The organism is Nitrospirillum amazonense (assembly GCF_007828035.1).
Lineage (GTDB): Bacteria > Pseudomonadota > Alphaproteobacteria > Azospirillales > Azospirillaceae > Nitrospirillum > Nitrospirillum amazonense.
This window is the reverse complement of record NZ_VITV01000014.1, coordinates 56,552-114,222: the sequence shown is the minus strand read 5'-3', so window position 1 is coordinate 114,222 and position 57,671 is coordinate 56,552. Positions and strand designations below refer to the sequence as shown.

At 69.2% G+C, this 57,671-nt stretch carries 40 protein-coding genes (1 of these 40 cut by a window edge); 19 read left to right on the top strand and 21 right to left on the bottom strand.

The window, feature by feature from the left end; translation table 11 throughout:
* A protein-coding gene (locus FBZ87_RS26255) for an NADP-dependent oxidoreductase (protein WP_145613530.1) crosses the window boundary here: on the top strand, positions 1–370 show its final stretch. Its footprint begins 551 nt before the window's first position; only the last 370 of its 921 coding nucleotides appear in the window; its start codon lies beyond the left edge, outside the window; it ends in the stop codon at positions 368–370.
* A gap of 31 nt (positions 371–401) precedes the next feature.
* Here FBZ87_RS26255 and FBZ87_RS26250 read toward each other — a convergent pair whose 3' ends face one another.
* Positions 402–1,397 (bottom strand): SDR family oxidoreductase, encoded by a 996-nt coding sequence (locus FBZ87_RS26250; RefSeq protein ID WP_145613529.1) that lies wholly within the window; start codon positions 1,395–1,397, stop codon positions 402–404.
* Positions 1,398–1,523: 126 nt separating this feature from the next.
* Between FBZ87_RS26250 and FBZ87_RS26245 the strand changes: the two genes are divergently transcribed.
* The 4 genes from FBZ87_RS26245 to FBZ87_RS26230 all read left to right on the top strand — a co-directional run bounded on the left by FBZ87_RS26245 (position 1,524) and on the right by FBZ87_RS26230 (position 6,372).
* Positions 1,524–2,117 carry an NADH dehydrogenase ubiquinone Fe-S protein 4 gene (locus FBZ87_RS26245; protein ID WP_145613528.1) on the top strand — a complete coding sequence of 198 codons (594 nt, stop codon included), beginning with the start codon at positions 1,524–1,526 and terminating at the stop codon, positions 2,115–2,117.
* A gap of 111 nt (positions 2,118–2,228) precedes the next feature.
* Positions 2,229–2,648, top strand: a complete 420-nt coding sequence (locus tag FBZ87_RS26240; RefSeq protein ID WP_145613527.1) for a c-type cytochrome — start codon at positions 2,229–2,231, stop codon at positions 2,646–2,648.
* Positions 2,645–3,868: a DmsE family decaheme c-type cytochrome gene (locus tag FBZ87_RS26235; RefSeq protein ID WP_211107212.1), complete on the top strand. Its 1,224-nt coding sequence runs from the start codon at positions 2,645–2,647 to the stop codon at positions 3,866–3,868. The genes FBZ87_RS26240 and FBZ87_RS26235 overlap by 4 nt, the downstream gene beginning before the upstream one ends.
* The gene (locus FBZ87_RS26230) at positions 3,865–6,372 is read left to right on the top strand and encodes an MtrB/PioB family outer membrane beta-barrel protein (RefSeq protein WP_145613526.1); all 2,508 of its coding nucleotides are present in this window, start codon (positions 3,865–3,867) and stop codon (positions 6,370–6,372) included. The genes FBZ87_RS26235 and FBZ87_RS26230 overlap by 4 nt, the downstream gene beginning before the upstream one ends.
* 1 nt (position 6,373) lies before the next feature.
* Here FBZ87_RS26230 and FBZ87_RS26225 read toward each other — a convergent pair whose 3' ends face one another.
* Positions 6,374–7,036 carry a class I SAM-dependent methyltransferase gene (locus FBZ87_RS26225; RefSeq protein WP_145613525.1) on the bottom strand — a complete coding sequence of 221 codons (663 nt, stop codon included), beginning with the start codon at positions 7,034–7,036 and terminating at the stop codon, positions 6,374–6,376.
* Positions 7,037–7,116: 80 nt separating this feature from the next.
* Here FBZ87_RS26225 and FBZ87_RS26220 point away from each other — a divergent pair, with 80 nt between their 5' ends.
* Both FBZ87_RS26220 and FBZ87_RS26215 read left to right on the top strand, forming a co-directional pair.
* Positions 7,117–7,902: a YdcF family protein gene (locus tag FBZ87_RS26220; RefSeq protein ID WP_145613524.1), complete on the top strand. Its 786-nt coding sequence runs from the start codon at positions 7,117–7,119 to the stop codon at positions 7,900–7,902.
* Positions 7,902–8,945 carry an amidohydrolase family protein gene (locus FBZ87_RS26215; RefSeq protein WP_145613523.1) on the top strand — a complete coding sequence of 348 codons (1,044 nt, stop codon included), beginning with the start codon at positions 7,902–7,904 and terminating at the stop codon, positions 8,943–8,945. Before FBZ87_RS26220 ends, FBZ87_RS26215 begins: the two co-directional genes overlap by 1 nt.
* Here FBZ87_RS26215 and FBZ87_RS26210 read toward each other — a convergent pair.
* The 9 genes from FBZ87_RS26210 to FBZ87_RS26170 all read right to left on the bottom strand — a co-directional run bounded on the left by FBZ87_RS26210 (position 8,894) and on the right by FBZ87_RS26170 (position 20,890).
* Positions 8,894–9,634 (bottom strand): methyltransferase, encoded by a 741-nt coding sequence (locus tag FBZ87_RS26210; protein ID WP_186454996.1) that lies wholly within the window; start codon positions 9,632–9,634, stop codon positions 8,894–8,896. The two genes, FBZ87_RS26215 and FBZ87_RS26210, sit on opposite strands and share 52 nt — an antisense overlap.
* A gap of 8 nt (positions 9,635–9,642) precedes the next feature.
* Positions 9,643–10,653, bottom strand: coding sequence for a radical SAM/SPASM domain-containing protein (locus FBZ87_RS26205; RefSeq protein ID WP_145613521.1), 1,011 nt, complete (start codon positions 10,651–10,653; stop codon positions 9,643–9,645).
* 1 nt (position 10,654) lies between these two features.
* Complete coding sequence (locus FBZ87_RS26200; protein ID WP_145613520.1) at positions 10,655–12,127, bottom strand: B12-binding domain-containing radical SAM protein; 1,473 nt, start codon at positions 12,125–12,127, stop codon at positions 10,655–10,657.
* A 15-nt stretch (positions 12,128–12,142) separates the two neighbouring features.
* Entirely contained in the window at positions 12,143–12,934 is a 792-nt protein-coding gene (locus tag FBZ87_RS26195) for an SAM-dependent methyltransferase (protein WP_186454995.1), read from the bottom strand.
* The gene (locus tag FBZ87_RS26190) at positions 12,927–14,327 is read right to left on the bottom strand and encodes a B12-binding domain-containing radical SAM protein (protein WP_186454994.1); all 1,401 of its coding nucleotides are present in this window, start codon (positions 14,325–14,327) and stop codon (positions 12,927–12,929) included. The genes FBZ87_RS26195 and FBZ87_RS26190 overlap by 8 nt, the downstream gene beginning before the upstream one ends.
* Positions 14,324–15,829, bottom strand: coding sequence for a B12-binding domain-containing radical SAM protein (locus tag FBZ87_RS26185; RefSeq protein ID WP_145613518.1), 1,506 nt, complete (start codon positions 15,827–15,829; stop codon positions 14,324–14,326). The genes FBZ87_RS26190 and FBZ87_RS26185 overlap by 4 nt, the downstream gene beginning before the upstream one ends.
* Positions 15,830–15,921: 92 nt before the next feature.
* Complete coding sequence (locus tag FBZ87_RS26180; protein ID WP_186454993.1) at positions 15,922–18,912, bottom strand: SLBB domain-containing protein; 2,991 nt, start codon at positions 18,910–18,912, stop codon at positions 15,922–15,924.
* 28 nt (positions 18,913–18,940) lie between these two features.
* On the bottom strand, positions 18,941–19,882 hold the full coding sequence (locus tag FBZ87_RS26175) for a glycosyltransferase family 2 protein (protein ID WP_145613516.1): 942 nt from the start codon (positions 19,880–19,882) through the stop codon (positions 18,941–18,943).
* Between the two features lie 3 nt (positions 19,883–19,885).
* Positions 19,886–20,890, bottom strand: a complete 1,005-nt coding sequence (locus tag FBZ87_RS26170) for a hypothetical protein (RefSeq protein WP_145613515.1) — start codon at positions 20,888–20,890, stop codon at positions 19,886–19,888.
* A gap of 147 nt (positions 20,891–21,037) precedes the next feature.
* Here FBZ87_RS26170 and FBZ87_RS26165 point away from each other — a divergent pair, with 147 nt between their 5' ends.
* From FBZ87_RS26165 to FBZ87_RS26155, 3 genes are all read left to right on the top strand, one after another.
* Positions 21,038–22,270, top strand: a complete 1,233-nt coding sequence (locus FBZ87_RS26165) for a lipopolysaccharide biosynthesis protein (RefSeq protein ID WP_145613514.1) — start codon at positions 21,038–21,040, stop codon at positions 22,268–22,270.
* Positions 22,267–23,724 (top strand): O-antigen ligase family protein, encoded by a 1,458-nt coding sequence (locus FBZ87_RS26160; protein WP_145613513.1) that lies wholly within the window; start codon positions 22,267–22,269, stop codon positions 23,722–23,724. The genes FBZ87_RS26165 and FBZ87_RS26160 overlap by 4 nt, the downstream gene beginning before the upstream one ends.
* A gap of 63 nt (positions 23,725–23,787) precedes the next feature.
* Positions 23,788–25,065, top strand: coding sequence for a glycosyltransferase (locus tag FBZ87_RS26155; RefSeq protein ID WP_145613512.1), 1,278 nt, complete (start codon positions 23,788–23,790; stop codon positions 25,063–25,065).
* Here FBZ87_RS26155 and FBZ87_RS26150 read toward each other — a convergent pair.
* Positions 25,057–26,475 (bottom strand): B12-binding domain-containing radical SAM protein, encoded by a 1,419-nt coding sequence (locus FBZ87_RS26150; RefSeq protein ID WP_186454992.1) that lies wholly within the window; start codon positions 26,473–26,475, stop codon positions 25,057–25,059. The two genes, FBZ87_RS26155 and FBZ87_RS26150, sit on opposite strands and share 9 nt — an antisense overlap.
* Positions 26,476–26,600: 125 nt before the next feature.
* Here FBZ87_RS26150 and FBZ87_RS26145 point away from each other — a divergent pair, with 125 nt between their 5' ends.
* Positions 26,601–27,500 carry a nucleotidyltransferase domain-containing protein gene (locus FBZ87_RS26145; RefSeq protein ID WP_145613510.1) on the top strand — a complete coding sequence of 300 codons (900 nt, stop codon included), beginning with the start codon at positions 26,601–26,603 and terminating at the stop codon, positions 27,498–27,500.
* Between the two features lie 6 nt (positions 27,501–27,506).
* Positions 27,507–28,988 carry a hypothetical protein gene (locus FBZ87_RS26140; RefSeq protein ID WP_145613509.1) on the top strand — a complete coding sequence of 494 codons (1,482 nt, stop codon included), beginning with the start codon at positions 27,507–27,509 and terminating at the stop codon, positions 28,986–28,988.
* Here the strand turns inward: FBZ87_RS26140 and FBZ87_RS26135 are convergent.
* Positions 28,961–30,751: an ATP-binding cassette domain-containing protein gene (locus FBZ87_RS26135; RefSeq protein ID WP_145613508.1), complete on the bottom strand. Its 1,791-nt coding sequence runs from the start codon at positions 30,749–30,751 to the stop codon at positions 28,961–28,963. The genes FBZ87_RS26140 and FBZ87_RS26135 overlap by 28 nt on opposite strands.
* Before the next feature lie 119 nt (positions 30,752–30,870).
* Here FBZ87_RS26135 and FBZ87_RS26130 point away from each other — a divergent pair, with 119 nt between their 5' ends.
* On the top strand, positions 30,871–32,910 hold the full coding sequence (locus FBZ87_RS26130) for an NAD(P)-dependent oxidoreductase (protein ID WP_145613507.1): 2,040 nt from the start codon (positions 30,871–30,873) through the stop codon (positions 32,908–32,910).
* Here FBZ87_RS26130 and FBZ87_RS26125 read toward each other — a convergent pair.
* Positions 32,907–34,454, bottom strand: coding sequence for a DUF1302 domain-containing protein (locus tag FBZ87_RS26125; protein ID WP_186454991.1), 1,548 nt, complete (start codon positions 34,452–34,454; stop codon positions 32,907–32,909). The two genes, FBZ87_RS26130 and FBZ87_RS26125, sit on opposite strands and share 4 nt — an antisense overlap.
* Before the next feature lie 206 nt (positions 34,455–34,660).
* Between FBZ87_RS26125 and FBZ87_RS26120 the strand changes: the two genes are divergently transcribed.
* Complete coding sequence (locus tag FBZ87_RS26120; RefSeq protein ID WP_186454990.1) at positions 34,661–36,043, top strand: DUF1329 domain-containing protein; 1,383 nt, start codon at positions 34,661–34,663, stop codon at positions 36,041–36,043.
* 97 nt (positions 36,044–36,140) lie between these two features.
* Here FBZ87_RS26120 and FBZ87_RS26115 read toward each other — a convergent pair whose 3' ends face one another.
* From FBZ87_RS26115 to FBZ87_RS26090, 6 genes are all read right to left on the bottom strand, one after another.
* The gene (locus FBZ87_RS26115) at positions 36,141–36,884 is read right to left on the bottom strand and encodes an anti-sigma factor family protein (protein WP_145613504.1); all 744 of its coding nucleotides are present in this window, start codon (positions 36,882–36,884) and stop codon (positions 36,141–36,143) included.
* Positions 36,881–37,426, bottom strand: coding sequence for an RNA polymerase sigma factor (locus tag FBZ87_RS26110; RefSeq protein WP_246134613.1), 546 nt, complete (start codon positions 37,424–37,426; stop codon positions 36,881–36,883). Before FBZ87_RS26110 ends, FBZ87_RS26115 begins: the two co-directional genes overlap by 4 nt.
* 221 nt (positions 37,427–37,647) lie before the next feature.
* The gene (locus FBZ87_RS26105) at positions 37,648–38,319 is read right to left on the bottom strand and encodes an exopolysaccharide biosynthesis polyprenyl glycosylphosphotransferase (RefSeq protein WP_145613541.1); all 672 of its coding nucleotides are present in this window, start codon (positions 38,317–38,319) and stop codon (positions 37,648–37,650) included.
* A 2-nt stretch (positions 38,320–38,321) separates the two neighbouring features.
* Complete coding sequence (locus FBZ87_RS26100; protein WP_186454989.1) at positions 38,322–38,960, bottom strand: TetR/AcrR family transcriptional regulator; 639 nt, start codon at positions 38,958–38,960, stop codon at positions 38,322–38,324.
* Between the two features lie 112 nt (positions 38,961–39,072).
* Positions 39,073–40,536 (bottom strand): capsule assembly Wzi family protein, encoded by a 1,464-nt coding sequence (locus FBZ87_RS26095; protein WP_145613502.1) that lies wholly within the window; start codon positions 40,534–40,536, stop codon positions 39,073–39,075.
* A 103-nt stretch (positions 40,537–40,639) separates the two neighbouring features.
* A complete protein-coding gene (locus FBZ87_RS26090) occupies positions 40,640–41,272 on the bottom strand; it encodes a TetR/AcrR family transcriptional regulator (protein ID WP_145613501.1) in 633 nt (210 codons plus the stop codon).
* Positions 41,273–41,366: 94 nt separating this feature from the next.
* On the opposite strand from FBZ87_RS26090, the gene FBZ87_RS26085 reads away from it, so the two are divergent.
* Positions 41,367–42,035: an O-methyltransferase gene (locus FBZ87_RS26085; protein ID WP_145613500.1), complete on the top strand. Its 669-nt coding sequence runs from the start codon at positions 41,367–41,369 to the stop codon at positions 42,033–42,035.
* Here the strand turns inward: FBZ87_RS26085 and FBZ87_RS26080 are convergent.
* The gene (locus tag FBZ87_RS26080) at positions 42,022–42,849 is read right to left on the bottom strand and encodes an isocitrate lyase/PEP mutase family protein (protein ID WP_145613499.1); all 828 of its coding nucleotides are present in this window, start codon (positions 42,847–42,849) and stop codon (positions 42,022–42,024) included. The genes FBZ87_RS26085 and FBZ87_RS26080 overlap by 14 nt on opposite strands.
* Before the next feature lie 420 nt (positions 42,850–43,269).
* On the opposite strand from FBZ87_RS26080, the gene FBZ87_RS26075 reads away from it, so the two are divergent.
* The 4 genes from FBZ87_RS26075 to FBZ87_RS26060 form a co-directional block, all read left to right on the top strand.
* Complete coding sequence (locus FBZ87_RS26075) at positions 43,270–43,725, top strand: (2Fe-2S)-binding protein (protein ID WP_145613498.1); 456 nt, start codon at positions 43,270–43,272, stop codon at positions 43,723–43,725.
* Between the two features lie 8 nt (positions 43,726–43,733).
* On the top strand, positions 43,734–45,908 hold the full coding sequence (locus FBZ87_RS26070) for a xanthine dehydrogenase family protein molybdopterin-binding subunit (RefSeq protein ID WP_145613497.1): 2,175 nt from the start codon (positions 43,734–43,736) through the stop codon (positions 45,906–45,908).
* Positions 45,908–47,239 (top strand): cytochrome c, encoded by a 1,332-nt coding sequence (locus FBZ87_RS26065; RefSeq protein ID WP_145613496.1) that lies wholly within the window; start codon positions 45,908–45,910, stop codon positions 47,237–47,239. The genes FBZ87_RS26070 and FBZ87_RS26065 overlap by 1 nt, the downstream gene beginning before the upstream one ends.
* Positions 47,240–47,725: 486 nt before the next feature.
* On the top strand, positions 47,726–57,671 hold a 9,946-nt coding region (locus tag FBZ87_RS26060; protein ID WP_186454988.1), incomplete at its 3' end, for an MBG domain-containing protein.

Sequence of the window (57,671 nt, the reverse complement as noted above, 5' to 3'; positions counted from 1 at the left end):
GGGCGTGGACAAGGCCATCGACTACAAGAACCAGCGCTTCGAGGATGAGGTGCCGGAGGTTGACCTGGTCTACGACCTGGTGGCGGGGGAAACCCAGGACCGGTCATGGTCAGTCCTGAAACAGGGTGGCGTCCTGGTCTCCACCCTAACCGAGCCGTCGGCCGACAAGGCCAGGGAGCATGACGCCGAGGGCACGCGCTATACCGCCCACCCCGACGGCCGCCAGCTGGTGGAGATCGGGCGCCTCATCGACGCCGGCCGTGTGCGGGTGCAGGTCGACAAGGTCTTCGCCCTGGAAGAGGCGGCGGAGGCGGAGCACGTGCTGGAGGACGAGCATGTGCGGGGTAAAGTGGTGCTCAAGGTCGCTTGAGCTCCCCCCGGGGGCGGCGGGGCGGCGGGCCTCACGGCCCGCCGTGACCGCCCGTGGCGCCGAAGACCTGGCCGGTGGAGAAGGTGTCCTCGTTGCTGGCCAGCAGCACGTAGAGCGCCGCCAGCTCCGCCGGCTGCCCCGGCCGGCCCAGAGGTGTATCCGATCCGAAGGTCACCAGCTTTTCCGGCGGCTGGCCGCCGCTGGGCTGCAAGGGCGTCCACACTGGACCCGGCGCCACGGCATTCACGCGTATGCCCTTCTTGGCCAACTGCTTGGCCAGGCCCTTGGTAAAAATCATGATGGCGCCCTTGGTCGCCGAATAATCCAGGATATTGGGTGAGGGGTCGTAGGCGTTGACCGAGGCAGTGTTGATGATGGCCGCCCCTTTGCCCAGGTGCGCCATGGCCGCCTTGGTGATCCAGAACATGGCATAGACGTTGGTCTTGAAGGTGTCGTCGAACTGCTCGCTGCTGATGTCGGTGAGGCTGTCCACCGAATGCTGCCGGGCGGCATTGTTGACCAGGATGTCCAGCCCCCCCAGTTCGCGCGCCGCGTCGGCCACCAGCTTTTGGCAGAAGGCCTCGTTGCGGATGTCACCCGGCAGGGGCACGGCCTTGCGGCCCGCATCCTGGATCAGCGTCACCACCTCCTTCGCATCCGGCTCCTCCACCGGCAGGTAGCCGAACGCCACGTCCGCCCCCTCGCGGGCGAAGGCGATGGCGGCGGCGCGGCCGATGCCGCTGTCGCCCCCCGTGATCAGGGCCTTCCGCCCCGCCAGGCGGCCGGACCCTTTGTAGCTTTCCTCGCCATGGTCCGGCCGGGGGTTCATACGGCTGGCCAGACCCGGCGGCTCTTGCTGTTCCTGCTTGGGAAAGGGCGGGCTGGGATATTCAGGCGTCGCGCGCCTGCCTCCGGCGGTCGCGGGCGCCGCCTGGGCGGGAACCGCCGTGAAACCCGCCATCGCCGTGCCCGCCGCCAAGCCGCCGATGACCGTGCGGCGTGAGGTGCCGTTGCCTGCTTCGCTCATGATCCTATCTCCGCAAGGGGGTATGCGGCGTCAACAGATGCAAGGGCGGCCGGTTCCGTTTCGGGGAGGCGGGGAACGAAGCCGGGCAATGACGCTTGAAGCGGTGTTTCCTTCTGGAGGTGACACATGACCAAGCCGCTTCGATCCCCGGGCGATCCTCTGGGCATCCCCGTCCCGCTCCGCGCCTATATTCGCCGGCCCGCGCCGGCGACGATGCAGAACGCGCCGGGCCGCAAAATGTCCTGGATCTTGACGTATGAGGCCAAGCCCACCCATGAAACCGATCCGCTGATGGGCTGGAAGGGCGGCGGCGATCCGCAAATGGATGTCTTCCTCGCCTTCGACAAGCTGCAGGAGGCGGTGGACTATGCGGAGCGCCACAACCTGCCCTATGAGATCAGCGATCCGGAGGAGCGGCCGCGCCCCCTGCCCCGGCCGCAGACCCACCAGATGCGGCAGGTGTTGAGCGGCCCCACCATGGCGCCGGCCCGTATGGAGGATCCGAGCATCCGGGGCCATCAGACCGTGGTCACGACGCCGGGCCCCGTGGTGCCGCAGGCCATGGCCGAGGGCCAGAGGGCGTTGATCGACAAGGCCAACGCCCCACCGCCCTATATGCCCGATCGCGACGCGGTGGAGGACGCCAGCGAGGACTCCTTCCCCGCCAGCGACCCGCCATCCTGGACACCGGTGACGGGGGAGGCCAAGAAGACGGTCTGACGCCCAGCCACTAGTCCAATACTTTATTCAAAACTCACTTTTTCGAGGCGGCAGGGGAATATCCCGCCGGTCCCACCCGTCTGAGGGGACAGGGACTGAGGGAGCCGCTGTATGACGCCGAAGCAAAACCTGTTTTCCGCCGCGCTGGTGGTGGCCTTGGCCGTGGGGTGTGCCGGCACGGCCCGCGCTGCGGGCGATGCCGCCAACGGCGCCACCGTCTTCAAGAAATGCGCCGCCTGCCATTCGGCGGAGCAGGGCGTGAACAAGGTGGGTCCCAGCCTGTTCGGCGTGGTCGGTCGCCCGGCCGGCAGCATCGACGGCTACAGCTATTCCCCCGCCGTACAGCAAGCGGCGGCCAAGGGCCTGGTGTGGAGCGAGGACAATATCGTCGCCTACCTGGCCAACCCGCACAAATACCTGGGCGATTTCGTCGGCGACCCATCCGTCTCGAACAAGATGCCCTTCAGTCTGGCGGATGAGCAACAGCGCCGGGACGTGGTCGCCTACCTCAAATCCCTGGCGCCGCAATGAGGCGCGGCGTCGTTCTGGCCCTGCTGCTGGCCTGCGGCTTGGCGGGCCTGGCCCGCGCGGAAACGCCTGTGCTGCCGCCTGACCAGGCGGCCCTGCGGGATGAAATGGCGCGCATCCATGCGGGCCATGTCGACGCCGACGCCCTGCACCGTATCGACAGCGACATCGCCGCCATGCCCGCAGGCCCGGCGCACATGGGTATGGCGACGGGCGGCATGGCAACGGGCGGCATGGCGGCGCAAGCCCCCTACCCCAGCCTGAAAGCCGCCCAGTTCACCCCGGCGCCGGCCCCGCAGCCGGCGGCGTCAAAATGGACGCGCCTTGCCAGCTATGCCCCCGAGCCACCCAAAAGCGAGACGCCAAAGGCGGAGGCCAAGCCGCAGCGCACCTATGTCGGCCGTGAGACGTGCGAGAGTTGCCACCAGCAGGAGGCGACCAACTGGGCCCACACCATCCATGCCAAGGTGTTCCAGCAGAACCCGCGCACGGAGTTGCAGGCGCAGAATTGCGAGGCCTGCCACGGGCCCGGCTCCGCCCATGTCGAGGATCCGTCTGATCTCACCACCATCATCAGCTTTTCCAAGAAAAGCAAAACGCCGGTGGCGGAGCAGAACGGCCAGTGCCTGACCTGCCATGCCGGCGGCCAGCGCATCTTCTGGCATGACAGCATTCATGACAGCAACCAGCTGGGCTGCGCTGACTGCCACAATCCCATGACCACCTTCGGCGCACGCGGCCTGACCGCCCGGGAAAGCATCAACGAGACCTGCTTCCAGTGTCACAAGGCCCAGCACGCGGAATTCGCCCGCCGGTCGCACATGCCCCTGCTGGAGGGCAAGCTCAGCTGTACCGACTGCCACAACCCGCACGGCTCGACCACGGCGCCCCTGCTGAAGGCCGACAGCGTGAACGAGGTCTGCTTCACCTGCCATGCCGACAAGCGCGGGCCCTTCCTGTTCGAGCATGCGCCGGTGCGGGAAAGCTGCCTGAACTGCCATTCGCCGCACGGGTCCAACTTCGAGAACCTGCTGAACGCGCCGCGCCCGGTGCTGTGCCAGCAGTGCCACTCGCAAGACGGCCACCCCGGAAGCCTGCTGACGGCCGGCAATATGGCGCGCGGGCCCATGCCCGACCCGCGCCTGATCGCCACCAGCTGCCAGACCTGCCACGTGAACATCCACGGATCCAACAGTCCCTCCGGCGCACGGTTCGAACGATGAGACCTCGTCTGAAAACCCACACCCGCTGGCTGCTGGCGGCCACCGCCCCCTTGGCCGTGACGGCGGCCCAGGCCGACAGCGGCACCACCGGCTATGGCGGGCCGGGCAACGTCCTGAACCCCACAGCCCAGGTGATGAACCGGGCACGGGACAGCGACGGCCTGTCCATCATCGACGACGTGACGCGCACGCCCACAGGCCTGATGTATCCCGTGCCCTTCCGCACGCCGGACATGACGCAGAGCAAGAGCGCCCCCGACTGGTGGACCCAGGGCTGGTTCGAGGCCGGCATCATGGGCACCTTCGGCCAGGACAGCCGTTCGGCCGCGCTGAACGAATACGGCGACTGGAAGAACGGCTTCACCGTCACCGGCCTGGGCTTCTCGGCAGAGAACCGGAAGACCGCCCTGCACGCCTCCGCCTACGGCCAGAACCTGGGCCGCACCGACCAGTATTACCAGGTGGACGTCGGCCGCTATGGCGTGTTCGACCTGCAGGCCTATTTCGACAGCATCCCGCACACCTTCTCCACCACCGCCAAGTCGCTGTGGGACGGGGTGGGCACCGGCAACCTCACCCTGCGCGGCGGCCTGACGCCCGGCGCCTCCACCTCGGCGCAGGTCAACGCCGTGGCGGCGGCGGTGGGGCCCAGCACCCTGCGCATCCTGCGGGAAAAGGCCGGCAGCTCCCTGACCTACACGGCGGATGAGCATACCGAGCTGTTCCTGAAGATTTCCGATGAGCAGCGCAACGGCACCCAGCCCATCAGCGCCACCTTCGGCTATCCATTCCAGAACGGCGCCACCCAGCTGATCCAGCCCATCCACTACCAGACCGTCGATGTCACCGGCAGCGTGCGCTACAAGGAACAGAACTTCCAGGCCAACTTGGCCTATGCCGGGTCCTTTTTCCGCAACGACATCCTGGATCTCACCTGGCAAAACCCGGGCCTGACCTCCAACACCACCGCTGGCGCCTATATCCCGCAGACCGGCCGGCTGAGCCTGGCGCCCAACAACGACTATCACACGGTGAAGGGTGATCTGGCGGTGCAGCTGTCGCCAGCCTCGCGCTTCACCGCCAGCCTGTCCTACAGCCTGATGCGCCAGGATGATGAGTTGCAGGCGCCCAGCACGGGCGGCGGCCTGATCACCAGCGGCGGCAACACCATCAACCTCGGCCAATGGAACAGCGCCTCGGCGCTGAGCCAGCCCACCGCCAACGCCGCCATCAACATCCTGAACGCGGTGGCGCAGTACCATTACACCGTCAGTCCCGACCTGGGCCTGACGGTGGAAGTGCGCGACCGGGATGAGGCCAACCGCACCAACTACGTCGCCTACAATCCGCAAACCGGGCAGTACGGCTACATCGCCATCGACGGCGGGCTGGCGCCCTTCATCCCGTCCTTGAGCGGCATCTACCGGGCCAACACGCCGGGCAGCTTGGTCCAGATCCGCAACATGCCCTTCGCGAACAATGCGTTGCAGGCGACGGTCAAGGCGGCCTACCGCCTGGACACGCATTGGAAGCTGGACCTCAGTTACGAGAACGACACCATCGACCACACGGTACGGGAGATCGCGGACGCCCACGACAACATCGCCCGGCTGCAGGTCAGCACCGCGGGGTATGAGTGGGGCACCGCCCGCCTGTCCTATGAGTTCGCGCGGCGCATCGGCAGCGACTACCAGTCCAACCCCTATACGCCCTACTATTCCTCGGCCCTGCCCGGCTATATCCCCGCGACGCCGGCGGGCGATCCGGCCTTCGCCCTGGCCGACCTGCGCAAGTTTGACGTCGCCAACCGCAGTGAGCATGTGCTGCGTGGCCAGGCCAACTACATCCTGTCCCCGCGCAGCGACCTGCAGCTGACCGGCAGCTTGAAGGTGGACGAGTACGACGCCGCCTACGGCCTGCAGGCCACCCACGCCTATGATATCACCGCCGCCTACACCTACCAGATGTCGGCGGCGACCACGCTGACGGGCTATGTCACCTATCAGAACCAGGACCGGGGTGTCGCCAACATCAACGCCACCGGCAGCGGCACCAGCGGCAGTGCCGGCAGCCCAGGCTATCCCCTGGCCAACGGCTGGACGGAAACGGTGGGGTCGGACAACTATACCCTGGGGCTGAACGCCCATCACAGCTGGGGCGTCATCTCGCTGAACGCGGACTACACCTTCACCCGCGCCAGAACGGCAATCGACTACGCCTTCGCCAGCACCGGCGCCTTCTTCAACAGCCTGACGCCGGCGCAGGCCGGCAACAGCTTCCCGGAGATCACCTACGACAGCCACGCCCTGCAAACCGATGTGCGCTGGCAAATGTCGGAAGAGCTGTCCTACCGCCTGTATTATCGCTTCAATTATGAGCGGGTGGTGGATTTCCATTACACCGGCCTGACGGCAGGCGTGATCAACAACAACACCTACCTGGGCGTCATTCCCGAGAACTACACGGTCCAGACCATCGGCCTGCTGGTCCAGTATGTCTTCTAGCTCAACGCTTGACGAAGACGACGTCGGTGTAGCGTTCACCCGGCATCAGGCGGTTGTCCGGTCCGAATATGACATCGGGCGCCAACTGGTCGGGGGAGATGGTCAGGGCCACGTCGAAACCGGCGGCCACGTCGGTATCGCGAAAGCGGAAGTTGGTGGTGACCAGGCACAGCAGGCCACCCGGCTTCAGGCAGCGGGCGAAGTCCGTGACCATGGCCTGGAAGGTCGCGAAGTGCAGCACGGGATCGCAACGCTGCGCGCCGCTGGTGGTCAAGGTACCATTGCACAGTACCGCCAGGCAGAAGATGGCATCAAAGCTGCCGCCCACCTCCCCCGCCGTGCTGTCGCCCACGGCGAACTCCACGCCCGTCAGCCTCAGGGCGCGGGCGTCGGCGATGTTGCGCGGGTCAATGTCGATGCCCTTCAGCCGAGCCTCTGGGAAAAGGCGGCGCAGGCTGGTCACCTCCTGCCCCACCGAACAGCCGAAGGACAGCAGGCGGCGGTCCGGCCCATCACCCAGCCGCTCGCGCACGAAGGTGAACAGCCAGGGGTATCGGTCCGGCTTGGTGTAGCTGAAGGGCTGGAAGCGCCGGGGCGAGCGGCGCCACGGCCCCAGGCCGCGCAGCAGGCGCATCGGCGTCCTCATCACATCCGTCATCGTCATGGCCGGCACCCCTTCGACATGAGGCGGAAGCGTAGGACTATACGGTGTAAATTCAAACACTTGATGGGCGGTGCGCCAGGATGACGCCGCTGGAATTCTTCATTGTCTCCAAGATCGGCTGGTACCTGGTGGCGCCCAGCCACGTGCTGGTATGGAGCGCCCTCGCCGCCGCCGTGCTGGCGGCCCGGCGCCATCCGGCGGCCGTGGTGCCGGCAACGGCCTGCGCCTTGACACTGCTGGTCCTGCTGACCCTGCCCGTGGGCAATTGGGCCCTGCGGCCCATCGAAGGGCTCCATCCACGGCCGATGGAGCCCCCAACCATCGACGGCATCCTGGTGCTGGGCGAAGGCCTGAATGGCGAGGTGCTGCGCGACCGGGGGGTCCCGGGCGTGGGCCCGGACGGCGGCACCCTGCTGGCCGCCGCCGCGCTGGCCCGCCGTCATCCAGAGGCGCGCGTGATCTTCAGCGGCGGATCGGGTGAGCTGGGCACGGCCGGCATGCCGGAGGCCGAGGTGGCACGCCACGTGCTGGCTGACCTGGGCCTGGACGACACGCGGGTGAGCTATGAGGCACGGTCGCGCACAACCCTGGAAAATCTGGTGCTGGCCAAGCGGATGGCGCAGCCGGCGCCGGGGCAGACCTGGTTGCTGGTCGCCTCCGCCTACCACATGCCGCGCGCCATGCTCTCGGCCTCGCGCGTGGGCTGGAAGGTTATCCCCTGGCCATCGGACTATCTGACCACGGCCCGGGGACCGGAAACCCATCTGTCCCTGGCCGCCAACCTGGCGCACCTGGATTTGGCGGCGCATGAGGCGCTGGGCCTGCTGGCCTATCGCCTGTCCCATGCCGGGCCGGAGACACCGTGATGCCGCCGCACTGGATGGGCCCCACCGCGCCCCCGGGCAGCCTGGCGGATCTGGTGGGGACCTACGGCCGGCGGCTGGACGACTGCATCGCCTTTCCAGGACTGATCAATTCCCACGACCACCTGGCCTTCAACTGCTATCCGCCCACCGGTTCCCCGCCCTACGACGACTTCCTGGGCTGGAGCCACGACGTGCAGGCGAACCGCGCGCTGGTCACCCGTATCGAAGCCATCCCCGCCCGCCTGCGCATCCAGATCGGCCTGCTGAAGAACCTACTGTGGGGCGTGACGGCGGTGGCCGACCATGGCGGCGCGCCGGTCGAGGGCCCCATCCGCGTGCTGGCACCCTTTCAGGACCTGCATTCGCCGGAACTGGCCAGCCCCTGGCGCTGGATGGCCGGGCTGGGACCGGCGGTGACGCATCTGGCGGAGGGGGTGACCGCCGACAGCCGCCGCCGCGCCCTGGCCTTCCTGAAGGAAAACCTGTTCCGCCGTGCCGTCGCCGGCGTGCACGGCGTGAGCCTGGAGGGTGAGGATTTCCGACGCCTGGCCGCCCTGGTGTGGTGCCCCGCCAGCAACCTGTTCCTGTTCGGCCGCACGGCGGACGCGGCTGCCGCCCTGCGCCACACCCAATTGCTGTTCGGTACCGACGCCACCATCTCCGCCCCCGGCACCCTGTGGGATCATCTGCGCCAGGCCCGTGGCCGCGTGGCGGACGCGGAGCTGTTTGCCAGCCTGACCTTCCGCGCCGCGCGCTTCTGGCGGCACACCATGGCCGACGACCTGGTCATCGCCCGGCGCACCGCCGACGACCCGTGGGACGCCTTCTTCGCCCTGACGCCCGCCGACATCCTCCTGGTGGTCCGCGCCGGGCAGCCGGTGCTGGTGGACGACAGCCTGAGCGCCCCGCCGGGCTTCGGCCGCCTGACGGTAGGCGGCGAGGCCAAGTACGTGCGCATGAGCGTGGCGGAAATGCTGGCGGCGCTTAGGCCTCAGTTGGATACGGCGGCGCTGCTGTCGCGGTTTGGCGTCGTCGCGGAATAGATCGCCAGCGTTTCCACCCCGAAGTGCTGCCACAGCACCCGCTCGACCACCAGGCCGGCTTGGGCCAGGCCGTTCAGCATGCCGGCGCAGTCACCGTGGCTGGTCAGCACGAAATAGGCCCGGCCGCCGGGGTTCAGCATGGCGGGCAGTTCGGCGGCCAGGCGGTCGATGACGTCAGGGCTACGCCAGGATTGCTCGAAAGTGGTGGTGGGCGTGCCCCGGAACTTCGGCAGGGAGAACAATACGACGTCGAAGGTGCGGCCGGCCACGGGGGCGAACAGGTCGCCCTGGTGCAGTTCCACCGCCACCCGGTTCAGGATGGCGTTGGCCCGGGCACAGGACACCGCCTCGGGCACCACGTCGACCGCCGCCACCTGGTATCCCCGCAAGGCCGCGAAGATGCCCAGCACGCCGCAGCCGGTGCCCATGTCCAGCGCAGTCGCCCCCTCCGCCGGTTCCAGCAGCGGGCTGGTGGCGATGAATTCCGCCAGGAAGCGGCCGGTACGGAAGACCACAGGGTTGAACACCCCCGGCCAGACGACGAAGGAGCGGCTCCGGATCTTCTCGAACACCGCCCGGCCCAGGCGGCGGCGCAGCACCGCCCGCTTGGCCGCCGTCCAGGGCGTCCACAACAGGCGGGTGGCGGTGGAAACGGGCGGGGGCGGCGGGGCCGGCTGGGGAGTGGCCATGGCGGTACTCATAGCTTGAGGCTGCAGACACAGCGCCGACAGACGGGATCGCTGTCCACGTCCAACGCGGCGCGGAAGGAGCGGGCCACCGGACCATTCAGGATTTCCGGCAGGGTGCCGTCGCGCAGGCTGCCGATGGGTTCGTGGAAGAAGCAGGGCCGCACCGTGCCGTCGGCTTCCACCACCGTGGAGACCCAGGGCGCGTTGCAGCGCACGGGCGGAGGCAGCGCCATGCCATGGGCCGCGCGGTACCGAGCGCTGATGCGGCGCAGGCGAGCCGGGCTTTCCTGGATGTAACGACCGGCGAAGTCGCCGCCATGGCTGGCCGCCAACTGATCAATGGCGGCATCCAGGGCGTCGCATTCGGCCGGTGCCAGGCCCACCTCCTCCACCCGGCCCTCCGCCCAGGCCTGCGGCCGGTTGAAGGCGGTGGAGGTGAGGTCGGCGCCCAGGAAGGAAATGCTGTCCAGGCCGATGGCTTTGGCGGCATCGACGATGGCAGGCAGCTCATGGAAATTACCGCGCTGGATGACGCAGCGCGCCGCCACCGGGTAGCCTGACCGCTGGCGCCGCAGCGCGTCCACGCCGGCGGCCAGGGAGGCGTAGGCGTCCTTGATGCCGCGGATGCGGTTGTGCGTAGCCTCGGGCCCGTCCAAGGAAACGATGACCTCGTCACACCAGTCCACGATGTCGGCGGCGTGCCGTTCCAGCAGCAGGCCGCTGCTGAGCAGGGTGATCTTCAGCGGCAGGGCCTTCAGCACCGCGCACAGACCCCACAGGTTGGGGTGCATCAGCGCCTCCCCACCCGAGAGCACCACCCAGCGCACGCCTAGGGTGCGGAAGTCGTCCACCAGCCGGTCCACCGCCGCCTGTTCCAGGCTGGTGCCGTTGCGGTTGGCCTTCCAGATGTCGCACATGACGCAGCGGCAGTTGCAGCGGCTGTGCGGCATCAGGGTGACCACCGGCACCCCGGCCAGGCGCCGGCCCCGCCAGACGCGCGCTAGGGGAAAGGCGCCCATCCTAGAACCCTTGGATTTCGGGGCGCTGGTAAGGGAACACCTTGTCCAGCAGCCGCAGTTCGATGGGGAAGTCGTAGAACTGCGTCTTGTACCGCCAGGCGGCCATAGTGCGCAGGGCGAAGCGGCCGGTACGGGTCAGGCGGGTGTCGGTCATGGTGGGGTAGCGGGCGTGCAGCACCCGCTGGAAATTGCCGATCTTGCGCCGAATGTCGTCGTTCATCCACGGCAGGTTGGACGACAGGTGCTGGGCGAACTTCTCCCACTTCGCCTCGGTCCAGGTCGCCACGTCCTTCGGGTATTCGAATCCCGCCGCCTGCGCCTCCTGCAGCATGGCGCCCTCCACCGGCACGGGGCTGTAGATGTAGAACACGATCTCCGTTGCTGGATTAACTTTCTTCAGCATCCGTATGAACTGGATGGTGTTCTCGGCATCCTTCGCCGGGTCCGGCGGGTTGCCGATGATGAAGGACATCTCCGGCACCACGTCATGGCGACGCATCTTTTCCGCCACCGCCAGGATGGCGTTGCCGTCCTGCTTGCCGCCCTTGTTCATGCGCTTCAGGGTTTCCAGGTCGCCGGATTCCGCCCCCATGAACACCATCTTCAGGCCGCTCTTGCGCATCTTGGCCCAGGTCCCGTCGCTGAACTTCAGCATGGTGTCGGCGCGGCCGAATCCCCACCAGCCGATGTCCAGGTGAGTGATGCGCTCCGCGAACTCGGCGCAGCGGGCCTCATGGACGAAGAAGTTGCTGTCGTAGAACTCCACCGCCGTGGCGCCGTGCTCGCGCACCAGCTTTTCCACCACGGCGGCCGTCCGCTCCGCCGTCTGGGCGGAATAGCGGCCGTTCACCTTGTGCACCACCGCGCAGAAATTGCACTGGAAGGGGCAGCCGTAGCTGGCGTGGTGGGCGATGGTGCGCGACCCCAGGAAGGAGGAGCGGACGTAGGCGTCCATGTCCACCCGATGGTAGGGAAAGTCCGGCAACGCGTTGATGTCGGGCACCGGCGGCTTCTGGTTCAGGTGCACCTTGCCCTCGGCATCGCGCCAGCCCAGGCCCGGCAGGCCGGTCACATCCTCCCCCGCCCGCACCTTGGCGACGAACTCGCCGAAGGCCAGCTCGCAATGGCCGCGGAAGACATAATCGACGTAAGCTTCCTGCATCACGATCTGGCCATGCAGGGTGGGGAAATAGCCGCCCCAGAGGATGGTGACGTGAGGAAACTCCGCCTTCAGCGCCCGGCAGATGGGGGAGGCGTTGGACAGCTGCGGCCCCGGCATCACCGTCACGCACAGGATGTCGGCCTTGGTCTCGACCAGCGCCTGGCGCAGCGCCGTCAACCCGTCCGGCACCAGGTTGCCGTCGATGATGCGATACTCCTCCCCCCCTTCCAGCATGGCGCCGATGGCCAGCAACGACATGGGCAGGACCGGCTTCTTGGAGGCGGAGCTGACGGGGTTGTAGAACAGGATCATGGCGCGGTCGCTTCCTTAAACATGCCGCAGCAAGGTCAGATGATGGTCGGCCAGCCGGGCCAGCCAAGGATGGCCGGCCACCCGGGTCTCCCAGCGCATCAGGCGGGTCAGGTGGCGGGGATGGCGCTCCAGCCCGGCGAACAGGTCGGATGGTGGCAGGAACACCCCCACCGGATGGACGGAGACCGGCTGGAACGCCGGCGCCAAGGCACGAACGATGTCGCCTGGGGTCCAATAGCGGATGGGGATGGCGGCGCCGCCAATGTCGGCGGTGGAACGGCCGGACCAGCGGCGCACGGCGGTACGGCGCAAGCGCGCCCCATACCACAGGGTTTCCCAGGCGCAAAAGCGCCCCATGACCACCAGGGCCACCATCCCGCCCGGTGCCACCGCCCGGCGGAGGGCGGCGGCCAAGGGTGCCAGATCCATGGCGCAGTTCAAGGCGCCGAAGTTGGACAGCACCATGTCATAGGGACCGCCCAGATCATCAATGGCATTGAGGTCGATCAGGCGCGTGACAACCCTGTCGGCCATGCCCAGGCGCGCCGCCTTGTCGGCCGTCACCCGCAGCATGGCGGGGGAGCCGTCGGCCGCCGTCACCTGGGCGCCGGCATGGGCCAGCCACAGCGCGTCCTCCCCCGTGCCGCAGCCCAGGTCCAAGGCGCGCATGCCCGGCCAGAGATGGGCGCCCACCTGCCGCCACACGGCGTGGCGCAGCCAGCGGCCGGGGATGCTGTGGGCGAAGCCGGCGTCGTAATCATCGGCGAAGCGGTCGAAGGCCGCCGGCTGCAACAGGGCCTCAGCCATGTTCCACCTCATGACGGGTGGCGTACATGGCAAGGCGGCTGAGCGCCGAGGAGGCGCGCGCCTTGGCATGCCGCAGCAGGTCGCGCCGAGGAGCGGCCTCCAGGCGCCCCAACCGGCTTTCCGCCGCCAGCCAATGCTGGGCATGGCGGTAGAAACGGCGTGACTTGCGCCCCACCACGGTCAGGGCGCGGTCGCTGCTCTCCTGCCAGGCGCCGCCGCCGGCGATGCGGTCCGCCACCTTGTCGTAATAAGGCGTCCCCTTGATGGGATAACTGATGGTGGTCAGGACATCGTCGGGTGCCGACAGGCGCAGGTGGCGCGCCGTCTCGTCAATGTCCTCCCAGGTCTCGCCGTCATAGCCCAGCATGATGAAGGTGCCGGCGCGGATGCCCCGATCCTGCACCAGGGCGATCATCTCGCGCATGCGCACCGCGTTGGTCCGCCGCTGCATGGCGTCCAGGATGCGCTGTGACCCGCTTTCGGCGCCGATCCAGATGCGATAGCAGCCCAGTTCCGCCAGCAGGTCGGCCACCCGCTCGTTCAGCCTGTCCTCGCGTGTGATGGTCTCAAACGGGTAGCGCAGGCCCCGGCGCTTCATTTCGGCCGCGAACTGTTCCAGCCATTTCTGGTTGATGGTGAAGACGTCGTCGGCGAACCACAGCTGGTCCGGGGCGTAGGTGTCGCGGATGAACTCGATCTCATCCGCCACGTTCTGGGCGGACCGGCGGCGGTGGCTGTGGCCGAAGACGGAATGGCTGCACCAGTTGCAGGTGTAGGGGCAGCCCCGCGCCACGATGAGAGAGACGGAGCGCACGCCGTGGTGCGTCTTCCAGGTCTGCAGATAACGCTCCAGATCGATGGCGCCCCGGTCGGGGAAGGGTTGGGCGTCCAGGTCGGCGATCTGCTTGCGCGCCGGGGTACGGCGCACGCCGCCGTCCTCGCCGCGATAAGCGATGCCGTGAACCTGATCCAGTTCGGTCAGCCCATGCCGGGCCAGATGGGGGATCAACTCCGCCAGGGTCAGCTCCCCCTCCCCCGACACGACGATATCGCCACCCCGGCCGAGGTATTCCTCGGCGTAGTTCGCCGGCTCCGGCCCGCCGAAAATGACGGTGGCGCCCGCCGCCTTGGCCGCCGCCGCCAGGCGCAAGGCGTTGCCTCGGGTCATGAGGTTGACGTAGATGCCCACCACCGGCGGCCGCTTCGCCGCCAAGGTGGCCTGGGCGGCAGCCATGTCCATGAAGGTGGTGTCCATCACCTCCACCCCGAAGCCCTGGGCCTTGAGGTGGGAGGAGATGTAGAGCAGCCCCAGCGGCGGATAGGGCTTCATCACCGCCCGCTCCGCCGGATCCGCCATCAGGAAATAGCCGTGGGTCAGCAGGATGTCGATCACGGCGCCGCCCTGCCTGCGGTCATCACCCGGGGGGCCGCCGGATGGGGCATCAGGCGCAGCAGCTGCAGCCGCGCCCAGGACAGCGGGATGGCTACGCCGCAATAGGCGACGAAGGCCAGGGCCCGCAGATGATCGCCGCCCCCAGCCCGGCCCCTCACGGCGTCCCGCAACTGCGCCACCGCTCGGCGCACACGGAAGTCGCGATGCACGTAAGTGTGCAGGTGGCGGTAAAAGGCGGTGGTGTAGGGGCCCCGGTACAGCATGGCCATGTCGGACGACACGTCCCAGTGCCGCTTGTCCCGCAGCTGGTTTTGCACCCGCTCGTAAAACACCGTCCCCGGCAGGGGATAGGAGACGGAAATGCCCATCTCATCCGGCCGGGTGGCGCGCAGCATGGCCAGGGTCTGGCCGATCTCTGCCATGCCCTCACCGGGATAGCCGAATTGCAGGAAGTGGCCGACGCGGATGCCTGCCGCCTTCAGCTTCGCCGTGGCCTCCGCTATCTCCCCGGTCGAGAGGTCCTTGTCCATGGCGTCCAGGATCTTCTGGCTGCCGGACTCCGCCCCCAGCCAGACGATGTCGCAGCCGGCGCGCTTCAGGTCGTCAACCGCGCCCTCGCGCAGCACCAGGTCGGCGCGGCTGAGGCATTTGAACGGTACCTTGACGCCCAATTCATCGATGGCGGCGGCGAACTCCCCCCACCAGCGGGGCTTCAGCCCCATGATGTCGTCCATGAACCAGATGTAGTCAGGCGCCGCCAGGCAGACCAGGCGCGCCAGCTCCTCCGCCACCGCCCGAGCACCACGCACGGCGTAGCCTTGGCCCCAGATGGGTTTCGCGCACCAATTGCAGGAATAGGGACAGCCGCGCGAGGTGACGAGGTTGAGGGCGAAGAAGCCGTGGTGCCGGCGCCAGACCTGGCGGTAGGCGTCCATGTCCACCAGTTCCCAGGCCGGCGGCGGCAGGGCGTCCAGGTCGCGCAGTACCTCACGCTTGAGGTTGCGCACGGTCTCAGCACCCTTGCGCCAGGCCAGGCCCTTGATGGCGGACAGGTCATCGGCACCATCGCGCCAGGCGGCCGTCAGCTCCGCCAGGGTCAATTCGCCCTCACCGACGATGACGGCACCGGCACCGGCGTCAAGGTAGAGGTCGGGATGGTCGGCGGCGTCAGCACTGCAGATGGCGACCTTGGCCCCCGCGGCCGTGGCGGCGGCGATCATCTCCAGCGCCGCCAGCCGCATGGCCGACAGGCACATCTTGGACAGGTAGTTGAAATTGTCGTCATAGAGGACGGCGACGTCCGGCCGCACTTCCGCCACCCGCGCCGACCAATCGGCCACGGCCTGGGCGATCATGGCGTCGAAGAAATGCACCTCATGCCCAGACGCCTGCAGCGTGCCGGCGGCATAGAGGGTGCCCAGCGGCGGGAACGGCTGATGCTCCGCCCACCGCGCCGGGTCCAGGCGCAGGAAATAGACACTGCCGACTAGTATGCGAGGCATCCGCCATCCCATCGCGGAAGAAGAATGGAACGGGCCCCCGGCCCGCCCTTAACCCAAGGACGGAAACCGGGGGCCCTTTATTCCCCGTGGGCCTACTTTGAGATCACGGCCAGCGAGGCGCCGGTGATGGCCAGCTGGCTGGTGACCTGGATGATGTCCATCAGGATGCTGTCCCAGGTGAAGTGGCGCAGCTTGCGCGGCACGACGATGACCGAGCCGGGCGCCAGCTTTGGCGGGCTGGAGAGCCAGCCGCCGCCGTCCACCTGGATGGCGGAACCGTCTGGCTGGACCACGAAGACATGGTCGTCGTCGGCGATCTCCGTCATGCCGCCGGCCATGGCGATGTAGTCGTCCACGCTGCGGTCGCCGCGGAACTGGATGCCGCCCGGGGCCATGACCTCACCCGAGACCACCACGGCGCTGGGCTGGCGCGGTACCACCAGCTGGTCGCCCGGCTCCATCACCAGGTCCAGTTCCGGATGGGCCGCGATCTCCCTCGGGTCCACATGCACCGCCACCCGCCCGCTGGCGGGGCCGATGCCCTGGCGCAGGCGGGCGATCATCTGGGTGACGTAGGCGATCTCCCCGTCCGTCACCTGCACCTTGCCGCTGACATTGCCGACGATGGAGATGATTTGGCGCTCCAGCGCGTCCGCCTCCTTCTGCAGGGTGTCGCGCTGCGATTCCGCCACCGACTGCCGCAGGAAGACCACGCCGGCCGGATAGGCGGCATCCGTGAAGCCGCCGGCCCGCGCCAGCACGGACGACAGATGCTCACCCCGCAGGATCTCATACCCGCCGGGGAACTTGACCTCGCCCGACAGGGTGACGTCGCCGGTGTCACGGTCGGAGAAGACGGGGTTGAAGCGCACGCGATCGAAGGGCTTCAGCGCCACTTGCGCGAACTGCGCCACCGGCAGGCCATAGCTGTGGCGCACGGTGCGCGACAGGCCGGAGGCGTTGTCGATGTCGGCGGAGGTGACCTCGAAGGCGTGCAAATCCACCTTCGGCGTCAGGCCGCCCGCCGCCTGCACCAGCTTGTCCAGCGTGGCGCCGGGCATGACCAGGAAGTCGCCGGGGCTGTTGACCTCGCCCACCACCGTGACGTGGTAGTTGGTCAGGGTGCCGACCAGCAGGCGGCGGGTGTCATCGTCCAGGCCGACGAACAGGCGCAGGGGCGGCCGACGGGAATGCTGGGCCTGGCTGACACCCAGTTGGTTGGCGCCCAAGGGGCCGACACCAAGAGGCCCGGCACCGGCTGGCAGGGCCATCGTCTGATCCTGGTCGTCATCCGCCCGGGCGGAGCTGCCGTCCTGGGCAGTAATGATGTCCGGCGGCGCCACGATGCCGGGGTTCAGTCGCTCTTCCTCCGGCTTGGGCGGGCCCTGGTCCTGAAGCGCTGGGTTCTGCTGGCCCAGCTGATTGGCGGCGTAGGCTACATAGGCCGGGTTGGCGGCCAGCAGGGCAGCACCCTGCCCGGCCCCGCCCGGCTGGCCGGCCGGCAGCTGGATGCCTTGCAGGGCCGCCAGCTGCGCCACGCGCGGGTCCGCCGCCAATCCAGGCGCCAGGCCGGGCGGCAAGGCCGCCGCCTGGGCTTGCAGGGCGGCGTTGGCATCAGGCGCCGGCGGCGGCGCCACCGGGTCGGGATGGTCGTTCACCTTGCGGGTCGGGTTGCGCTGCAGGTCCCCCGCCTTGTGGGCGATGTAGCGCATCTCCGCCACGTTGGTGATGTAGACGACGTCATTGGACTGCAGGGCCACGTCGGCCTTGCCCTCCAGCACGTCGGACACGGCGAAGGGGATGACCGTGCGCTGCAGGGTCGCCGGGTCCAGCCGGATGACGGCGTCGGCCAGCAGGTAGGGCAAGGGCCGCCCCACCGTGGGCGTGAACATGTCGCTGGAGGCCAGCAGACCGCGCAGGGACCGCACCGTCTCTAGGGGATAGCTGCCGTTCAGGGTGGTGGCGCCGCGCAATTCCACCTTGGCCAGCGAGATGTCGGCCGTGGGCGCCACGAACACCACGTCGCCGTCATGGACCGTGGCGCCGCCCCCCGCACCCACCTGCACCATCTCGCGCTTGCCATCGTCGCGGGTGCGCAGGATGGAATAGCGGTAGCTGCCGCGCACCTCCGTCCCGCCGGCCATGGCCATCAGGGCCGACAGCGGCGTGGCCTGCTGGCCCGCCGGCAGTTCATAAATGGCGGGGCGCTTCACTTGGCCAACAACGGCCACGGCGCTGGTCTGCAAGGGCACGACGATGCGGTCCCCTTCCGCCAGCGGAATGTCGCGGCCGGCGGCATCCCCCATCAGCAGGGTGTAGAGGTCCAGGCGGAAGCTGCGACCGCCCCGCACCACCTGCACGTCGCGCAGGGAGCCCGTGTTCTTGATGCCGCCCGCCAGGGACAGGGCATCCATGGCGGTGGCTAGGCCGGACAGGTTGAACAGGCCGGGGGCGTTGACCTCCCCCGTCACGCGCACGGCGATCTGGCGCACCGCGCCCACGGACACCAGCACCTCCGTCCCCGTCAGGGCGCGCCCGGCCGCGTCCTCCAGATCCTCGCGGAAGCCGCCGAAGGACCGGCCGGCCGCCGCGACGGGCGGCAGGCCGGGGAACACCACCCGCCCGTCGCGGTCCACCCGGGTGCGATAGCTGGCATTCTGCTGCCCGCGCAGGGTCAGCACGATTTCATCCCCCTCGCCCAGAATGTAGCCGTCCTGCAGGGCGCCGCTCTGCCGCACCACCACCGGGGCGCCCCGGCCGAAGACCTCATAGCCGTACTGGCGGATGGGCTGGCCGGCGCGGGCGCTCATCAGCCGCTCGATGGCCGAGGGCGGGCCATAGACCTGGGGGCCCTGCTGAACCGCGGGGTTCTGAACCTGCACGTCGGGCTGCAGGGAGGGAATGGTGGACTGGCCGGTCAGCCGCTGCTGCACCGTGCGCAGCAGGTCGCCCGTCAGGTCGTTGCCATTGCCGCCGCCCAGCAGTTGGGACAGCCCCTGCGCCTGCGCCAACCCCGGCGTCACGCTGGAGGCCAGCGCCGCCACCAGCATGGCATGGCGGGCCCATTTCCGGCCCGCGCTCATCGTCGCCCCAATTCTTTTCGTCATCGTTTCAGGCCTTCACCAGCCAGGGTGTCTTGTGGAACGCCTGCCGGCACAGCAGGCGGAATAACCAGGTCCAGGAGGGGGCGGCCGGCACCAGGGCGCCGGACCATGCCCAGGCGGCCCTGAGGTCGCCCCGGGTCAGCCAGGCGCCGCGCAGCAGCAGGCTGGCCCGGATCTTGGGGTAATCGGGCGCCACGCGGGCGGCCTGGCAGGCCCATTCCATGACCCGCACATCGCTGGCCAGCCGCCCTTGGGGTTCCATGCCGCTGTGGAAGCGGCCGGGCCGGGCCCGCCAGCGGGAAATGGGCTGGTCCAGATAGACCACGCCGCCCCCAGCCACGCGGGTGAAGACGGCGGTGGCCAACTGGTCTGTGTGGCTTTCGTCCGATGGGTCGAAGCGCAGATGCGCGCCGCCACCCAGCCAATAGAGGTTGGCGCCCAGGGGACCGTAGAGCATGGCGCCCCTGGCCAGCGACTGGACCAGGAAGGCCTGCGCCGACAGGCCCATGGCGCCCCGCCACAGGATGCGGCGTGCCACCCGCTGGGGCCGCAAGGCCTCATCCACGATCTCGTAGCTGGCGATCCCTAGGCAGGCCCCGGCGGCCACCATGCGGTCGCGCAGCTTGGTGAGGCCCGCCCTATGCACCAGGTCGCCCACCATCAGGAACAGGGCGAAGCCGAAGCCCATTTCCTCCGCCACCTCGACGGCACGGTTCCAATTGGCGACACGGCCCAGATTCCGGGCGTTGCGGCGCACGGTGATGGCCGCCCCTTGCGCGTCCCGGGCCGGCAGGGCGTCGGCGCTGCCGTCGGTGGAGGCGTTGTCGCACACCACGATCTCATAGCTGTCCGGCGGCAGGCCGGCCCCGGCGGCGGACGCCACCGTTTCGGCCAGCAGGGTGCCGCCGTTGTAGCTGGGGACCAGGATGGCGATCTTGGACGCGCGCATTTGTCAGCGGCGCCCCGATGCCCGGCCGCGCAGATGCGCAGCACCGGCGGCCAGCAGGGCGCCCAGAATGACGCCCAGGGCCAGGAACAGGGGCCGGTTGGGCCACACCCGCTCGCGCACGTCGGGTACGGTGGGCGGATCGATGATGCGGAAGGCGAATTCCGTCTGCCCCGTCGCGTACATGTAGTTCTGCAGCGTGCGTTCGTAGGCGCTGACCAGGGCGGCGTTCAGGGCGTTGCTGTTGCCTTCCTTCTGGGCGTTGGCCATGGCGGTGCGCAGATAGGCCAGGTTGCGGTTGGCGTCGGCCAGGGCGCGGTCCCGCAGTTGCGCATTGGTCAGCGCGATCAGGTCGCGCGCCCAGCGCACCGCCAGGTCGCGGTCCTTCCAGGTGATTGCCAGCGTGACGATGCCGCTGCGCCGGTCCAGCGTGATGTCACGGATGCTGCGGTTGAACAGCTTGAAGCCCCGCCGCAGGGTGGGCACCTCGTCAGCCGGCACCGTCCATCGCTTGGCCGCCGCGTCCCACTTGCTGGCGAACAGGATGGGCAGCAGGTCCTGCTGGGTGGCGTAGGTGTCGAACAGCTCACGAGAGCCGAGCACGGCCATGGCCTCATCCTCGTTGGAGGAGGACGATTTACCCAGCAGGCCGGCGACGCCGCCCAACCCACCCAGACCGCCCAACAAGCCGGACGCGCTGCCCAGGTCCAGGTTGCCGAAGCCGGCGCCGCTCTTGGATACCGGCATCACCAGCACCTCCACCCGCCAGTAGGAGGGCAGCAGGAAGGCCGCCGCGACGGAGGCGCCGACGCTGGCCAGGAACAGGATGGCGGCCAATAACCAATGGCGGCGCAGGCGGCCCAGGAACAGGCCCAGGCCGTCGCCCCACTGGCCGTCGCCCCCCTGGCCATCGCTCCCCTGGCCGCGCGGCGCCCAGGCGCCGTCGGACGCGCCATCGGGGACGGTGCGGCCGGCCCATGCCAAATCTGGAGTATCCACACCCACCGTCATCGCCCCCGATCGCCTGAAACCTGGCAGAACGACGGATGGCGGCGGGCCGATATTCCCCAATTCCGGAAAAATATAGTGCTTTCCCGCGAGGCGCTGCCGGACCACTCTGCCCCCACTTCGAAGATCTTCACCGCATCGGGTGCATCAGTGAAAAGGACGGGGCTGGGACTTGCCGGCGGGCTGGCCGATCAGGCCATCGTCAGCTTCGGCAATTTCGCGCTGAACGTGACGCTGGCCCGCAGCCTGCCGGCGGCGGAGTACGGGGCCTACTCCGTGGTGCTGTCCTTCATCCTGGTGCTGAACACCCTGCATCAGGCGCTGGTGACCTACCCCCTGTCGGTGCGGCCGGCTCCCGGCGGCCGGCCCCTGGCGGTGGCCCTCCTGCTGACGCCCCTCTGCGCCCTGGCCTTCCTGCCCCTGCTGAGCGTCGCCACGGCCAGCGTCAGCCACCTGGGCCTGCTGCCGGCCGCCGGGGCCGCCCTGGTCTGCTGGCAACTGCAGGAGGTGGTGCGGCGGGCCCTGCTGGCGGAGAGCCGGCACATACCCCTGATCGCCTTGGACGCCCTGCGCTACCTGGGGCCGCTGGTGGCGGTATGGGCCCTGCGCGCCAACCTCGCCATCGGGGGGGTGTTCCTGCTGGTCGCCGCCGCCTCGGCCCTGGCGGCGCTGCCTGCGGCCCGGCACCTGGAACGGAATGGGCAAGCCGCCGTCAGCGGATTGCGGGCGGAAATGGCGGACCACTGGCGCCTGGGCGCGCCGGTGCTGGGCGCCAACCTGCTGGCGGCCCTGTCCACGCAATGGTTCCTGTGGCTGCTGGCCTGGCACGACGATGCGCCCGGGGCCGCCGCCCTGGTGGCGCTGGCCAACGTCGTGGCCGTGGCCAGCCCCGTCATCTTCGGCATGGAGAATGTCCTGGTGCCGGAGGTGGCGCGCGCCCGCGACACCATGAGCTTCCCGGACCTGCTGCGCCTGGTGGGCCGGCGCGGATTGGTGGCGGCCGGCTTGGTCGGGCCGCTGTTCCTGGTGATCCTGGCCGCGCCCACCTGGGCCGCCCGGATGTTCTATGGCCGCGACAGCGCCTACGCCGCGCATTCAGGGGAACTGCGCCTGCTGGCGCTGGCCTATGCCTGCTATTTGGCGGCAACGCTGTTCAGCGCCGCCTTGCGCGGCTATCGCGCCAGCGGTGCCGTCTTCCGCATGCAGCTCTATCCCGCCCTGTTCAGCCTGACGGTGGGCAGCTGGCTCACCTGGCGCTTGGGCCTGGGCGGCGCCTGCATCGCCTCGGTGGCCGCCGGCGCCCTCAGGGCCGCCGTGGGTCTCGTGTATCTGTTGCGCCTGCGGCCCCTGACCGTGGCGCGGCCCGCCCTGGCGCCATCATGACAGCCGATCCGCTACAGCCCATCGAACGGCGTCTATGGCAGGCGCTGCTGTTGTGCGTGCCGGTATCGGCCACGCCGCTGCTGCCCTTCGGCAACGGCACGTTGGCCCGACCCTTGGCCATCGTGCCGGCGGCATTGCTGCTGATCCTGGCCGCCTACCGCCTGCTGGTGCTGGGTCAGCGGCCCCGGCTGGCGGGCGACGGCTTCGCGGCGCTGAGCCTGTTCACTCTCTACATCATCATCAGTGGCCTGGGTGTCGTGATGGTCCAGCCGCCGGACACCTTCAAGGGCCAGACGCCGCTGGACAGCTTGGTCCGCGCCCTGCTGACCTGGGGCGTGGGCCTGGCCTTCTACGTCGTGGCCCGGCTGCAGATCCGCAACGCCGCCGACATCCGCATGACCCTGCGCTTCCTGTTCATCGGCATGGGCGTCTCCATCGCCTTCGCAGGGGTGCAGGTGGTGGCCATGGCCCAGCATGGGGAGCTGCTGCGCGTCGTCCAGGCCATCACCGACCTGATCGCCGTGCGCTACGACGGCCTGGTCAACCGTGCCCAAGGCATGACGTTCGAGCCGTCGTGGCTGGCCACCCAGATCATCGTGCTGCTGATCCCCGCCCTGATTGCCCGCGCCATGGCGCGGCAGGAGGGGGTGGGGCTGCCGGCCCTGCCCGGCCACGCCCTGCGCCTGGCCGGCGGCTTCGCCGTCGCCATCGGCGGCCTGTTGTTCTCCGGCTCCCGCTTCGGTCTCGCCTGCATCGTCGCCATGCTGGGGCTCAGCGTCTTCCTCGCCGCTCTGCGCGGCCGCATCCTGGCGGCGGCCACCTTCCTGGGCGTGCTGGTAGCCGGCGGCGGCGCGGTGGTGGCCATGAGCGGCCTGGGGGCGGGCGCCGGCGCCACCTACGTCATGGGGCCGGTCGCCTATCTGACGGAATCCGCCGACCTCAACAGCTTGGCCGGCGGGGACGTCGCCACCGGCGTCACCGACGCCCTGGCCCTGGCCGGCCGCTTCGCCGCGGCCGAGGCTGCCGGCCTGACCTGGCTGGACCACCCCGTCTTCGGCGTGTCCCTGGGCAACAACTACCGCTATTTCGGCGAATACGCCCCCGACTGGGCCTTCACCACCCAGCTGTTCACCCAGGGGGCGAAGGAAGGCATCGGCTGGCTGGACCCCAATTCGCCGGAAAAGGGCAACGCCAAGAACCTGTTCCTGCGCCTGCTGTCGGAAACCGGGGTGGTGGGCTTCGCCTTGTTCATTGTCTTCTTCTGGCGCCAGCTGTTCCGCGGCCGGCCGCATGACGCCTTCCACCGCTATTTCCGCCTGGCCAGCGCCGCGGCCTTAGGATTCAGCTTCCTGAACCAGGACACCTTCGTCGACGCCGGCCTGTGGATCCCGCTGGCCCTCTGCTGCGCCATGAATCACTTGCCCACCAAGATTAAAGCGCCCGCCGGGGAATAGACCGGCACCGCCATCCGTCCTGGGGATAGGCGCACATGGGATGCGCCCGCCTCAGGTAGACCCATGGACAGCCATTCCAGACCCGCCTTGCGGATCGCCTTCGTGACGACCCGCGACCTGGCCCAGCGCAACGGCCGCACCCCCATCATGGGCCACATCCTGGTGGCCCTGCGCCGCCAGCATGTGGTGGAGGTGATCACCCTGCATTCCGTGCTGCAGGGCGGCAGGGCCGACCGCCTGGGCGCCGCCGCCGCCTGGCTGGCGGGCCTGGCGAGCGGGCGCCCGCCGCCCTTGCAATGCCTGCTGTACGCCGGCCCCCTGGAAGCGGAACGGGTGGCGGCGCGCATCGCCGCGGGGGCGTTCGACGCCGTCTACCTCGACACCGTGCGCTGCCAGACCCTGCTGCGCACCCTGCGCCGCGCCCTGCCCGACCTGCACATCGTCACCGATTTCGACGACCTGATGTCCCGGCGCATGACCTATCTGCGTCATCACCGCCTGCCCCTGCTAACCGGCCATGTCGGCCCGCACTTCCCCCGCTGGGCCCGCCGCCTGGCGGAAGGGCCGTTGGCCCGGCTGGTGACGGCCTATGAGGCCCGCACCCTGCCGGCGGCGGAGCGGGAGGTGATGCTGGCTTCCAGCGCTACGGTGCTGCTGTCGCCGGTGGAACGGCAGATGCTGTGCCGGCACGCGCCCCCGGACGCCCTGTCCAAGGGGGGGCCGCCGGTGGTGCGCGCCATCCCGCCAGGCGTGCCCCTGCGGGCGGAGCCGTGGGGGCACGGCCATGCGCCGTTGCGCTTCGTCTTCATCGGCAGCGACCGGCAGTTGCAGAACCGCACGGCCATCGATTTCCTGCTGGATCAATGGTGGCGCCTGAAACCGGCCACGCCGCTGCACATCCACGGCCGCCAGACCCGCCCCCTGGCCGATGTGCCCGGCGTGCACTGGCACGGCTATGCCGACGACCTGGCGCAGGTCTACCGGCCCGGCAGCATCGCCCTGGTGCCGGCGCTGGTGGCCGGCGGCATCAAGACCAAGGTGGCGGAGGCCTGGGCCTGGGGTTGCCCCGTGCTGGGCAACCGCACGGCGATGGAGGGCCTGCGCGCGCCGGGGTATCCCCTGACGCTGCCAGAGGATCAATGGGGGCCCTATCTGACGCAGCCCGAGGCCTATGCCGACCTGTGGGCCGACGCCGCGCGCAAGGGAGCCGCCTTCGTGCGCCGCGCCCTGTCGCCGGCCGGGTTCGAGCGCGCCTGGGAAATGGCCCTGCGGCCCAAGTCCGCGACGCGGGACGCGCCGGCCGGTGCCCCGCTGATCGACGCGGAACAGGCCTCAGGATAGGGAGGGTTCGGGGCGCAGATGCTGGACCAGGAACTTCTCCACCGGGGCGGCGTAGACGTCGTGGTCGATGCGCCAGCGCGCCACCCGGCGCAGCAGACGGCCGGCACCCTGACCCGTGACTGCGGTGCCTGCGGCATACTTGTTGTAGAACTTGAAGCGCTCGATGCGGCGGTAGAGATGCGGCGGCACCCAGGTGCCGGCCGGCCCCGCCACATAATCGAACCGCGCCCAGTCGTCCAGGGTGCGCGGCGTCTGGTCCGCCACGGCGGCGGCCAGGGCCGAGCCGGGATAGGGCTTGTAGTAGAACAGCGGCGTTTCGAACTTTGGGCTCATGGCCCGCAGGGTCTTGATCAGGCCCAGCGTCGCCTCGACCTGGTCCTCCGTCTCCTCCGGGAAGCCCACGATGAAGGAGAAGATGACGGCGACGTCGTGCTGCCGGCACTTGGCCGCCGTCTCCAGGATGGCATCGATGGTGGTGTCCTTCTTGATGCGCTTCATCATCTCGTGCGACCCGGTCTCCACCCCCACCAGCACGCGGCGCAGGCCGGACCGGACGCACAGGCGCCAGATCTCGTCCGGCAGGCGCACGCCCTGGTCGGCGCGCATGGTGCCGGCCCAGGTGAAGTCCAGCCCCCGGCGCAGGAACTCCTCACAGATGTCGGCCACGCGGTGGCGGTGGGTGAAGTAGGTCTCGTCCTGGAAATTCAGGTCGGTGAAGCGATAACGGCGCCACAGCGCTTCGATCTCCACCCCCATGCGGCTGGCCGAGGTCGCCTTCCAGTCGCGACCATAGACGAAGGGGTCGGCGCAGAAGGCGCAGCGGAAGTTGCAGCCGATGGAGCCGATATAGTCCAGCTGCCGCCGGCCCTTGAGCTCGAAGTACCGCTCCACCGGGATCAGGTCGAAGTTGGGCGGAGCGAAGGCGTCCAGGCTTTCCAGATGCCGCGCCTTGGTGCGCACCACGCGGTCACCGTCGCGGTAGGCGACACCGGCGATGCCCTCAACATCATCGCCCTCGGCCAGACGGTCCATGATCTCCGCGAAGGTGCGCTCACCCTGCCCCGCCACGGTGATGTCGATGCTGGGTTCGTCCAGCGTCTCCACCGGGAACAGGGAGGGATGCCAGCCGCCGGCCACGGTGGTGAGGTCGGGCCGCGCCCGCTTCACCGCCCGCAGCATGGCCAGCGCGTCGCCCAGCGGCCGGCCGGTCAGCATGGTGACGCCGAAGCACAACGCGCCGTCGATAGCCCGCAGCACCGCGTCCAAGGGGTCCGCCTCGATCCGCGCGTCGATGATGCGCACATCGAAGCGCGCGGGATCAAGATTGGAACCGATGGCCAGCAGGCCCAGCGGCATGGTGTGGAAGACAGCCGCGGGGTTGTAAAGGACGACCTTGTGTCGGATGGCCATGACCCACCAAAAATCAAACATCGATGGCGCAGCATATCCAGCATAAATAAAATAAACAATGCGCCTTTTAAAATAAATAATCCGAATGCACGGACGCCAATATTGATTGGCCGACAGGGGATTTCATGACCATCGTCCTTACGATGAATAAACTGGAAACGGCGATTTACTCGACGATCGCCTATCGGGATATTTTCCATTTCCCGGTGTCCGCGCCTGAAATCCACCGCTACCTGCATGGCATCCGCTGCACGCCGGGCGACGTGCAGCACGCGCTGGGCGGCCCGGCCCTGGCCCGCCACCTGGAAACGGACGGCATCTATCACGCCCTGCGCGGCCGAACCGACCTGTTCGCCATCCGCCGTACCCGGCGGGAGCTGTCGCGCCGGCAATGGCCGACCGCGCGGCGCTATGCCCGCTTCCTGGCCAGCCTGCCCAACGTGCGCATGGTGGCGATGACGGGCTCTCTGGCCGCCGGCAACTTCCCCCCCGACGGCGACATCGACTTCCTGCTGGTCACCGACGCCGGCACCATGTGGCGCACGCGCGCCTTCTGCCGCCTGCTGGCCCTGATGGACGCCAAGCTGGCGAACGGCCTGTTCTGCCCCAACACCTTCCTGTCGCTGGCGGCCCTGCCCCTGGCGCGCCGCAGCCTATATGACGCACAGGAGCTGTGCCAGATGATCCCGCTGTATGGCCCGGACGTGTACGAGACGGTGCGGGATGCCAACGCCTGGACAGCCGACTGGCTGCCTAACGCCGTGGGGGCGCCGTTAGGCAGCCTGAACTGCGTCCCCTACACCACGGCCCTGAAGCGCGCCGGGGAGTGGCTGCTGGCCAGCCCCCTGGGCCGCGCACTGGAGGGGCTGGAGGCGCGGCGCAAGATCCACCGCTTCAATGAAACCGACCGGCTGAAAGGCGCCTGGACCCGCTCCACCCGGGAGTCCCACAGCATGTGGGATGAGATGCGCCTGAAGATCGAAGCGGCGTGGCAGGCGCGCATGGATGAGCTGGCGGCCCGGTAGGCGGCCATGGCGACACCCCTCCACACCCAATACCTGGCCCTGGTGGCGGAGATCGAGGCACGCTTCGCCGTCAGCCGCTGGACCAGTGGCGACGCCCATCTGTGGCCGCCGGCGCGCATGGACCTGTACCTTGACCTCTACCGTCAGCATGTGGCCGACCCTGAGGCCGGCCAGCCATCCCGGGTCGCGCGCGGCTTGCGCACCCTGGCCCACCCGCTGGCGACACTGGGACGCCGGGACAACGTCATCCTTCGGCCCCACCGGGCCGACATCCTGTTCCTGGGCGACGGCGTGTCGGTGGAGCGCATCGACGGCGCCTGGGAGGATCGCTATGGCGAACCCCTCATGGCGGTGCTTGAGGACGACGGGGCGCGCTGCCTGCACCTGCAACCCGGCCGGCGCACGCCCTGGCGCCGGCCCACCCTGGCGGTCGACCTGATCACAAGCGCCGCTCAGGCGCTGGCCCCGCTGGTCCGCGCGCCGCTGGACCTGCCGGACCATGCTGAGGTGGTGGACTTCCTGGCCCGCCAGGGGGTGCCGGCGCCATCCTTGCGGCCGGAACGCCTGGCGCAGCGGGCCGTGGGGCTGCGCGCCCGGGCCCAGGCCTTGGGCCTGGTGCTGGACATTGCCCAGCCGCGCCTGTCTTTCACCACCACCTGGTATGCCGGCTTGGGATCCGCCCTGGCGCTCGCCTGCCGGCGGCGCGGCATCCTGTCGGTGGATGTGCAGCATTGCCCCCAAGGCGGGCGGCACAAGGCCTATGGCTGGGCGGGCGCTGGCACCGAAGGCTACACCACCTTGCCCGCGCTGTTCTGGACCTGGGACCCGGCCGATGCCGCCCATATCAGCGCCTGGGCGGATGGGCATTGGCACCAGGCCCTGGCCGGCGGCCATCCCCGCCTGGGCCCCTTTCTCGACGATGCCAATCCGCGTACCCGGGCCTGGGACGAACGGTTCCGCCAGGCCGCCGCCGGCGACGCCCAGCGCGATATCCTGGTGGCCCTGCAGACCACCGGTCCGTCCGCGACTTGGGATGCTGTGGCCGACCGCATCGCGGCGGGCCCACCGGATTGGCGCTGGTGGATCCGCCGCCACCCCGCCGCCGGGCGGGGGAACGACCGGCGCCATGCCCGGTTGCTGGCGCTGAGCGGCCCGAACATCCGCATCGATCCCGCCTCGGCCCTGCCGCTGCCGGCGCTGCTGCGCCATATGGACGCTGTGGTGTCACTGGCCTCCGGCGTGGCGGCGGAGGCGGTACCCTTCGGTGTGCCGTCCCTGTTCCTCAGTGCCGACGCCACCGGCCCTTTCGGCCACTTGGCGGAGGCGGGACATGCCCGGGTGGTGGCCGACATGGAGGCCCTGATCCCCACGTTGGCGGCCCTGCCCAAGGCATCGCGCCGCGCCACCCAGATCCCGAACCTGGCCGCCGGCCTACGGCGGGTGGAGGCGATTGCCGCCAGCTACCGCGCCCTGTGGGCCGACGCCTGAGCGGCGGGCGCACCCATTTGGCGGTCGGCGATGACACGACCTTCGGCGAATTCCAGGACGCGATCGCACAGCATCAGGCTTTCCCGCCGGTGGGCGATCAGCACGATGGTGGGCCGCCACGGCAGCGTCGCCAGACCGGCCAGCAGGGCGCGCTCCCCCGCGATGTCGATGGCGCCGGTGCTTTCATCCAGCGCCAGCAAAGGCGGCTCACGCATCAGCGCGCGAGCCAGGGCCAGGCGCTGGCGCTCCCCGCCCGATAGCAGGCCGCCCTGGGCGCCCACCACCGTGTCCAGACCCTGCGGCAGACGGTCCACCAGGGCGCCGGCGCCCACCAGGCCAAGGGCGGCGCGCATGTCCGCCTCGCTGGCCGAGGGGTTGGCCCAGGCCAGGTTGGCGCGGATGCTGTCATGGAACAGGAAGGTGTCCTGCGGCGCATAGGCGATGGCGGCCGCCCATTGCCGCCGCGCGGCACCGGCCAAGGTCCGGTCGCCCACGGTGATGGTGCCGGTATCGGGCGCCGTCAGGCCGACCAACAGATCGGCGAAGGTGGTCTTGCCGGCACCGGAGGCGCCCGTCACACCAACGAAGCTGCCGGCCTCAAGGGCCAAGTCCAGGCCGAACACGCCCCGGTCGCCGCCGGGGTGGCGGTAACTGACCTGGTGGAAGCGGATGGGCTGCGGGCCGGCGAAGGCGCCGCCGTCCGCGATCTCGGCCGCCGCCGGCGCGGCGTCAGCCAACTCCGCCTCCAGCGCCCGGATCTTCTCGTACGACGGCAGGAAGTTGGCGAACTGCTGGGCGCCCTGCTGCAACTGGGCAGCCGGGGCGCTCATCCGCGCCAGCACCAGCACGAAGACGATAAGCACCGCCGGCGGCACGTCCAGCGCCCAGACCCCCACCACGATGGCGGCGGCCCCCGCCAGGGATGCCAGCGTGGTGAAGGCCAACTGCGCCTTGGTCTGTTCCCGAGTCAGGGCGACCTGGCGGCCCATCAGCCGGCCCAGGGTGCCGTTGAACTCATCGGCGAAGCGCTGCTGCATGTTCTGGCTGAGCGCCAGCTTGAGCCCCCCCAGGAATTGGGCGCCGCTGGTGGCCAGGTGCAGATTGGCATCGGCCACCTCGCGCCCCAGGCGGCGCGACCGCGCCAGTTGCGGCAGCAGGGCCAGAGTGGCCACCGCCAACAGTGCACCGGTGACGGCCGCCAGGGGGACAGAGAACAGGCAGGCCAGCCCCCACTGCACCAGCAGGAGAAACAGGGAGGTGGCGCCCTGAAGCATGAAATGGGCGCAGGCGCCGGTCAGGATGATGTCGCTGCTGAGCAGATGGTTGACCCGGGCATGCGGCAAGGTCGACAGCCGCGTCCAGGGTGCGGCGACCAGCCGAGCCACCAGCCGCGTGCGCTGCGCCTCGACAAAGCCAATGCGCAGGGTGGCCAGCAATACATCCCGGTGCCACAACACAACCGCCCTCAGGCCCACCAGCAGGGCGAAGCAGGCCAGCAACGGCAGCAGCCGGACCAGGGGATCGTCGCCGGCGGACCGCCACGGCAAGCGCCCCGCCAGCGCCGCTGCCCAGCCCCCACGGTCGCCCCCCACCACCAGAGCCAGCAGCGGGACCAACAGCACCAGGCCGACACCCTCCAGTCCCGCGCCCAGCATGATCAGGATGGCGGCCTTCAGCCCATCGCCGCCGGCGTGGGTTCGGAAATCCCGGAAGAAACCCCAGGCCGACCGGGCCAGCTCACGCCCTGCGCCACGCTTGTCCATGATGGTGAGGAATCCCTGATTACGCGCTGATTTCTTGGCACAAATCGGGGTTGGGCACCGCAACTATATATTTCACCATGTGGGGAATAACCGGGCCCCGCCATCCGTCTTAAGGGGTGATGCCTTCCGCGATCCCCATCCCGCTCCTGAGGGTCCTGGTCATCGGCGCCGGTCCGATGGCGACCCAGGTGCACCTGCCCGTGCTGGCCGCCCTGCGCGACCGGGGGCTGGTGGACCTCGCCCTGGTCTGCGACCTGGACAGAGCGCGGGCGGACACGGCGGCGGCCACCTTCGGCTTCGGCGCCAGCACGGGGGATGCCGGTGCGGCCCTGGCCCGCGACGACATCGACGCCGTCCACATCTACGCCAGCGCCCAGCTTCATTACGAATACGGAATGAGGGCCTTGAGCCAGGGCAAACATCTGTTCGTGGAAAAGCCGGTGGCACCCGGCGCCGCCCAGGCCCAGGCCATGGCCGACATGGCCCGCAGCCGGGGACTGGTGGCGGTGGGTGGGCACAACCGCCGCTTCTACCCCTCGCTGCGCGCGGCCCGGGCTCGCGCCGGCCTGGCCGGGTGGCGCCAGGCGGAGGCGGTATTCCACAAGCCCCTGGCGGGCCAGCCGCCGGGCTTCGGTGCCGCCAGTTGGCTGGGCGCCAACGGCATTCATGCCCTGGACGCCCTGCTGTGGATGATGGGGGGCCCGCCGGACCACTTGGCAGCCCACACCTCGGGGGAGACCTTCAGCGCCCTGATGCGCTGGCCGGGCGGTGCCCAGGCCGCCTTCCTGTGCGACAACGCCGCCGGGTGCCGGCGCGAGGACTACGCCTTCCATGCCGCCGGCGAAAGCTGTGCTGTCACCGAGACGACGTTAACCGTGCAGAGGGATGGCCGGTGCCTCACCACCGCCTTCCCCGGCGGCATGACCAGCTTCGCCCTGGAGCACGACGCTTTCCTGGACGCCATCCGCACCGGGCAGGAGCCACCACACAGCCTGTCCGCCCTGGTCCCGTCCCTCCACCTCTGTGAACTGATCGAGCACGGCCATGTCGGCCCTGTCTCCCCGATCCTGGCGGCGGCCTCCGCCGCGCCAGCGCGACCCGAGCGCACCATTCTGGTCGCGGGCCACTGGGGCGCGGCGCTGTCGCCCCTGCTGGCCGGCTATCGCCTGGCCACCCCGGACGACGTGACCGAAACGCGGCCGGACGTGGTGGCCGCCTTGCTGGGCCGGGGCGCCCCGCCACTGGCGCCGGATCTGCTGGACCGCCTGCCCAATCTGGCCGTGGTGGGCGTCGCCGGCCTGTCGGTGGCGCGTTTCAGCGCCGACGACCTGCTGGCCCGGGGCGTCGCCTTGGTCAACGCCAGCGACGCCCACGCCGATAGCGTGGCGGAATTCGCCCTGGGCCTGGCCATCCTGGGCCGCCGCCGCGCCTTCCAGGGTGATGCGGTCATGCGTGCCGGCGGCTGGGGGGTGGTGCCACCGCTCCGAGGTCTGCGCGGCCTAGCCCGGCGGCTGAAGCCCACGCTAACGCGCCTGGGCCTATTGCCCCTGGCGCAGCGGGTGAAGACACGCCTGGGCGGCGACGGGCGCGGCCGGCCGCCGCAAGCCCGCGACCTGATCGGCGCCACGGTGGGCCTGGTCGGCTGGGGCTCCAACGCTTACGCTTTCGCTCGGCGCCTAACCGCCTGCGGCGCCCGAATGCTGGTGTGGTCCGAGAACGCCGCCGAAGCGGACATCCGCCAGGCAGGTGCCAGCCCAGCCGCCCTGGATCAAGTACTGGCTGCCGACATCGTCAGCCTGCACCGGGGCCTGACGCCCGCCACCCGGCATACCCTGGGGGCGGCCGAACTGAACCGCCTGCGCCCCGGTGCCATCTTGATCAACGTGGCGCGGGGGGGGCTGATCGAGCCCACGGCCCTGCTGGACCGCCTGCGCCGCGGCGACGTCTTCGCCTGCCTGGACACCTTTGAGGAAGAGCCGCTGCCGCCCCGCCACCCCTTGCGGCGGCTGCCCAATGTCTTCCTGACGCCACACATCGCCGGCGGCAGCGCCGACATGCAGGCCCAGGCGGCGGATGAGGTGGTGGCCAAGGTGGCGCGCCTGCTGGCCGGTGACGCGGCCGACACCCTGACGCCCGCGCGCCTGCGTTCCATGACCTAGAATGTCCGCTCCAGACCCAGGGCCACGAAGTCGCGATCCGCCAGCAGCTGCTGACTGGGCGCGCCGATGTAATGGGTCAGGGTCAGGTTGGCCTTCCACACGCTGCGGTAGGTCGCCGTCACCCCCACCGTCAGGTCGCCGGCACCGGCGTTCTGGGCGTAGTAGCTGAGGCTGTGGCCGGTGATGTTGTAGCCCAGGCCCAACGGTACCGTCAGGTCCAGGTTGGGCAGGACCTGGAAGTAGTGCGGCTCGAACAGCACGCGGGCCTTGGTGGCGACCTGGTGCCACTGGTTGCCGTCATCGTCGCGCACGACGCCCACCACGTCGTCCACCGCCGCCTCGGCATTCACGTCGGCGCTGTCCCACAGGCTGGACCGGCCCAGGGCCGTGGTCAGCGACAGCTGGCCGTGCACCATGTCACCCCGGACGTACGCGGCATAGCGGTCCGTCACCGGCCCGTTCACGAAGGGCGGCGGCAGGACCAGCGGCATGTTATGGCGGGCGGAGACCTCGCCCGTCACGGTGTTGTCGCCCACGGACGCGCTGAAACTGGCGCCATAGAGGCGGACGCCGCCGGGATAAACCAAGCGATAGTAGCCGGCCGCGCCAGGGGCCGAGGCGTCGCCGTCGGGGCCGACGACATACTGCGGGTCCATTGAATTGTAGCGCAGGGCGTAAAGACCGTAGTCCACCCCGTCCACGGTAGCGTGCAGCGACACGCCGAATTGGCCATCGGCATCGGGCGTGCGGTCGGCTTGGCGGGCGAGGTAGCGCCCGGGCCCGACATAGAGGCGGTCGGCGCCGGCGCCCAGATAGTCCAGGTAACTGAAATAACTGCCGCTGCCGGCCTGGCGCGTGGGCCGCCACTCGAACTGGTCATAGAAGGACAGGGCGACCTCGGGCCAGGGCTGGACCGTCACCGCCGCCTGGCCCACCGGCCGGTAGATGTCGCTGGTATAGGCGCTGGGCCCCCCAACGGCGCGGCTATAGTCCGCCGGCGCCATGGCGGCGGCGATGGAATTGGTGTCGTAGAACAGGCTTTCACCCCACACCAGGGCCTGCCGGCCCACGCGCACCGACACCGGCATGCCGGCCAGGGTGAAGGCGCCATGGGCGAAGGCCTCCCGCATTTCGGCGTGCTGGCCCTGCAGGTCGCGCACCGCCGCGGCGAAGTGGCCGGGCGTGGCGGTGGAGGCGTTGATGGCCTGCGGGTCCGCGTCATCCGTCCGGCCCTGATAGGCGGTGTCGTACCAGGCGGCGGCACTGGCGTGCACGCCCCAGTCGCCCCAGCCCAGGTCCAGGGCCGACAGCAGATCCAGCCGGTTGGAGACCAGGCCGGGGCCGAAATTGCGGTCGCCGTCATCCCAGTTGGTGTTGGTCAGCAAAGCCCCCTTACGAGGGCCGATGCGATCCGCCATCGTGTAGCGCACCGTGTTGTCCCAGCGCAGATCCAGTCCGTCGCCGGAATAGAGATCCGCCGCGCGGACAGGAGCGGCCAGGCACAGGACGGGGAAGACCAATAGGCCGAGAACGCGGGACGCCATTGCGCTTTGGCTCAATCCATCAAAGGCTTGCCGCATCGACACTACCATACCCCGCGACAGGATGCGCCAGCGCCACATCCCGCTTGTATCGCCAAGGGCCGCACGCCATGATCCCCGGCACCCATCGCCGGCGCCGGCCGAAACACGGGAAATCCCGGCACGCCGGCGCGCAGCCCCTCACACCACCAGGCGCCGTACGCGAGCCCATGCGATCCACTGCCGTCCCGTCCCCCATATCGCTGGCCGCCGTCTTGCTGGCCACGCTGGCGCTGGCCTGCCAGCCCACCAGCACCCGCGCCCAGGTGACGGAGCAGGAGGCAGCGCAGCTGAAGTCCCGACTGACCCCGGTGGGCGCGGAGCGGACGGGCAACGCGGACGGCAGCATTCCGGCCTGGACGGGCGGGTTGAGCGCGCCGGGCCCTGCGCCCGCCGGCCCGCGCCCGGACCCGTTCGCGGCGGAAAAACCGCTGTTCTCCATCACCGCCAAGAACTTCCGCGATTATGCCGACCGGCTGCCGGAGGGGGCCAAGCGCCTGTTCGAGCGCGACGCCGACTATCGCATGGACATCTATCCCAGCCACCGCACGGCCGCGGCACCCGACTGGGTCTATGAGAACATCCGCCTGAACGCCACGCGCGCCCGGCCGGCGCCGGAAGGCATCGCCTATGGGGTGGAGGGGGCCGTGGGCGGCATCCCCTTCCCCATCCCGAAGGACGGGTTCCAAGCCATGTGGAACCACCTGCTGGCCTACTGGGGCCCCGCGCGCGAGGTGACGGTCAGCACCTATGTCGTGCCGGCGGACGGGGTGGTGGAAAAGGCCAGCGGCTATAAGGAGATCGCTGACTTCCCCTATTACTACCGCGACGCCACGCCCGACAGCTACGGCGGCTATTACTTCAAGACGCTGCACCTGGCCGTGGCCCCGGCCTCCCGCGTGGGCGAAGGCTACCTCAACTGGCAGCCCATCAACATCAAGCGCCACGACTTCGCCGCCTGGCGCCTGTTGCCGGGGGAACACCGCGTGCGCAAGGCGCCGGCCATCTCCTACGACGTGCCGGACACCGACGCCGCCGGCTATATGAGCGAGGATGAGTACTACATCTTCTTCGGCGGCCTGGACCACTATGACTTCAAGCTGATGGGCAAGGCCGAGATGTTCGTGCCCTACAACAACAACCGCCTGTACGCCAAGCCGGTGAGCGAGGTGCTGGGTCGCACCCATCCCAATCCCGACACGCTGCGCTATGAGCTGCACCGCGTCTGGGTGGTGGACGGCACCCTGGCCGCCGGCGCGCATGACGTTGTCCCGCATCGGCGGCTCTACCTCGACGAAGATACCTGGATGGCGGTTTACGGGGATTCCTGGGACGAGCAAGGCAAGCTGTGGAAGTTCGGACAGGCCACCATGTACCTCATGCCGGACGTGCCGGCGGTGGTGATCGGCAGCCAGTTCATCCACGACTTCGAACTGGGCGGCTACGCCTACACCTTCGCCTTCAATGGCGAGGCGACACCCTACACCGTCACCGCCCCGCACCCCGCCACCTTGTTCAGCCCCGACAGCCTGTCGGCAAGATCGGTTCGCTGATGGCCATTGACCGTCACTGATCAGCGGCCCTTCAGACGCTGGGCGGCGGATGCTGTCGCCTCCTGCAGCGGCATGCGGACCATGCCGCTGGTGCACCTCACGCCGTCAGGCCGACATAGGCCATGCTGGCCAGCTTCTGCATCACGGCGGCCGACATCTCCCCGGCCATGACCATGCTCAGTTGGTCGTCCTGCCAGATGCAGACGCGCAGGTTGTCGCGCTTGAACTGGTCGAAACGCACCGAGCCGTCGGAATGGCGCAGGTAGATGGTGAACAGCCGGTCGTCGGCGTCGCGGTAGGCCACCGTGGCCGCCTGCCCCTCCACCTTCACGCCGGCCAGGCGATAGCCGGCGCGGGTCAGGTCCGGCACCTTGATGTTCAGGGCCACGACGCGGCTGAGCGCCGCGTTGTAGGGGGCCAAATCGCTGGGTACAGCCGCCGGCACATCGCGCGCCGCCAGCGCCATCTGCACGACATCGCCGGCCGGCCCGCCCGCCGGGCGGCCCGCCAGGTAGGCGCCACCGCCCACCAGCAGCAGCACGACGGCGGCCACGGCGCCCAGGCGGCGCCAGTCGGCCCAGGGCCGGGCGGCGTGCCCATTGGCGGCAGATTGCGCCAGGTCGATCAGGTGCTGCGGCACCGGCCGGTCGATCAGCGGGCTGTATAGCCGCTTCATCATGGCCTTGTCGGCCTCGTACCCGGCCAGACGCTCCGCCAGGGCGGGGTCCGCCAGCAGGGCGGCCTCGACAACGCGGGCGCGGTCTTCCGGCAGCTCGCCATCCAGGAAGGCATGCAGGTCGACCTCCGCGATGGAGGGATGGTTGGGGGTCTGGTCGCTCACTTTCGGTCTTTCGATACTGGGTGCTGTTGGCCCAGGGGCAGCGGGATGATCTCCGCGCCCTCGCCTTGCATCACGCTACGCAACCGCTCACGGGCCCGCGCCAAGCGCGACATCACGGTACCCACCGGAATGTCCAACTCCTCCGCGATCTCGCGATAGTTCAGTTCCTCGACACTGGACAGCAGCAGGATTTCCCGATGCTCCGGCGTCAGCCGGCTGACCGCCTTCACGAAGTCCCGCGCGGCCCCGACGTCGGTCGGCGGCGCGCTCAGTTCCACATGGTCGGCCAACTCGGTGATGTCCTGCTCCTCCCCCCGGCTGTTGCCGCGGCGGATCTCGTCGGTGTACAGGTTCCGCAAGATACGCCGCAGCCAGCCGGAGATGCGGGGCAACTCCCGCAATTGCGCTGATTGGCGCAGCGCGCGTTCCACACAATCCTGGACCAGATCATCCGCCAGCGCGGCATTGCCCACCAGCGCCAAGGCGTATCGCCTCAGCGCCGGCAGCTGCATGACCAGGGCGTTCGCGAATTGTTGGGACACGGCTTAGGGCTCTCCGACACGGGACATGTCGAACCAATGGAACACCTCGCGCCCGTGCCTAAGCCGCATCAGCTTACGTCCATCTTCACCGGCATCCCAGGGGCCAATTCCCCGGTGGATCACGGTCCTCTCATCCCTAAGACGGATGGCCTTCCGCGTTTATTCCCCGGGGCAACCGCTATGCGTTCGAAATAGTGCCGGCGAAATAGTGCCGGGCGTCGTCAGCACGCCTTGCGCCGGCTCAGCACCACCAGGGGCGTGCGGGCCAGGATCTTGAGGTCCAGGGCCAGGCTCGCGTTATCCACGTACCAGGCGTCCAGGTCCACCCGCGCCTGCATGTCCGCCACCTGGGGCGTCGCCCCGCGCGCGCCGTTTACCTGGGCCCAGCCGGTGATGCCGGGCCGCACGTTCTGGCGGTAGAGATAATTGGGGATACAGGCGCGGTAATAGTCGTCGTGGGCGGCGGCATGGGGCCGTGGCCCCACCAGGGACATGTCCCCCGACAGCACGTTCAGCAGTTGCGGCAGCTCATCCAGGCTGGTCACCCGCAGGACGCCGCCCACCCGGGTGACGCGGGGGTCGCCCTCGATGGCCTGCACCACGTCGGCGCCATCCTCCAGCACGTGCATGGTGCGGAACTTCACGATGTGGAAGGGCTGGCCCGCCAGGCCGATGCGCTGCTGGCGGAACAGGATGGGCCCCCGGCTATCCAGGCGGATCAGCAGGGCGATCAGACCCAGCAGCGGCAGGCAGGCCAGCAACAGCGCCAGGCTGAGCGTCATGTCCAGCACGCGCTTGGGCGTCAGGTGCCGCCGGGCGCGGGGCGGCAGCACCTCGACCGCGTCGGCCCGCGGCGCCGGCTCCGGCATCCGCAACGGCTGGGGCGCCGTCATGGTCACGCGGCGGTCCCGGCAGGTGTGGCTCCGGCAGGTTCGATAACGGCAGGGCCGGCCCAGGCGGTAACCAGCGCCCAGGCGGCCTGGTACAGGGCGCCGGTCAGGTCCGCCTGCGGCAGCTGGCCGCCCAGGTGCAGGACGGCAACGCCATGCAGGGTGGACCACAGCAGGCGGCCCAGGATGACCGGATCGGCGCACGTCGGCCCCACCGCCGCGAAGCCGGCAACGTGGGCGGCGAAGGCATCCTCCACCCGGCGTTCCTGGCGCCGCACTTCCGCCACCCCGGGCACCCGGGCCGGCGCCAGGGTGAACATTAGGCGATAGCGCGCGGGCTCGGCGGTCGCGAAGGCGCCGTAGGCCGTGACCAGGCGGGCCACCCGCTCCTCCAGCGTGCCGCCGTCCCGCGCCTGGTCCAGCGCGTCGGCCAGGCAGGCGAAGCCGTGGGCGCGGACGCAGGCCAAGATGGCCTCCTTATTCTCGAAATAGCGGTAGGGCGTCATGACGCTGACGCCCAGGCGCTGCGCCAGGTCCCGCATCTTGAACCCATCCAGCCCCCGGTCGGCGAACAGGCCGGCGGCGACATCGCGGACACGATCGCGCGGGGTGGTGGTCTTGGCGCAGGCGACGATGGACGGCATGGATCCTCCGGCAGGCAACGTGGGGATGGCTCCCCTCATTCCCATGACGGATACGGACCGCGGGTTTATTCCCATGAGCCCGCGCTATTTTCACAACGCGATGCGCCTCCCCCTATAACGCGATGCGCAGCGCCGCCTCCACCGCCGGCAGGAAGCCATGGTCCGGCCGCGCCTGGTCGTCCTGGACGCTGCCGCGCAGATCCAGGGTGAAGTGGCGGAACGGCAGGCTGAGGCGCCCTTCCAGGATGTTCACCTTGATGGGGACGGGGCTGACGATGTTGGCCCCGGCCGACTGCGCCGTGCCGATGACGGCGTGATGCAGGGTCATCTCATAAGTCCAGCCGTCGGCATCGCTCCAACTGCCCTGCAGGGACAAGAGGCGGGAATCATCGTCCAGGCTGAAGCCGATGGTGCGGCCGCGATAGCGCATGCCATCGGGGTAGCCGCCGTTGGTGTAGGAGAAGCCGTAGATACGGCTGGCGAAGCTGAAGATGTCGGTGGTGGAGATGCTGTCGGCATACTCCGCCGTCAGCCGCAGGGGGCGGCCCGCCAGGGGTACGAAGGCGGTGGCGCCGAACAAATGGCTGGTGCCGGAATGGGTGATGGGGGAGCTGTCCTCGTTCATCAGCTGCATATAGGCCTGGACCGGCACGCCCCACAGGTCGTGGCTATACTTGATGTCCACCACGCCCTCGTCATTGGTCCTGTTGACGTCGGTGGGGGAGTTGTTCAGCTGGAAATACTCCGCCGGATCACATGGGTGCCCCTGGCCGCAGATCTCACCCGTGCGCGCCAGGCCGATCTCCAAACCCGGGGCCGGGTTGACGGTGACGCGCAGGGCGTCGAACACCGTGTTCTTCTGCAGGCGCGGGCCGTCGAGAAGGCCCAGGAAGAATTCCGCCTGCCATGGCCCCAGCCACTCCAGCACCGGCCAGGTCGAGGGGGAGGTGTCCAGGCGCTGGATACCCACCTGGGGCATGGGCCGGGCGTTGTTGGACAGGGTCAGGGCCGAGATCCAGCCCGGTCCCCACCAGTGGGTCAGCCAGCCGCCGTAGACCAGGGCGTCGCCCGCCTTCACCGCCAGATAGCTGTCATCCAGCGCCAGCTTGGTGGCGCCCGTCTTGAAGTCCTGGGTGTAGCTGCCCACGGCCAGCCGGGCGGCCACGGTGTTGGAGCTGTAGGACAGCGCCACCTGGGTCTGCCCCTCCCCCCGGCCCAGACTGTCGAAGCCGTGCACCAAGGCCGGCGCGTTGGTCAGGTCCAGGCTGGCGCTGGTGCTGAAGCCCGGCCGGTTCTCGCGCATCGCGCGGCCCAGCACGCGCAGGGCCGCCACCTGCACCGCATCCGGCTGGGCGTCCAGGTCGGCCGCCTTCAGCGCGGGCACGATGGCCGTCCAGGGCAAGGGCCATTGCGTGGTGACCCCATCGATCAGGCCGGCCGCCGCCAGCATTTCGATATCACCGCGCAATTGGTTGTCGCCCACCTCGCCCCAAGGCGAGGCGCTGGCCAAACCCGTCGTGCCCAGCAAAAGAAACAGCGCGCCGGCCAGCCGCCGGCCCATCGCCCCGGTCCGCATCCTCAGGGTCCCACATGGCCGAACCCGGCCCCGCCATCGGGGCCGCGCGCCACCTTAAAACCAAGGGAAAACGGCGGGATAGGACGTAACTTCGTATACAGGCTCAGCCCTGGTCCAAGCTGCGGAGATAGGCGCAGAACATGTCGGCCATGGCGTCGGCATAGGTCGATATCTCCGCATCCGTGCGCGGGGTTTCGGAATAATCCTTGCCCACTTGGCTCACGGTCGTCTTGATCAGGTCGCCCGCCATGGCGCGCACGGCGTCGGTGGCGTGGGGCAAGGCCTCGCGCATAAAGGTCGCGACGACGTCGTCGGCCGATCCCCGCGCCTCCTTGGCCTCCGGCGCGTCGCGGTAGAGGGGTGCCGCATCAGCCAGGGCCCCCCGCATCTCCGCCTCCTCACACTCCGACTTCAGGAAAGCGTGGACCAGGGTGCGCAGCCGATCCAGCGGCGGCCGGGTGCGATCCTCCAGGATGGCGCGCAGCATATCGGCCGTCTGCCGCCATTCATCGCTTTGCAGCCGGAACAGGATGGCGGCCTTGTTGGGAAAATACTGGTACAGCGACCCGACGCTGACACCCGCCTTTTCCGCCACACGGGCGGTGGTGAAGCGGGCCGCCCCCTCCTTCGCCAAAACCTGAACAGCCGCCTCCAGGATGGTGGCGACCAGCCCGGCGGAACGGGCCTGCTGCGGCTGCTTTCGTGAGGAAATGCGGGGGCTGGCGCGGTCGGGCATGGCGGGCCGGGGCAATGCGAATAGGGAACATGACGAATTAGTCGTATTTTGAGGGCGGCGCAAGACCGCGCCGCGTCAACCCGGATTTATCCCCATGAGCACCCTGACCACCGCCCCCGTGGCACCCTTGCTGGACCGCCTGTTCGCGGAGGCCGCCCGGATCACGCCCTCCTCCATTCCCGGCGTGGCCGACATGATGGCGCGCGGCGACCATACCCACCTGATGCGCAGCAAGACCGAGTACCGCAGGTTCTACAGCGCCCTGAAGGACATGCCCCTGGCGGTGTCGCGTGAGGCGGGAACGCTGCTGTACATGCTGGCGCGCGGCTCGAACGCACGCACGGTCGTGGAGTTCGGCACCTCCTTCGGCCTGTCCACCCTGCATCTGGCGGCGGCCCTGCGCGACAATGGCGGCGGCCGGCTGATCACCACGGAGTTCGAGCCGTCCAAGGTTGCCCGCGCCCGGGCTAACCTGACGGAAGGCGGCCTGATCGACCTTGTGGAAATCCGCGAGGGCGACGCCCTGCATACCTTGGCCGCCGACCTGCCGCAGACCATAGACCTGCTGCTGCTGGACGGCGCCAAGGCCCTCTATCCTGAGATCCTGGACCTGGTGGAGAGCCGCCTGCGGCCGGGCGCCTTTATCCTCGCCGACAACGCCGATCACAGCCCGGACTATCTGACCCGGGTGCGCGATCCCGCCAACGGCTATCTTTCCCTGCCCTTCGGCGAGGATGTGGAACTGTCGATCAAACTGGGCTGAAGGCGCCAAAGATCTCGTTGAGTTGCTTGCCGGAGGCGCCGGCGGCCAGCCCGTCGAACGATCCGCCCCGCAGCGTCTCCGCCGCGCGCAGGAAACCGCCCCAGGCGGCGCGCGCCAGTCCACCGCCAACGCTGACCCGGCGCACGCCCCAGTCGGCGATTTCCGCCAGGCTGGGGCCCGGGCGCATGACCAGCAGGTTCACCGGCTTGGGCGCCACCGCGCGGACCAGGGCCACGACGTCGGCCTTGTCGACCAGGCCGGGGGCGTAGAGGCAATCGGCGCCCGCCTCGGCCAAGGCCACCATCTTGTCGATGGCCTCGGTCACGCGGGACGGGTCGCTCAACAGGATCTCGGTGCGGGCGACCAGCAGGGCGTGTGCATCGACCTGGTCTATGGCGGCCCGCGCCGCGCGAATGCGCTCCACCGCCGTGGCGGTGTCGTAATGGCCGGGCTGGCCGTCGGCGCGGATGTCCTCGATCGACAAGCCCGCGACACCAGCCTCAACCGCCATGCGAATATTGGCCGCCAGATCACTGATTTCATGAGCAAAGCCAGACTCATAATCCGCGTTGACCGGCAGGTCGGTCGCCGGCACCAAGGCGCGCAGGTGCTCCAGCACCTCGTCCCGCGTCACGCCATAATCCGGCCGGCCTTGCGTCCAGGCATAGCCTGAACTGGTCGTCGCCAGGGCCTTGAAATCCATGTGCTGGAGCATCCGGGCGCTGCCCACGTCCCAGGGGTTGGGCAGCATGAAACAACCGTCCTGATGCAGGGCGCGGAAGGCCGCGCGCTTTTCCGTGATGGTGCGTGTCATGGTCCGTTTCCCTCCCGTTGGTGACGGACAGTCCATCCACCGTCACCTGTCGGCAAGGATGACGATCACACCCTCTGACGCCGCGCCAAATCAGCAAGACACCGCCTGGGGCAAGAGGTGGTCAGGATGGCGGCGAAGTCCCTGATGGTCCGCGACTAACCATAAACATCGTTGCACAGCGGGCAACACTTCGCAGGCAAAAATGGTGGGGAAATGAAAATTTATCTTATAATACAATAGCATATGAGAGCCCGCCGCCATTGCTACGTCCCGTCGATGGTCCCACCCCCGCCCGCGGTATGATTCCGGAACCGCACCGTTCTGCGCGAAGCTCTGTGACACGCGCCTTCGTTGCCGGCGCCGCTCCGCAGACGGTGCCGGCAACGGATGGGCAAGGGCCGCCAGCACGGGAAAAAATCCATGGTCAAGCTTTCGATCAACGGCACCGTCCACGATGTGGATGTGGAGCAGGACACGCCGCTGCTCTGGGTGTTGCGTGATGTCCTGGGAATGACGGGCACCAAGTTCGGATGCGGCGTCGCCCAATGCGGCGCTTGCACCGTCCATCTGGATGGAACCCCCGTTCGCTCCTGCCAGACGGCCGTCGGGGACGTGGGCGATATGGCCATCGTCACCATCGAAGGCATCGGCGCCACCCCGGCCGGCGCCAAGGTGCAGAAGGCCTGGATGGACCTGCAGGTGGCGCAGTGCGGCTACTGCCAGTCGGGCCAGATCATGTCGGCCGCGGCGCTGCTGGCGCAGACGCCGGCGCCCAATGACGCCGACATCGACGCCGCCATGGCGGGCAACATCTGCCGCTGCGGCACCTATGTCCGCATCCGCGAGGGCGTCAAGCACGCCGCCTCTCTGACGTGAGGTGCACGATGGACAAGCATCTTTCCACGCCCGGCACCTCCCGCCGTGACGTGCTGCGCGGCCTGGCCTGCGGCGGCCTGCTGCTGGCCGTCGACCTGCCGCTGGGCCGCCTGGCGGTGGCGGGCGAGAACGCCCCCGCCGTGTTCGCGCCCGACGCCTTCATCCGCATCGCCGGTGATGGCACCGCGACCCTGATCATGCCGCAGGTGGAAATGGGCCAGGGCATCTACACGGCCATGACCATGCTCATCGCGGAGGAGCTGGATTTGCCATTGGGCGCCGTCCGGCTGGAGGCGGCACCCGCCAGCGACGCGCTTTATGGCAACCCCATCTTCAAGATCCAGGCGACCGGCGGCTCCACCTCCGTCCGCGCCTACTGGACGCCCATGCGCAAGGCTGGCGCCGCCGCGCGCGCCATGCTGGTGGAGGCCGCGGCCAAGCGCTGGCAGGTGGCGCCGGCCAGCTGCGAGACCCGGGACGGCACCGTTCTCCATACCGCCAGCGGCCGTTCCCTACCCTATGGTGATCTGGCCGCCGCCGCCGCGCGCCTGACCCCGCCCGCCGACCCGCCGCTGAAGGATCCGAAGACCTTCCGTCTGCTGGGCAAGACCCAGACCCGGCTGGACATCGAGGCCAAGGGCAACGGTTCCGCCAAATACGGCATCGACGCCATGCCGCCCGGCGTGAAGTTCGCCACCCTGGCCAGCTGCCCTGTACCCGGCGGCAAGGTCAAGAGCGTGGACGACGCCCAGGCCCGCGCCGTGCCGGGAGTGCGGCAGGTGGTGGTGCTGGACGATTTGGTGGCCGTGGTCGGCGATCACATGTGGGCGGCCAAGAAGGGGTTGGACAAGCTGGCCATCGTCTGGGACGAGGGGCCCAACGCCACGCTGTCCACCGACAGCCTGCGCGCGGCCATGCATGAGGCCGCGAAGCAACCGGGCGTGGTGGTGAAGAGCGAAGGGGCCGACGCGCAGCCGGGTGCACCCGGCGTGATCAGCGCCAGCTATGAGCTGCCCTTCCTGGCACACGCGCCCATGGAGCCCATGAACTGCACGGTCCACCTGCGGCCGGGCGCCTGCGATGTCTGGACCGGCACCCAGGTGATGACCAAGGCCCAGGCCATGGCGGCGCAGGCCGCCGGCCTGAAGCCCGAGCAGGTGACCGTCCACAACCATTTGCTGGGCGGCGGCTTCGGCCGCCGGCTGGAGGTGGACATGATCGACAAGGCGGTGCGCGTCGCCGCCCACGTCGATGGTCCGGTGAAGGTGGTCTGGACGCGGGAGGAGGACATCCAGAAGGCGATGTACCGTTCCACCTATGGCAGCTGGCTGTCCGCCAAGCTGGAGAACGGCAAGCCGGTGGCCTGGCGCCACACGGTGGTGGGTCCCTCGGTCATCGCCCGATGGCTGCCGCCGGCCTTCACCGGTGGCATCGACATCGACGCCATCGATGGCGCCAGCGACCAGCCCTATGCCGTCGGCGGCTTCCACGTCGAGTACGTCCGTCATGAGCCACAGGGCGTGCCCACCTGCTTCTGGCGTGGGGTGGGCCCCAACAACACCGTCTTCTCCGTCGAAAGTTTCATCGACCGGCTGGCGCGGGAAACCAAAAGCGATCCGCTGGAATACCGCCGCGCCCTGCTGGGCGCCAACCCCCGGGCGCTGCAGGTGCTGAACACGGCGGCGGAGCGTGCCGGCTGGGCCACGCCCCTGCCGCCCGCGGCGGGCGGGCGCGTAGGCCGGGGCATATGCCTGCAGACGGTCTTCGGCAGCTATCTCGCCACCATCGCTGAGGTGGCCGTGCGGGATGACGGCGAGGTGCAGGTGCGCCGCCTGGTCACCGCCGTCGATTGCGGCATGGTGGTGAACCCGGACGGCGTGGTCTCGCAAATCCAGGGCGGGCTGGTCTTCGGCCTGTCCGCCGCCCTGCATGGCCAGATCACCTTTGAGAAGGGGCGCGTGCAGCAGAGCAATTTCCATGATTACCGCGTCGTCCGCATCGATGAGATGCCGGCGGTGGAGGTGCACCTGGTGCCGTCCACCGAGGCGCCCGGCGGCATTGGCGAGCCCGGCACCACCACGGTGCAGCCCGCCGTGGCCAACGCCATCTATGCCGCCACGGGCGTGCAACTGACACGCATGCCCATAGACCGGACACTGCTGGCCAAGGGGGGGCGGACCTGATGCGCGGAAGCACAAAAAGGGCGGCCCTGCTGGCTGCCGGGATCATCGTCGTGGCGGGCGCCGCCGTGCTTGGCCGAATGATGTTCCTGCCCGGCCCACTGGATTTCGCCGGCGGCCACCAGGTCAGCCTGGCGGATTTCAAGGGCCCCTCGCCCACCGGCGTGCCCAAGGAACTGGCCAACGCCGCCCTGCTGGAACGGGGCGCCTACCTGACCGCGGCGGCCGACTGCCAGGCCTGCCATACCGCCGAGGGCGGCACGCCCTACGCCGGCGGCCGGCCGTTCAAGCTGCCCTTCGGCACCCTCTATACCCCCAACATCACCCCCGACGCGGAAACGGGCATCGGCCGCTGGAGCGATGCGGACTTCCTGAAGGCGGTACACAAGGGCGTGGCGCCAGGGGGGCGGCATCTCTACCCCGCCTTCCCCTACGCGTCGTACACATTGATGACGGACGAGGACGTGCTGGCCATCAAGGCTTATCTGTTCTCGCTGGCGCCGGTGCGGCGGCAGAACCTGCCCGACACCTTCGCCTTTCCCTATAACCAGCGCTGGCTGATGATCTTCTGGGGCATGCTGTTCAACCCTGACCATCGCTTCCAGCCGGTGGCTGAGCGCGGTCCAGAATGGAACCGCGGCGCCTATCTGGTGGAAGGGGCGGCGCACTGCGGTGAATGCCATACGCCGCGCACCCCGTTCCAGGCCATGGACACCCGGCGCAAGTTCGCCGGCGGCCAGGCGGAGGGCTGGAACGCCTACAACATCACCCCAGACACGACGTCGGGCATCGGCGGCTGGTCGCCGGAGCAGATCGAGGCCTATCTCGCGCATGGCCACGCCAAGGGCAAGAGCGTCGCCTCCGGCCCGATGCGCGAGGCGGTGGAGTTGAGCTTCTCGAAGCTCAGCCCGTCGGACATCGCGGCGATGCGCAGCTATCTGCAAACCGTGCCGGCGGTGCACACCAGCCTTCCCGCCGCGGCCGGCCCCGCCCCGCGGGAGCATGGCGCCACCGTGGCCGACAACCTGGACGGCAAGCGCATGTTCGAAGGCGCCTGCGCCAGCTGCCACGCCTGGAGCGGCGCCGGCGTCAATTCGGCAGAGGCCCAGCTGACAGCGAAGCGGGCGGTGAACGACCCAAGCGCCGCCAATGTGGCCCTGATGATTCTGAAGGGCTCCGGCCCCCAGGTCGCAGGCCGGCCCTATATGCCAGGCTTCTCCGGCGCCTATTCAGATGAAGAGATCGCGGCGGTGGCCAACTATGTGACCGCACGCTTCGGTGCGGCCGCGTCGAAGATCACGCCCGGCGATGTCGCCAAACTGCGCCTGGAATAGCGCGACGGCTCTTCGCCGGCCAGCGGGTGGGGGGCGAGAGCGCCCCCCACCCGGGTGCCCACATGGGATTCCTGAACCGGAAGCCGCCGCCTGATGGCCGGTAGTGGCGTGGCTGCGTTAACCACGTATGCCTTACGGGTGTATGCTACTAATCGCGTCAATGACTTGAGGATAATTGGCAGCATAACTGCCGTACACTTTCGACAATTTCTATAAATTGCGCGCATCGGTTGCGTTATGGTCCCGGTGCTAGTCGTCAGCCGAACGGTTGCGTGACTGGCGGCGTATTCGCGAACCGGGGCGGGACCCGTGACGCGGTGTCGACGGCCGGGGCAGGACCGTCGCCCGCATGGCGCCCCCCCGTGAGCCTGATACGCCACAGGTTTCGGGCCACAGGTTCCAGGGGCGGACAGCATGGGTTCTCGGGTTGGGATGGGGATGCGAGGGAATGCCCCGCAAGGCGGTGCGGCGCGCGCTGAAGGCCATATGATCTTCTCACCAGAGCCTCAGCGGCGCGGCCGCCGGGCGGCCTTGCTGGCCGGCACGGCCATGGCCCTCCTGGCCGTCACCGCCGGACCGGCCCGCGCCGGCAGCGGCCCCACCCTGCCCACCGGCGGCGCCTTCCAGGCCGGATCGGGCAGCATCAGCGGCGGCCCCGGCAGCCTAACCGTCAATCAAGGCAGCCAGCGCGCCATCATCGACTGGAAAAGCTTTTCCATCGGCCAGGGCGGCACCGTCAGCTTCAACAACGGCAACGGGGCCACGCTGAACCGTGTCACGGGCGGCAACCTGTCCACCATCCTGGGCACGCTGAAGGCCACGGGCACGCTGTACGTCATCAACCCGGCGGGCGTGGTCGTGGGGTCCAGCGGCGTGGTGGTCACGGGCGGCAGCTTCACCGCCAGCACGCTGGACATCGCCAACGACGCTTTCATGGCCGGCGGCACCTTGCTGTTCAAGGGCGACACGGATGCCGAGGTCAGGAACCTGGGCAAAATCTCCTCCACCGGCGGCGACGTCCTGCTGATCGCGCGCAGCGTGACCAACGACGGCACCATCACCGCGCCCAACGGCACCGTGGGCCTGGCCGCCGGCCAGAAGGTGCTGCTGAAGGACGGTGACGCGGGTGAGCGCGTCTATGTCCAGGTCGGAGGCGGCGACGTCACCAACACGGGCGCCATCGCGGCGGCCCAGGCGGAGCTGAAGGCCGCCGGCGGCAACATCTATGCCCTGGCCGGCAACGGCGGCGGCGTCATCCGCGCCACCGGTACCACGGTCAAGGATGGGCACATCTGGCTATCGGCCAGCGGATCGACGGAAACGGCCACGGACCAGGGCGGCGCCGTCACCGTCGCCGGCGCTTTGGCGGCGACCAACGCCGATGGCAGCGGCGGTACCGTCATCGCGACGGGCAAGTCGGTCGCGATGACGGCGGGCGCGGTGATCGACGCCAGCGGCACCACCGGGGCCGGCGGTACCATCCTGCTGGGCGGCGACCGCCAGGGCGGCAGCGATGCGGCCAGCAAGCTGGTGAAGCAAGCCGTGGCCACCGCCGCCCAAACCACCGTCGCGGCCGGTGCCACCCTGAAGGCCGACGCGGGCGCCAAGGGCAACGGTGGCAACGTCATCGTCTGGTCGGACCAGTACACCGGATTCGCCGGCGCGCTCAGTGCCAAGGGCGGTCCCCGTAGCGGCAACGGCGGCTTTGCCGAAGTGTCCAGCCACAAGCTGCTGGACTTCACCGGCGCGGTGGACCTGACCGCCCCGCTGGGCGCCGTCGGCCAGCTGCTGCTGGACCCGGAAAACGTCACCATCTCCACCGGCAGCAATTCCAACAGCAGCCTGTCCGGCGGCACGTTCACCCCGACAGGCAACAGCTCCGTCATCAACACGACCACGCTGCAGAACACCCTGGCCACGGCCGACGTCACCATCACCACCGGCAATACGGGCAGCCAGACGGGCGACATCACCGTCGCCAACAACGTCACCTGGTCCGCCAGCCACAGCCTGACGCTGTCCGCCTATCACAGCATCATCTTCAACGGCGGCACGCTGAGTCACACGGCGGGGTCCGGCGACGTCACCCTGCACGCAGACAACACCGGCACGGGCAGCGGCACCGTCACCTTCACCAGCGGCGGCGTGGCCATGACCGGCAGCAGCGGGTCGGTGAATCTTTATTACAACCCCACCAGCTACGCCTCACCCACCAGCTACGCCGGCAACGTCACCCTGGGGTCCGGCGCCCTCACGACCTACATGCTGGTGAATACCGCCCAGAATCTGCAGGATTTGTCCACCAACCTGTCTGGCACCTATGCCCTGGGCCGGGACATCGACGCCAGCGGTACCGCCGCCTGGAACGGCGGCGCTGGCTTCGCCCCCATCAACAGCTTCTCCGGCACCCTGGACGGCCAGGGCCACACCGTCACCGGCCTGACCATCAACCGCCCCACCACCGTCGCAGTGGGCCTGTTCGGCGACACGCCCACAGGCAACGGTCCCAAAGTCAGCAACTTGGGCCTGGAGGATGTGAACATCACCGGCTCCAACCGTGTGGGCGGTGTGGTTGGGCGCGCCAACAACGGCGGCTCCGTCACCAACGTCCACGTCACCGGTTCCATCACCGGCTATGGCGACTTCATCGGTGGCCTGGTCGGCCAGGACGACCAGCAGTCGATCAGCAACAGCTGGACCGACGTCACCATCACCGTCCCAAAAGGCTATAGCGGCACCGGCATCGGCGGCCTGGTCGGTTGGCAGCGCGCCGGCGCGCTGACCAACGTCTATGCTCTGGGCACCGTCTACGCACCCAGCGCGAGCCGGGTCGGTGGCCTGGTGGGAACGAACGGCTTCATCGGTTCCGGCCAGGGGGCCGCCATCACCAACGCCTACGCCACCGGCAATGTCACAGGCAACGACGCCGTCGGCGGCCTGGTCGGCATTTCAGAAGGTGGCAGCATCACCACCAGCTACGCGACCGGCACCGTCGTCGGCGTGACCAGCGTGGGCGGCCTGGTCGGCATCAACGCCAACCCGATCACCACCAGTTGGGCCAGCGGCAGCGTCACGCTCAGCAGCGGCAGCGCCGGCAGCGTCGGCGGCCTGGTGGGCACCAACGGCGACAGCGTCAGCTCGGGCAGCATCACCAGCAGCTATTGGGACACCTACAGCACCGGCCGCGCGGCGGCGGTGGGCGCCGTCGTGGGAGGCAGCACGAGCAGCGCCGCGGCCGTGACCAGCGACCCGGCGCAGTCGGCGGCCAGCACCTACGCCTACAAGGCCAGCGCCTACGGCGCTTTCAACTTCACCACCGATTGGTGGTTGAGCGACGGCGGCACCCGGCCCCTGGGCCTCTGGGAATATTCACTGACCATCAGCAATGCCCACCAGTTGCAGCTGGTCGCCCACGACCTGACGGCCAGCTACACCCAGAGCAACGACATCCGCATGCCGGCGCCGACCGCCGGCGGCATCTGGAAGTCCACCGCCGGCAGCGTCCCCGCCGGCTTCATCCCCCTGGGCACCCCTTCGACACCCTTCAGCGGCACCTATGACGGGCAGGGGCACGCCATCGATGGGTTGACCATCAACTACGGTGGCGGCAGCAACACCTACATCGGCTTGTTTGGCGGCAACACCGGCACCCTCAACAACATCAGCCTGACCAACGTCGCCATCACCGTCACCAACGCCGACAGCCATGTTGGCGCCCTGGTCGGCGCCAACGGCGGCGGTCATATCGTGAACGCCTATGTCACCGGCACGTTGAATTTCCAGGGCGGTGGCGGCTACGGCGTCGGCGGTATCGTGGGGATACAGTACAACGGCGGAACCATTACCGGTTCCACCTCGATGGCTGACGTCAATCTCAGCTTCGTCAATGGCGGGCAGGGTTATGCCGGCGGCGTTCTGGGCGTTACCGCCGACCTGAGCGCCACGGCCATCAACACATCCTACGCCGGCGGCACCATCACCGTCACCGGTGGCAGCGGGGTCGGTGGCCAAGCCCTGGCGGGTGGCCTGGCGGGGATATCCACCAACATCTCCAACAGCTATTCCACCGCCACCGTCACGGAAACCTCTGGCAGAAGCGTGGATGAAATAGGCGGCCTGGTGGGCCAGAGCGCCACCGGCACCATCAGCAACAGCTACGCCAGCGGCGCCATCAACGCGCCAGGCACGAAGATCGGCGGCCTGATCGGCTTCAACGTCAGCGCCACCGTCAACAATTCCTATTGGGATCAGCAGACCACCGGCCTGTCCAGCGGCGTCGGAAGCGGCAGCGCCACAGGCATCACTGGCCGCACCACCGCCGAGATGGCGGTTCAATCCAACTTCAGCGGCTGGGATTTCAGCAACACCTGGTACTTGCCCGCCGGCCTATCCCGCCCAGTCCTGCGCGCGGAGGCCAGCACCACCATCCGCAACGCCCATGAACTGCAACTGGTGGCCCTGAACCCCACCGCCCGCTACACCATTGCCAATGACATCAGCCTGGCCACCCCCCTCGCCAACACCGCTGACATATGGGGCGGCGGGTTCATGCCCATCGCCAGCTTCTCCGGCGAATTGTCCGGTCAGGGTCACACCATCAGCGGCCTGACCATTACCGGCAGCGCCACCAATAGGGGCCTGTTCGCCTCCACCACCGCCTCGGCCAAATTGGCCAACCTGGCGCTGACCAGCGTCTCCGTCTCCGGCGGCAACAACGTGGGCGCGCTGGTAGGCTCGGCCACCGGCACCACCATCAGCAACATCACCGTTTCCGGCACGGTCAGCGGTGCCAGCCAGGTGGGCGGCGTCGTGGGCAGCGCCACCGGCCCCATCAGCTACGCCGGCATGTCGGGCACGGTCAGCGCCACCGCCGACAGTGTCGGCGGCGTGGTGGGTTTCACCAATGGCACCATCGCGGACAGCTGGTCCACCGCCGCCGTCAGCAGTTCGGGCACCAGCAGCCACGGTCTGTACGTGGGCGGCCTGGTGGGACAAAGCACCGGCACCATCAATCGGTCCTGGGCATCCGGCGCCGTCAGCGGCTGGACCGACGTCGGCGGCTTGGTCGGCCTCGCCTCTGGCAACATCGCCACCTCCGGCGCCAGCGGCAACGTCACCGGCGGGGGCAGCGTGGTCGGCGGGCTGGTGGGAAACCTGTATGGCGCCAGCCTGACCAACACCTACGCCACCGGCGACGTCACCGGCTTTCAGGAAGAGGGCGGGCTGGTCGGCATCATCCAGGTGGCGGGCGCCAGCATCAACAACAGCTACGCCAGCGGCCGGGTCAGCAGCACCATTGGCAGCATCTACACCAGCGGCCTCGTGGGCCTGTCCAGTGTGACATTCACCGCCAGCAATTCATTCTGGGACGTCACCACCACGGGCCGGAGCTACGGCGCCGCCTCCGGTGGCAGCGGCCTGACGGTGACCGGCTTCACCGGCCTGACCGGCACCCAGGGCTTCACCAGCACCACCTTCTCCAACGCCGGCTGGGACATGTCCGGCACCTGGTACATGGTGGACGGCGGCACGCGGCCGATGCTGGTGGCGGAGGCGTCGGCCACCGTGCGCTCGGCCCATCAGCTGCAGCTGATGAACTTGAATCCCGGCTTCGGCTACACCCTGGCCAACGATATCAACCTGGGCGGCGCCCTGTCGGCGACCGGCGGGGTGTGGGGCAGCGGCGGCTTCTCCCCCATCGACAGCTTTACCGGCACATTCGATGGCGGCGGCCATAGCATCAGCGGCCTGACCGTCAATCTGCCCAGCAACACCGACGTCGGCCTGTTCGCAACGACCAGCGGCATCGGCTACCTTCACGACCTGTCACTCAGCACCGTCTCGGTCACCGGCGGCAGCGCCGTCGGGGCCCTGGTGGGCAACGCCGGCGGCGGTGTCATCAGCCATGTCACCGTGACGGGCAGCATCGCGGGCGGCAGCACCGTCGGCGGCCTGATCGGCAGCATCACCGGTGGCGCCCTGCTGCAGGATGCCAAGGCCGACATCCTGATCACCGCCAGCGGCACCGATGTCGGCGGGCTGGTCGGCAACAGCAATGGAACCATCCAGGACAGCTACGCCCTGGGGGGTATCCGCATGACCGCCGCCGGCAGCGCCCAGTCCGTGGGCGGCCTGGTGGGCAACAACAGCGTCGACCTGGTCAACAGCCTGATCGGCACCATCACCGACGATTATGCGCAGGTGGCGCTGCTGGGCGCGGTGAAGAGCGGGTCCGCCGCCGGCGGCCTGGTGGGCACCAACAGCGGCACGGTGGCCCGGACCTACAGCATCGGCGCCCTGGCCCTGACCGGCACCACCACCTTGGGCGGCCTGATCGGCAACAACGCCGGCACCACCAGCAACAGTTTCTATGACACCGAAACCTCCGGCCTGTCGGTCGGCATTGGCGGCGGCACCACCTCCGGCGTCACAGGGAAGACGACGGCCCAGATGCAGACGCGCAGCGCCTTCACCGGTGCCGGATGGGATTACACCACGCCCGTCTGGGGCATGGTCGACGGCGTGACCCTGCCCTACTTCACCTGGGAGCATTCGGGCGGCGTCCAGATCGTCACCGGCACCGCCTACAGCGACGCCGCCGGCAGCACCTTCGCCGTCGCCAACCGCGTGAGCGCGCTGACCAACGGCACCAGCCTGGGCAGCGGCTTCACCGGGGCCAACGGCTATTACTATATCCTGGCAGACGGCAGCCCCATCACCGGCGGCAATCTGGTGGCCTACCTGAACCCGGCGCTGGGCAACACCACGCTGGGCAATGCCGTGCACCTGACCACCAGCGGCGGCACCACCACCGGCCTGACCGTGCTGGGCAACACGGTGCAGATGACCAGCGACGGCCCAGCGGTCAGCACCAGCGCCCTGGCCGGCGCCCGGCCCACGGGCATCGATTCCGCCTTGCTCTACACGGTGTCGGGCAGCACCGTTACGCTGTCCGCCAACGCCAGCCTGGACATCGAGGCCGGCAGCCACGCCATCACCATCGATGATGCCCTGACCGTCAGCGGCACCGGCACCCTGACGCTGAACAGCACCGGAACCAGCACCCAGTCGGCCGCCATCACCACTCCCAGCCTGCTGCTGCTGGGCAGCGGCGGGACTTGGCAGTTGGGCAGCCTGTCCGGCGGCAACAGCATCAACAGCATCGGCACGCTGGCCGCCAACACCGGCAGTGTGCTGATCGGCTCCAACACCGCCCTGGCGGTGGGAAGCGTGGGCACCACCGACGGCATCACCCTGACCGGCGGCCTGGGTTTCACCGGCGCGAGCACCAGCGTCACCCAGACCCAGGCGATCAGCGCCGGCGGCCTGGCGCTGGAGGGCGGCAGCTACACCCTGACCAACACGGGCAATGCGGTCACGCATTTCACCGCCAACAGCGCCACGTTCAGCGTCGTCACCGCCGGCGCGGTTACGGTGGACAGCGTGACCGCGGGCGGCAGCAGCTACAACGGCCTGACGCTGAGCGGCACGGGCAGCAACAGCCTGACCGCCGGCGGCAACCTGACGGTGGCGACCCCCACCAACACCGCCACCCTCGCGGCGGGCGGCACCCTGACCCTGACGGCCGGCGGCGACCTGACCGTCACCGACACCAGCTTTGCGGTCGGTACCGGCAGCGGCACCAGCACCCTGACGCTGGTGGCCGGCAACAATGTCACCGTGCAGGGCACCTCCAGCGCCATTACCGTCAACGGCATCGTCGGCGCCGGGCTGGACCTGTCCCTGTACGCCGACAGCGACAGCAGCGGCACCGGCGGCATCACCCTCAGCCGCGTCAATATCCTGACCAAGGGCGGCACCTTGGCCCTGGTGGGGGGCACCGTCGTCAGCGACCCCACGACGGCCGGCAACGCCCACAGCACGGGGACCAGCGCCACCGACGACGCCGCCATCAGCATCACCAACAGCGCCATCAGCCTGGAGGGGGGCAGCGCCATTCTGAAGGGTGACGGGCAGGCCAGCGTCACCGGCACCTCCTCCGGCATCGCGCTGAACAGCAGCAGCCTCACCACCAGCGGCGGCGGCACGCTGACCCTGACCGGCAGCGCCACCACCAGCACGGCCGCCGGCGCGCACCTGGGCCTGCAACTGGTGTCCAGCACCTTGCAGGCGGCGACCGGCACCATCACCCTGACCGGCACGGCGGCGGCTGGCCCCAGCGGCAACACCGGCCTGCTGATCAACGGCGGCGGCGTGACCGCCACCACGGGCGCCATCACCCTGACCGGCACGGGTACGGGCGGCACTGGCCTGAGGCTCTACGGCGAAACGGTCAGCACCACCACCGGCGCCATCACCCTGACGGGCAGCGGCACCACCGGTGCCGGCCTGGTGCTGGGCGACGGCGGCAGCACAGCCGCCAGCCTCGGCAGCGGCACGCAGGCCGGCGCCATCACGCTGACCAGCGACGACTTCGCCCTGTCCAGCGGCGCGGCCCCCACCGTCACCACCACGGGCACGGTGACCCTGCGCCAGCAGTCCACCGACCGCGCCCTGGCCGTGGGCGGCAGCGTGACCGGCGCCGACGTGCTGAGCGCCGCCGGCATCAACGGCATCACCGCCGGCACCCTGGTCATCGGCCGCACGGATATCAGCGAAACCGCCGGCTACACCATCGCGGGCGCCATTGCGCCCACCCATGTCACCACCCTGTCCCTGGCCACGGGCGGCACCATCACCCAATCGAGCGGCGCCACCATCACCGCCACCAACCTGGCCGTGCGCGCCGCCGGCGACATCAGCTTGGCCACCGCCGCCAACAGCGTCGGCACCCTTGCGGCCACCACCAGTTCCGGCAGCGTCAGCTTCAAGGACTCAGGCGCCTTGACCGTGAGCACGGTCGACGGCCTGAGCGGGGTCACCGCCATCACCACGGTGCAACTGACGGCCGGGGCCGACAGCCTGCTGACCGTGTCCCAGGCCATCTCCGGTACCGGTGTCACCCTGACCACCGACCGTCTGAATCTGGCCAGCGCCGTGACCGCAACGGGCGGCGGCACCGTCACCCTCGCCCCGGTCACCAGCGGCTGGACCGTCGACCTGGGCAGCGCCAGCGATGCCACCACCGGCACGCTGGAACTGTCGGCGGCGGAACTGGACCGCATCACCGCCGGCACCCTGGTGGTGGATCCGCCCGTGTCCGGCGACATCATCCTCAGCGCCGCCATCGCCCCGGCCCATGCCAGCACCCTGGTGCTGGAGGCCGGCGGCACCATCACCCAAGCCAGCGGCGCCACCATCACCGTGGGCAGCCTGGGCCTGGACGCCGGCGGCGCCATCACCCTGACCCAGGCCAACAGCGTCGGCACCCTGGCGGCCACCGCCGGAGGGGCTATGGCCTTCACCAACGCCGGCGCGCTGACCATTGGCACCGCCGGCGGTATCAGCGGCATCACCGCCACCGGTGGCGTCACCATCACCACCAGCGGAACGCTGACCTTGGCCAACGCGGTCACCAGCCAGGCCACCGGCGATGCCGTCACCCTGTCGACCACCAGCGCCTTCATCAACACCGCCGGCTCCAGCGCCATCACCGCCGCCAGCGGCCGCTGGCTGGTCTATTCCGCCACCTCCGCCGGCGACACCTTCGGTAACCTGGACAGCGGCAACACCGCCCTGTGGAACCGCACCCTGGCGTCCGGCACGGTGGCGGTCGGCGGCAACCGCTATGTCTTCGCGGAACAGCCCACCTTGGTGATCACGGCCAGCGACGTGACCAAGACCTACGGCCAGGATGTCAGCGGCACGCTGGCCTACACGCTGTCCGGCGGCGCGACCGGCGTGGCCCACGCCTATCTGGGCGGCACCAGCCTCAGCACCGCGCCCACGCTCACCTCCACCGGGGCCGGCAGTGGCGCCAACGTCGGCGGCTACACCATCACGGCCAGCGGGGCCGCCACGACGGACGGCTCGGCCGTCAGCTACGTCGCCGGAACCCTGACGGTGAACAAGGCGGCCCTGACCGTCACCGCCAACACCACCACCGTCACCTATGGCCAGACGCCCACCCTGGGCGCCAGCTACAGCGGCTTCGTCAATGGCGAGACGGCGTCGGCCTTGGGCGGCACCCTGACGGTCAGCGGCGCCGGCACCAACGCCGGCAGCTACACCCTCACCCCCGGCGGCCTCACCAGCGCCAACTACGACATCAGCTACGTCGCCGGAACCCTGACCGTGAACAGGGCGGCTCTAACCGTCACCGCCAACAACGCCACCATCACCTACGGCCAGACACCCAGCCTGGGCGCCAGCTACAGCGGCTTCGTCAACGGTGAGACAGCGTCGGTCCTGGGCGGCACCCTGACGGTCAGCGGCGCCGGCACCAACGCCGGCAGCTACACCCTCACCCCCGGCGGCCTCACCAGCGCCAACTACGACATCAGCTACGTCGCCGGAACCCTGACCGTGAACA

Excerpts from the sequence above, each read along its gene's own strand:
- FBZ87_RS26250 (WP_145613529.1), bottom strand. The coding sequence starts at position 1,397 with ATGAGCGAAGCAGGCAACGGCACCTCACGCCGCACGGTCATCGGCGGC.
- FBZ87_RS26245 (WP_145613528.1), top strand. The coding sequence starts at position 1,524 with ATGACCAAGCCGCTTCGATCCCCGGGCGATCCTCTGGGCATCCCCGTC.
- FBZ87_RS26240 (WP_145613527.1), top strand. The coding sequence starts at position 2,229 with ATGACGCCGAAGCAAAACCTGTTTTCCGCCGCGCTGGTGGTGGCCTTG.
- FBZ87_RS26235 (WP_211107212.1), top strand. The coding sequence starts at position 2,645 with ATGAGGCGCGGCGTCGTTCTGGCCCTGCTGCTGGCCTGCGGCTTGGCG.
- FBZ87_RS26230 (WP_145613526.1), top strand. The coding sequence starts at position 3,865 with ATGAGACCTCGTCTGAAAACCCACACCCGCTGGCTGCTGGCGGCCACC.
- FBZ87_RS26225 (WP_145613525.1), bottom strand. The coding sequence starts at position 7,036 with ATGACGATGACGGATGTGATGAGGACGCCGATGCGCCTGCTGCGCGGC.
- FBZ87_RS26220 (WP_145613524.1), top strand. The coding sequence starts at position 7,117 with ATGACGCCGCTGGAATTCTTCATTGTCTCCAAGATCGGCTGGTACCTG.
- FBZ87_RS26215 (WP_145613523.1), top strand. The coding sequence starts at position 7,902 with ATGCCGCCGCACTGGATGGGCCCCACCGCGCCCCCGGGCAGCCTGGCG.
- FBZ87_RS26210 (WP_186454996.1), bottom strand. The coding sequence starts at position 9,634 with ATGGCCACTCCCCAGCCGGCCCCGCCGCCCCCGCCCGTTTCCACCGCC.
- FBZ87_RS26205 (WP_145613521.1), bottom strand. The coding sequence starts at position 10,653 with ATGGGCGCCTTTCCCCTAGCGCGCGTCTGGCGGGGCCGGCGCCTGGCC.
- FBZ87_RS26200 (WP_145613520.1), bottom strand. The coding sequence starts at position 12,127 with ATGATCCTGTTCTACAACCCCGTCAGCTCCGCCTCCAAGAAGCCGGTC.
- FBZ87_RS26195 (WP_186454995.1), bottom strand. The coding sequence starts at position 12,934 with ATGGCTGAGGCCCTGTTGCAGCCGGCGGCCTTCGACCGCTTCGCCGAT.
- FBZ87_RS26185 (WP_145613518.1), bottom strand. The coding sequence starts at position 15,829 with ATGCCTCGCATACTAGTCGGCAGTGTCTATTTCCTGCGCCTGGACCCG.
- FBZ87_RS26180 (WP_186454993.1), bottom strand. The coding sequence starts at position 18,912 with ATGAGCGCGGGCCGGAAATGGGCCCGCCATGCCATGCTGGTGGCGGCG.
- FBZ87_RS26175 (WP_145613516.1), bottom strand. The coding sequence starts at position 19,882 with ATGCGCGCGTCCAAGATCGCCATCCTGGTCCCCAGCTACAACGGCGGC.
- FBZ87_RS26170 (WP_145613515.1), bottom strand. The coding sequence starts at position 20,890 with ATGACGGTGGGTGTGGATACTCCAGATTTGGCATGGGCCGGCCGCACC.
- FBZ87_RS26160 (WP_145613513.1), top strand. The coding sequence starts at position 22,267 with ATGACAGCCGATCCGCTACAGCCCATCGAACGGCGTCTATGGCAGGCG.
- FBZ87_RS26155 (WP_145613512.1), top strand. The coding sequence starts at position 23,788 with ATGGACAGCCATTCCAGACCCGCCTTGCGGATCGCCTTCGTGACGACC.
- FBZ87_RS26150 (WP_186454992.1), bottom strand. The coding sequence starts at position 26,475 with ATGGCCATCCGACACAAGGTCGTCCTTTACAACCCCGCGGCTGTCTTC.
- FBZ87_RS26145 (WP_145613510.1), top strand. The coding sequence starts at position 26,601 with ATGACCATCGTCCTTACGATGAATAAACTGGAAACGGCGATTTACTCG.
- FBZ87_RS26140 (WP_145613509.1), top strand. The coding sequence starts at position 27,507 with ATGGCGACACCCCTCCACACCCAATACCTGGCCCTGGTGGCGGAGATC.
- FBZ87_RS26135 (WP_145613508.1), bottom strand. The coding sequence starts at position 30,751 with ATGGACAAGCGTGGCGCAGGGCGTGAGCTGGCCCGGTCGGCCTGGGGT.
- FBZ87_RS26130 (WP_145613507.1), top strand. The coding sequence starts at position 30,871 with ATGCCTTCCGCGATCCCCATCCCGCTCCTGAGGGTCCTGGTCATCGGC.
- FBZ87_RS26125 (WP_186454991.1), bottom strand. The coding sequence starts at position 34,454 with ATGGCGTCCCGCGTTCTCGGCCTATTGGTCTTCCCCGTCCTGTGCCTG.
- FBZ87_RS26120 (WP_186454990.1), top strand. The coding sequence starts at position 34,661 with ATGCGATCCACTGCCGTCCCGTCCCCCATATCGCTGGCCGCCGTCTTG.
- FBZ87_RS26105 (WP_145613541.1), bottom strand. The coding sequence starts at position 38,319 with ATGACGGCGCCCCAGCCGTTGCGGATGCCGGAGCCGGCGCCGCGGGCC.
- FBZ87_RS26100 (WP_186454989.1), bottom strand. The coding sequence starts at position 38,960 with ATGCCGTCCATCGTCGCCTGCGCCAAGACCACCACCCCGCGCGATCGT.
- FBZ87_RS26095 (WP_145613502.1), bottom strand. The coding sequence starts at position 40,536 with ATGCGGACCGGGGCGATGGGCCGGCGGCTGGCCGGCGCGCTGTTTCTT.
- FBZ87_RS26090 (WP_145613501.1), bottom strand. The coding sequence starts at position 41,272 with ATGCCCGACCGCGCCAGCCCCCGCATTTCCTCACGAAAGCAGCCGCAG.
- FBZ87_RS26085 (WP_145613500.1), top strand. The coding sequence starts at position 41,367 with ATGAGCACCCTGACCACCGCCCCCGTGGCACCCTTGCTGGACCGCCTG.
- FBZ87_RS26080 (WP_145613499.1), bottom strand. The coding sequence starts at position 42,849 with ATGACACGCACCATCACGGAAAAGCGCGCGGCCTTCCGCGCCCTGCAT.
- FBZ87_RS26075 (WP_145613498.1), top strand. The coding sequence starts at position 43,270 with ATGGTCAAGCTTTCGATCAACGGCACCGTCCACGATGTGGATGTGGAG.
- FBZ87_RS26070 (WP_145613497.1), top strand. The coding sequence starts at position 43,734 with ATGGACAAGCATCTTTCCACGCCCGGCACCTCCCGCCGTGACGTGCTG.
- FBZ87_RS26065 (WP_145613496.1), top strand. The coding sequence starts at position 45,908 with ATGCGCGGAAGCACAAAAAGGGCGGCCCTGCTGGCTGCCGGGATCATC.